The following is a 55,673-nucleotide window of genomic DNA, read 5'->3' as shown; positions in this document are numbered from 1 at the left end:
TCGGCGCGATCAGCGCGACCAGCGCCGCCCAGGACCGGTAGATGTCCCAGCCCGAGTAGTTCTGGTAGACCGGCCGGGTCGAATTGTGCACCGCACCGTCGAAGCCCCGGTAATCGCCGTTGACGTCACTGGAGACGTTGGGGCTCTGGAATACGTGGTAGAGCGAGGTGTAGAACTTCTTCAGGTCGGCGGTCGCGCCGCCGGTGACCTGCGCCCGGTTGAGGATCTGGTTCCACGAGGTGTCGGCGGCCGTGCGCACCGCGCCGAAGTCCCAGCCGTTGTTCTCCGCCACCACGTTGGCCTGCGCGTTCGCCACGCTCACGTAGCTCAGCCCGACCTTGAACTGCACGGCCGCGTTGCCGGTCGTGTCGAAGGTGACGTACGCGCCGGTGTTGGTGCCGCTCGCGCTGGACGAGCCGTCGGTGACCGTGCCGCCCGACCAGGTGCCGTGCCCGGTCGGGGCGCGGTCGAAGCGGATGTCGAAGTAGATCTGGAAGGTCTTCGTGGAGCCGCAGAAGCCGCCCGCGGTGACGCTGCCGGTCACTTCGGAACCGTTGACGTTCACCGTGCCGCTGCGGTTTCCCGTCGCGCTGCGACTGGTGTTGATCAGCAGCCGGGAAGCCGTGGACGAGGGGTAGGTCAGCTTCCCCATGCCGGTACGGGTGGTGGCCGTCAGCTCGACATTGGTCGCGTACTTGTCCAGCCGGTTCTTGTAGTAGCCGGGAGCGGCCGACTCGTTCGCCTTGGTGTAACCGGACGCGTAACTCGTCCAGTTGGTGCCCGGTGAGCTGCTGACCGCGCCGGTGACCGGCATCAGCGGCAGGTCCTCGTTGTTCGGGCAGCCCGCACCGTCGAAGTGCGTGAGGCTGAAGTCCTCGATCGAGGTGTCGGAGTAGCGGTAGCCGGAGGGCGAGGCCGTCGGGGTGTCGGGGCTGAACTGCACACCGCCGAAGGGCACCACCGCGCCCGGATACGTACTGCCGCCCGCGCCGCCCGGCACGGGGTTGGGGGCCGAGCTGTCGTCGGTGCCGACGAACGGGTCGGCGTACTGCGTCAGCGGCAGCGTCGCGGCGTGCGCGGGGGCCGCGGCCAGGCCGCCGACGCCGAAGGCGGCCAGTAACAGGGCGCTCGCGGCGCCGACGGTTCTGATGCGGAACGGAGTGGGGGGCACGGAGGAGACCACCTTCTCGCGGAGGCGGCGCGCCGTCGTCCTTGCGGGCCGCCTCGGGGCACGGGGGGCTGCGCGAAGTGCATGTGAACGTTACCAAGCAGAACCGAATTGTTGAGGTGTACCTGACTGGATGTCAAGGGTGCGGACCAGGCCGGGACATCGGGTGTTTCCGGCCGTACGAGGCCCGTGCGGAGCCGCCGACGAGGTCCGGGCGAAAGCGGCGTGACGATGCGTCGGGTCGAACGCGCGAGGGCCTGACATTTTGTGAACGTTACCAAGCGCTCCACCACGGACGATGGTTGTCCGCGCCGTGGCCTGACATCATCGACACCAGCCCGTACGGCGGTCGGCCCGAAGCACGCCGAGGAGGAGGCCCGTGAAGCGCCCGACGATGAAGGACGTGGCCCGGACCGCGGGGGTGAGCCCCATGACGGTCTCCCGCGTCGTCTCGGGCGAGCCGGGCGTCTCGCCGGACACCGCCGCCAGGGTCGAGCGGGCGGTCAGGAAGCTCGGTTACCAGCGCAACGACAACGCGCGCAATCTGCGCCAGAAGAACCTCGGCACCTCCACCATCGCGCTCGTCGTCGACGACCTCGCCAACCCCTTCTACGCGCTGATGGCCCGCTCGGTCGAGGACGAGGCGCACCGCCGCGGCTACGTCGTGCTCGTCGGCAGCACCAACGACGAACCGCGGCGCGAACGCGAGGTCATCGCCGCCTTCACCGCCCGTCAGGTGGACGGCCTGATCATCGTGCCGACCAGCGGCGGCCACGGTTTCCTCAAGCAGCCCATGGAGGGCGGCACCCAGGTGGTCTGCGTGGACCGGCCCGCCAAGGGCCTCGCCGTGGACACCGTCACCGTCGACAACCGCGCGGGCGCCGAACGCGCGGTCAGCCACCTGCTCGGCCACGGCCACACCCGTATCGCCTACCTGGGCGACCGCTACGGCATCTGGACCCAGCGGGAGCGCCACCTCGGCTACCTCGACGCGCTGGCCGCGCACGGCATACCCGAGGACCCCGACCTCGTCCGGCACGAACTGCGCTCGCACCGCGAGGCGCGCGGCGCGCTCGCCGGGCTGCGCGCCCTGCCGGACCCGCCGACCGCGCTGTTCGCCAGCAACGACCTGATCACCATGGGCGTGCTCGACGGCCTCGACCACCCGGCCCCGGTGGCCATCGTCGGCTTCGACGACCTGCCGCTCGCCGAACGGCTCAGCCCGCCGCTGACCGTGGTCAGCCAGGACCCGGTGGCCATCGGCGGCACGGCGGCCAATCTGCTCTTCACCCGGATCGGCGGCGACCGCTCCGCACCCCGCTCCGTGGTGCTGCTGACCCGTCTCGTGATCCGCGGCTCCGGCGAATTCCGCGGCCTCCGGCCTCCCCAACCCGCCCCGGATCAGCGGTGATTACCGTCAGCAGCGGAAGTCCACTGTCGCGTCATTGACATGCACACCATTCCCCATCAGGGTGAGAGCGCTCTCAGAACCGCTGCGGAGGAACGGATTCCGCGATGTCCGGCGACGTCTGTCCTCCGCGGTGCCCCAACTGATGAGGAGTACAGAGCGTGTACATCACCAAACGGAAGCTGTTCGTACCGCTGGCCGCGGCCACGCTGATCGGCGGCGGACTGACCGCCGCGGGGCTCGCGTCGACCGCCTCGGCCTCGGTGCCGGACACCATTCCGCTCACCTTCACCAACAACTCCGGCCGCGGCGACCAGGTCTACGTCTACGACATCGGTACCAACCTCGCCACCGGAGAACAGGGCTGGGCCGACGCGGACGGCGCCTTCCACGCGTGGCCGGCCGGCGGCAATCCCCCCACCGAGGCGCCCGACGCGTCCATCGCGGGCCCCGCCGACGGCCAGTCGCTCACCCTGAAGCTCCCCAAGTTCTCCGGCCGGGTGTACTTCTCCTACGGCCAGAAGCTGGTCTTCAAGCTGACCACCGGCGGCCTCGTCCAGCCCGCCGTGCAGAATCCGGACGACCCGAACCACGACATCCTGTTCAACTGGACCGAGTACACGCTCAACGACTCGGGCCTGTGGATCAACAGCACGCAGGTCGACATGTTCTCCGCCCCCTACGCGGTCGGCGTGAAGACCGCGGACGGGACGACGAAGACCACGGGACACCTCAAGCCCGGCGGCTACAACGGGTTCTTCGACGGCCTCAAGGCGCGGCCCGGCGGCTGGGCGGGCCTGGTCGAGACCGCGCCCGACGGCAGCGTCCTGCGCGCGCTCGCGCCCGGCCACGGCATCGAGTCCGGCGCGCTGCCCGCCTCGGTGATGGACGACTACATCAACCGGGTCTGGGACAAGTACAGTTCCTCGACCCTGACGGTCACGCCCTTCGGCGACCAGCCGGACACCAAGTACTTCGGCCGGGTCTCCGGTGACGTCATGAACTTCACCGACTCCTCGGGCGCGGTCGTCACCAGCTTCCAGAAGCCGGACTCCGACAGCGTCTTCGGCTGCTACAAGCTGCTGGACGCGCCGAACGACCAGGTGCGCGGCCCCATCTCCCGTACGCTGTGCGCCGGTTACAACCGCACGACGCTGCTGACCAACTCCGAGCAGCCCGACGCGGACGCGTCCGGCTTCTACCAGGACGCGGACACCAACCAGTACGCGCGCGAGATCCACGAGCAGATGGCCGACGGGAGCGCGTACGCCTTCGCCTTCGACGACGTCGGCAACCACGAGTCGCTGGTCCACGACGGCGACCCGCAGGAGGCGTCGATCACGCTCGACCCGTTCGACTGAGCCGCGTCAGCGGCCCGGTGGGGTGACGACGACGGCCGCGGCGGCGGGTGCTGTCGCCGCGGCGTTGTCGTCGTTGTTCCCGTTCCAGTCGGTCACGGTGTCGCCGACGATGTGGCCCGCGAGACCGACCGCCAGGAAGACCCCGACGAGGACCTTCGCCGCGGTGCTCATCAGCAGCGGCCGGGTGGCGGAGGCGAGGGCGCCGGGAACGGCTCCGGGCACCGCCCCGTAGGTGTCGCCCGGCACGGCGCCCGGCATGCCCGGCCGCACCGCGCCCGGTACGGCCCCAGGCGCGTCGCCGTCGCCGAAGAGCCGCTTGGGGTAGGCGGAGGTCAGCAGGAGCACGTAGGCGCTGAACCGCATGCTGTAGCGCAGCGTCGCGGCGCTCGCCTCGAACAGCGGCCGGGGCATGCGGCCGAGCACCAGCGTGATCAGCCAGATGATGAAGGCGAGCGCGTACCAGCCGGAGGTCACCAGGCCCTGCACGATGCCGGCCGGGATCATCAAGATGATGCGGAAGAACACCGCGAGCCGGTTCAGCGGCCCCGGCCGCAGCTCGATCCGCACCGGATAGTGCTCGGCGGGCCGCAGCGCGAACGGCGGATACCGGTCGACCAGCAGCATCGCGCTGGCGTGCACACGCGTCTCGTACGCCAGGAACGCGCCGAGGTAGCGGGCCACGCCCTCGGGCAGGTGCCCGGTGAACAGCGCGGCGAACCAGCCGACGATGACGGTGAAGAACGCGCCGACGCCGAGCACGAACACCACGATGAACTGCGGGATCAGCAGCAGCCAGCGCAGCAGCACCGTCAGCCGCCGCTGGCGGCCCGGGTCCGGCATGTCCAGTTCCGGCAGCCACTCCACCGGCTCGGCCCCCTCGGGCCTCGCCCACATCGGTTGCGTCATGCCCGGCGCTCCGTCCCGGGGCGTCCACGAAGACGCCCTCGTGGACGAACCTCGCAGTACGGAGCACCCCTCGCATGTCCAGCAGGGCGGCCGGGTGACGCCCGGACGGGCCGCACCGCCGTGCGGGCGCTCCCGCGGGCGGTGACCATGGAGCGCGAAGGGGGGCTTCCGTGTAGGCCCGCACGTGCCGGGCAGGCGCGGGAACAGGGGCGCCGCGCGTGACCCGCGGGCGCCGCCGCAGCGATGACGACGACCGAGAGGTGCGAGCCATGCCCAGGGGATCGAGTGCCAAGCGCGAGCGCCAGTACGAGCACATCAAGGAGAGCGTCGAGGACCGCGGCGGGTCCGAGAAGCGGGCGAAGGAGATCGCGGCGCGCACCGTCAACAAGGAGCGCGCACGCTCCGGCGAGGCGCGCACCGCGAGCCGCAGCTCCACCCACGACATGTCGTCGGGCCGCCGCGGCGGCCTGCGCTCGCACTCCGGCGCACAGGGCCCGACGAAGGAGCAGCTCTACAACGAGGCCAGGCAGCGGAACATCAAGGGCCGCTCGTCGATGACGAAGGCGGAGCTGTCCAAGGCGCTCGGCCGCTGACGCCCGTCCGCTGACGGCCGCCGGACGTCGGACGACTCGGGTTGAGGTCCAGGTCTAGGTCTAGGTCCCGGTCCAGGTCCGGGCTCAGGCTCGGGCTCAGTTGAAGGTGTCCGGGTCGGGGCCCGTGCGCTCACCGCGGTCGAGTGCGGTGATGGCGGCCATGTCGGCCTCGGGCAGCTCGAAGTCGAAGAGCCGGAAGTTCTCCTCGACGCGGGCGCGGGTCACCGACTTCGGGAAGACGATGTCGCCGCGCTGGATGTGCCAGCGGAGCGTGACCTGGGCGGGTGTGCGGCCCAGCCGTTCCGCGGCGGCCACCAGCACCGGGTCCTTGAGCACGTTGCCCTTGGCGATCGGGGACCACGCCTCGGTCGCGATCTCGTGCTCGGCGTTGAAGGCCCGTACGTCGTCCTGCACCAGGTACGGGTGCACCTCGATCTGGTTGACCGCGGGGACGACCGTGCACTTCTGGAGCAGGCGGCTGATGTGCGGCGGCTGGAAGTTGGACACCCCGATGGCCTTGGCGCGGCCCGAGGCGTAGATCTCCTCCAGCGCCCGCCAGGTCTCGGTGAAGTCGCCCACCGCGGGCCTCGGCCAGTGGATCAGGAAGAGGTCCAGATACGGCGTGTCCAGGTCGTCGAGCGAGCGGGCGAAGGCCGTGAGGGCGTCGCCGTACGCGTGGTAGGAGTTGTCGAGCTTGCTGGTGACGAAGACCTCCTCGCGCGGCAGGCCCGATGCGCCGACGGCCTGGCCGACTTCCTTCTCGTTGCCGTACATCTCGGCGGTGTCGATGTGGCGGTAGCCGATCTCCAGGGCGGTGGTGACCGCCTCCCGGGTGTCCTTCGGCGGGATCTGGAACGTCCCGAAGCCGAGTTGGGGGATGGCGACGCCGTTGTTGAGCGTGAGAGCGGGCACAGCAGACATGTGCGCGACTTCCTTGCGTGTCTCGGCGGATGATTCCCGGTGGAGCCGCCTGACCTGCGGCGACGAGCCCGGAGTGACAGGGCGGCCTTCACCCACCGTAACTTCTGCCGACGTATCCGGCCTGCCGACGGCAGACCCCGGCGCGCGGACCCTGAACGGGTCATGAGGGGCGCCCAGCCGATACGACCGGACGACGGGGGGGATGCCGCCGGCCGTATCGGCTTGTGAGGCGGGGGGGTGCCTCAAAGGTTCGGGTGCCCGGGTCCCGCACCGCCAAACACCCCGAATCCGGGAGCGTGCCTAATTCGCTTCGGAGAGCGCTCTCTCGGTAGGGGTGTAACCCGTTACGCTGTGCCTGTTCCGTGCCACGCCGCCCCGCGTGAAGGAGACGTCCCTTGTCCGACCCGAGCTTCGCGCCGCGTCCTACGCTGGAGGCCGTCGCCGCGCGGGCCGGGGTGTCGCGTGCCACCGCCTCACGGGTGGTCAACGGGGGAGCGGGAGTACGGGGACCGCTGGTGGAGCGGGTCCGCAAGGCCGTGGACGAGCTGGGGTATGTGCCCAATCAGGCGGCCCGCACGCTGGTGACGCGGCGCAATGACGCCATCGCGGTGGTGGTGGCCGAGCCGGAGACGCGGTTCTTCACCGACCCGTTCTTCGCGCAGCAGGTGCGCGGGATCAGCAAGGAACTCACCGCGCGGGACAATCAGTTGGTGCTGCTGCTGACCGAGGGGGCCGCGGATTACGAGCGGGTCGGCCGCTATCTGGCGGGCGGTCACGTGGACGGCGCGCTGATCTTCTCGCTGCACACCGACGGTTCGCTGCCCGTGCTCTCCAGCAGGGGAGACGTGCCGATCGTCATCGGCGGCCGTCCCACCTGGTCCGATCAGGAGTCCGGCCGCCGCGCCCTGTACGTGGACTGCGACAACCGGGGCGGTGCGAGAGACGCGGTACGGCACCTGCTGGGCATCGGCCGCCGCCGGATCGCCCACATCGCGGGACCGCTCGACCAACTGGCGTCGGTGGACCGGCTGGACGGGTTCCGTGACGTGCTGCCGGAGACCGACCCGCGGATGATCGCCGAGGGCGACTTCACCCCGGAAGGCGGCGCCCGCGCCATGGCCGAACTCCTCCAGCGCTGCCCCGACCTGGACGCCGTCTTCGCCGCCTCCGACGTCATGGCCTCCGGCGCCCTGCGCGTCCTGCGCACCTCAGGACACCGCGTCCCCGACGACATCGCCGTCGTCGGCTTCGACGACATGGTCTCCGTCGCCGAATGGACCGACCCGCCCCTGACCACCGTCCGCCAGGACATCGAGGAAATGGGCCGCCTCATGGCCCGCCTCCTCCTGCGCGCCCTGGAGCCCGCGCTGGCCGCCGAGGCCGTTCCGGCGCTGTCGTCCATCGTCACCCCGACCCGGCTGATCGTCCGCGCCTCCGCCTGAGGCCGCCGGACCGGACCGGCCGGACCGGATCGGACGGGCCGGACCAGTCGGGCCCGCACGGCCGGGCCGGACCCGACGGACCGGATCGGCCGGATCAGACGCGTCGGACGGACTGGTCCCGCTCGGCCGGGCCGGATCCGACGGACCGTCACCACTCCACCGCGCGGGCCGAATTGCGGCACTCCTCCCGTATTCGTCGTGCGACGGCTCTTGACGAGGGGTCGCCGGAGCGGGCACGCTCCTTCTGGTGGCCTGAGAGCGCTCTCAGACGGAGCGGCCCCCCGACTCTCGGCGCACCGAACCCACCCGTTCCGCCCGACCGTCGCGTATCCGCGACCCACCCGCTATGGGAGCGCTTCCAGATGACCGCTGTCGACGACCACGCCACTGCCGAGGAGCTGCGGTTCCCGGCCGGATTCCGGTGGGGGACGGCCACGGCCGCGTATCAGATCGAAGGAGGCGCGACGGAGGACGGGCGGACACCGTCGATCTGGGACACCTTCAGCAGCACGCCGGGGCGGGTGCGCAACGGGGACACCGGCGACATCGCCGCCGACCACCGGCACCGGATGCCCGAGGACGTCGAGCTGATGCGCGAACTCGGCGTCACGGACTACCGGTTCTCGGTGTCCTGGCCCCGCGTCCAGCCGACCGGCCGGGGCCCCGCGGTGCAGCGCGGCCTGGACTTCTACCGGCAGCTCACCGACCGGCTGCTGGAGGCGGGAATCCGGCCGGTGGTCACGCTCTACCACTGGGATCTGCCGCAGGAGCTGGAGGACGCGGGCGGCTGGCCCGAGCGCGACACGGCGGCGCGGTTCGCGGACTACGCGGAGCTCGTCGGCGAGGCGCTGGGGGACCGCATCCCGCTGTGGACGACCCTCAACGAGCCCTGGTGCAGCGCCTTTCTGGGCTACGGCTCCGGCGCGCACGCGCCCGGCAGGACCGACCCGGCCGCCGCACTGCGCGCCGCGCACCACCTCAACCTCGGGCACGGCATGGCCGTCGGCGCCCTGCGCGCACTGCTCCCCGACACGGCCGCGGTCTCGCTGGTGCTCAACCTGGCGGCGGTGCGCGGCCGTTCCGACTCCGCGGCCGACCGCGACGCGGTGCGCAGGATCGAGGCGCTGGCCAACCGGATCTTCCTCGACCCGGTCTTCCACGCGCGCTACCCGCGCGACCTGATGGAGGACACGGCGGCGCTCACCGACTGGTCGTTCGTACGGGACGGCGACCTCGCCGAGATCTCCCGGCCGATCGACGTACTCGGCCTCAACTACTACAGCCCCACCGTGGTCGCCGCCGCGGCGGCCTCGCCCTCCGCCGTACCCGGCCGCCCCTCCCCGGCGGAGCCCTCGCCGTGGCCGGGCACCGACGGCGTCGTCCGCTTCCTGCCCGCGGAGGGCCCGCGCACCGCGATGGGCTGGCCGGTCGACGCCGAGGGCCTGACCGGACTGCTGCGCCGCCTGGGCAGGGAACTGCCCCGCGTGCCGCTGATGATCACCGAGAACGGCGCCGCGTACCACGACTACGCCGACCCGTCGGGCGCCGTCCACGACCCCGAGCGGATCGCCTACCTGGCCGGCCATCTGGCCGCCGTGCTGGAGGCGGTGCGCTCGGGCGTGGACGTCCGCGGCTACTTCCTCTGGTCGCTGCTCGACAACTTCGAGTGGTCCTACGGCTACAGCAAGCGCTTCGGCATCGTGCACGTCGACTTCGCCAGCCAGCGCCGCACCCTCAAGGACAGCGCCCGGTGGTACGCCGACCTGATCGCGACCAACCGCGCCGCGCCCGGCGCGCCGGGACCGCGCCACCCGCACCGCCGCCGTGCCGGAGTCCGCGCGGTGTGAGGCGGGCGGGGCGTGTCGCGGTCCGGCCGTGCGCGCCGGGCCCGGTCAGCGCGCGGCGGGCCCGGCTGGGTCGACGCGGTGCCGCTGTACGTGCTCGTACGCCATCGTCGTCTGCACATCGGCGATCTCGCGGCGCTCGGTGAGCCGGTCGATGACGAAGGCGTAGACGCCGTTCACGTCGGGGACCGCGATGTGGATCAGGAAGTCGTGCGGGCCCGAGGTGACGAACAGGCCGATCACCTCGGGCAGCGTGGCGGCCCACTCGCGGAAGCCCTCGATGACCGGCCGGGCGGGCGGCCTGACCCGTACCGCGATCAGCGCCTGCACCGGGCGGCCGATCGCTTCGAGGTCCAGGGTCGCGTGGTAGCCGGTGATCACCCCGCGGTCGCGCAGCTGTTTGACGCGTTCGAGCGAGGTGGAGGGGGAGACGCCGGTCTTGGCGGCGAGATCGCGGTTGGTCTGCCGTGCGTCGTGCTGCAATTCCCCCAGCAGAGCCTGGTCCAGCGCATCAAATTCCACGAGAGTCCCTATCTGCCTGATGAAGTTCGGTAGCTCTGAGAGAAGACGGCACGTGTGCCTAGTCTAGGCGGCGGATTCCCGATCGGATGGAGGGCGCCGCATGGACGTGCGCACGGACCTGTCGACCCGGCAGGCGAAACTCAAATGGGTCATCGTCGTGGACGAGGAGCTGCCCGCCGGGCGGCTGGTGAACGCCGCCGCCTGCATGGCCGCCTCGGTCGGCAAGGAACTGCCCGACCTGGTGGGGCGCGGCGGCGAGGACGCCTCGGGCGCCGTGCACCCCGGCCTGCCCTGGGCGGGCTGCTCCGTCCTCGCCGCGGACGCCGGCACGCTGCGTGAGCTGCGCGGCAAGGCGGCGGCCAAGGACGGTGTCCTGGTGGTCGACATGCCCGAGGCGGCCCAGACCTCACGGGTATACGACCAGTATCTGGACCAGCTCGCGGGCACCAAGGGCGAGGACGTGGCGTACAGCGCGATCAGCCTGGTGGGCCCGCGCAACGCGGTGGACCGGCTGGTCGGCAGGCTCCCGCTGCTGCGCTGAGCGCGAGTACGGGCCGCGGGCGCGTACGCACGGGCCGCCGCGTATCCGCCGGTAGGTGTCCGCGCGTGCGCCCCGTACCCGCGGTGTGTGTCCCGTACCCGCCGCGTGCGTCCCGTACCCGCCGGTACGTACTCGTCCCGGCGCTCCCGACGCGCCCGTCGGCGCCAGTCGAGCGATGATCGAGGGATGAGGCGTACCGGTCGCGAGATGGGCGTCCCCGAGCTGGAGCCCGAGGTGTTCGACCGTGCCATCGTGTCCGTGGCCCTGACGTCGGGGCCCGAGCACCGGCTGGTGTACTACAACGACGCCTTCCACGACCTGTTCGGACCGCGCCCGCTCGGCGTCCCGGCGGGCGAGGTGTTCGACGAGCCGCACGAGTCGCCGTACCTCGACCTGCTCGATGTCGTCTACACCGAAAAGGCGCCGCGCCAGGTGACCACCCCGCGCACCACGCGCGGCAGCACGCCCGGTGCGCCTGGGCGGCGGCATTTCGTGTACAGCCTCTCGCCCGTGGTGTCCCGGCACGGCCCCGGCGTGCTGACCGTCGCGATCGACACCACCGCGCACATCGAGGCCGCCGAGCGGGCCGAGGAGCTGTCGGAGGAGCGCCACCAGGCGTTGCAGCGCTACGAGGCGCTGATGTCGGCCGTCTCGCAGATCGTCTGGCTGATGCGGCCCGACGGCGCGATCACCGAGCTGGTCGGCGGCTTCGAGGAGTTCACGGGGCTGCCGTGGCGGTCCAGGATCGACGAGGTGTGGCTGGAGTCGGTGCACCCGCACGACCGCGCCGGGCTCCTCCAGACCTTCCAGGAGGCGGCGACCGGGCCGGCCACGATGTTCGTGTGCACCTTCCGGATGCGTACGGCGACCGGCGCGTACCGGCGCGTGCAGTCGCGGGCGGTGCCGGTCGTGCGCGACGGCGAGACCGTCGAGTGGATCGGCACCACCTCCGACGTCGAGGACCAGTGGCGCAACCGGCTGCGCGAGCGGCTGCTGGCCCGGGTCGCCACCGTCACCGCCGCGCAGGACGTGGCCCAGGCGTTCGCCGCGACGGCCTCGGCGGTCGTACCGGAGCTGACCGACGCCTGCGTGGTGTTCCTGCTGCCCGCCGTGGGGCTGCCTCCCGGTCCCGGCGGGGCGGCCACCGCCACCCGGATCGCCGAGACGGCCAGGGCGGGACTGCCCGACCTGCCGCCGCTGAACGACCAGCCGTACCAGGTCGGCCCGGTCGTCCAGCAGGTGATCGAGAGCCGCAGGCCCCGGCTGGTGACCTTCCCCAGCGGCGAACCGCCGCCCGGCATCGTCCCCGACGCGTCCACCGCCTGGCTGCGCAAGGTCAGGGCCACCAGCCTCACCATCGTGCCGATCGTCATCGACGCGGCCGTGGTCGCCTTCGCCGTCGCGGCGGCCTGCGCCGACAGCCCGCCGCCGGGCCCCGCCGACCTCGCGCTGCTCGGCGAGATCCTGCACGAGGTGCGCGACCCGCTGCGCCAGGCGCTGGAGCTCCAGCGCACCCGGCACACCGCCCTCACCCTCCAGCGGGCCCTGCTCACCCCCACCCCGCGCGTGCCGGGCGCCGAACTGGCCGCGCACTACCAGCCCGCCAGCAAGACCGCCGAGATCGGCGGCGACTGGTACGACGCGCTGCTGCTCCCCGACGGCTCCGTCGCCCTCACCATCGGCGACATCGCGGGCCACGACCTGGAGGCGGCCACGTCGATGAGCCAGCTGCGCAGCATGCTCCGCGTCATCGCCTACGACCAGGTCCACCCCGGCACGCCCGCCGACAGCCTCGCCCGGCTCGACCGCGTCGCCGACGGCCTGGGCATCGCGCCGCTGGTCACCGCCGTCCACGCACAGCTCACGCCGGGGCCGGGCGGCGGCTGGCACGCGGCCTGGTCCAACGCGGGCCACCCGCCGCCGCTGCTGCTCCCGGTCTCAGGGGCGCCGCGCTTCCTCCAGGGCGAAGGGCCCGACCTGCCTCTGTGCGTCGACCCGGCGCTGCCGCGCGCCACCTGGCACCACGAACTGCGCCTGGGCGACACGCTGTTGCTCTACACCGACGGGCTGATCGAGGTGCCGGGCACCGACCTCACCGAGGGCATGGCGCATCTGGCCGCGCACGCGGAGGAGGCGCAGTCCGACGGGGTGCCGCTGGCCGCGCTCTGCGCCAGGCTGCTGGCCGCCGCCGACTCGCGGCGCGACGACGCGGCCGTGATCGGCTTCCGGCCCACCGCGCAGGGGCGGGTGTGGGAGGGGATGTGGGGCTGAGGACGGGCCGGGGCATCGGCCGCGGTCACCGGCGGTTCCTCAGAGCCGCACCACCATCACCACGCCCAGCGTCACCATCGTGACGGCGATGACCCCGTCGAGGACCCGCCAGGAGCCGGGCCGGGAGAACGGCCGCCGCAGCAGCCGGGCGCCGAAGCCGAGCGCGCCGAACCACAGGACGCTGCCCGAAGCGGCGCCGACGGCGAACGGCCAGCGGCCACCGCCGTACCCGTTGGCCACCGACCCCAGCAGGAGCACGGTGTCGAGGTACACATGCGGATTGAGCCAGGTCATGGCGAGGCAGGTGAGGACGGCCGCGCGCAGGGTGCCGCCGCTCGCGCCCCCCGGGTCGAGGTGTTCCGGGCGCAGCGCGCGCCGGGCGGCGAGCACGCCGTAGCCGACCAGGAAGGCGCCGCCGACCCAGGCCGCGACCGTGACGGCCGAGGGCCAGGCGTGCACCACCGCGCCGATCCCGCTCACGCCGAGGGTGATCAGTGCCGCGTCCGACAGCGCGCAGATCGCGACGACCGCGGCGACGTGCTCCCGGCGGATGCCCTGCCGGAGGACGAAGGCGTTCTGGGCGCCGATGGCGACGATGAGCGACAGGCCGGTACCGAGACCCGCCAGAGCCGCGAGAAGGGCTGCGTGCATGGTGACGAGGCTAGGAGAGCCCCTGTCATCAATCCAGCTAATGATTCTTAGGTAGCATAAGGGATCGTGATGATCGACCTCCCGCTGGACCAGGTCCGCACGCTGCTCGCCGCCGTCGACGAGGGCACCTTCGAGGCCGCGGCGCAGACCCTGCACGTCACGCCGTCCGCGGTCAGCCAGCGCGTCAAGGCGCTGGAACAGCGCACCGGACGCGTCCTGCTGCTGCGCACCAAGCCGGTACGGCTGACCGAGTCCGGCGAGATCGTCGTCCGATTCGCACGCCAGCTGACCCGGCTGGAGCGGGACGCCAGCGCCGAACTGGGGCTGTCCGACGAGACCGCCGGTACGACGGCGCTGCCGATCGCGGTCAACGCCGACTCGCTCGCCACCTGGTTCCTGCCCGCCCTCGCCGAGGTCCCGGCGGGGCTGCCGGTCTGCTTCGACCTGCGCTGCGACGACCAGGACCACACCGCCGGGTGGCTGCGGCAGGGGCTGGTGATGGCGGCGGTCACCTCTTCGCCGGAGCCCGTGCAGGGCTGTACGGTCCGCGCGCTCGGCCGCATGCGGTACCGCGCCATGGCCGCGCCCGCCTTCCACACGCGGTGGCTGTCGGGGGCGCCGCTGCGGGAGGCGCTGCCGGAAGCGCCGCTGGTGGACTTCGACCGCAAGGACGACCTCCAGGACCGCTTCCTGCGCGCCCTCGCGCCGCGCCGCGCCGCGAACACCCCGGTCACCCGGCGCGCCCGGCACTACGTCCCCTCCTCCGACTCCTTCGTGACGGCCGTCGCGGCGGGGCTCGGCTGGGGCATGATCCCCGAGGTGCAGGCCGTGGGGCACCGCAGGGACGGGACGCTGGTCGACCTCGCCTTCGAACGGCCCGTCGACGTCCCCCTCTACTGGCAGCAGTGGAAGCTCGACTCCCCGGCGCTGGCCGCCGTCGCCGAGGCCGTGGTGCGGACGGCGGCGGTCGCGCTCAAGGACACCGACGGCGCGCGGGCGGCGGGCTGACGCGGACCGGCCGGGGCGTGTGTGCGCACGCCCCGGCCGGTCACCGCCGGATGCCCACCGGCGAGTCACTCGTACGCGTCGGCTACCCGTACGCGTTGAACTCCGCGATCGACCACCAGGACGTGGCGCTGCCGGTCTGGGTCACCCGAATGTAGCGGGCGGCCTGCGCGGGGAACGCCGCCGTGACCAGCGCGGCGGAACCCGTGCCGGTGGCCACCGGGGCGCTCCAGGTGGTGCCGTTGGCCGACAGCGCGACCTGATAGCCGCGGGCGTAGTCGCTCGCGCTGCCCGCCGAGTCCATCGTGATCTGGTCGACGGTGTGCGACGCGCCCATGTCGACGGTCACCGTCTGGCCGTTGGCCATCGGCGTGCCGGTGCTCCAGCGCGTCGACGAGTCCCCGTCCAGCATCCGCGCGGCCACGTCACCGCCGCCGGTCGCCGAGGCGGACGCCGTCCACCCCGTACGCGACAGCAGGGAGTGACCGCCGCCGCCGTTGCCCGCGGGGATGGTGGTCTGGCCGGTGAGGCGGATGTCGCGGGACGACGAACCGACGTAGACGGCGTTGGTGCCGGCCGCGTTGGTCCAGGCGTTCGTCCAGTACTGGAAGCTGCGCGCGTCCAGGGTGACCGAGACGTGCTGGCTCTGGCCGGGGTTGAGGCTGACCCGCTGGAAGCCCCGCAGACTCTTGGGCGGTTCACCCGTCGTGGCGGGCTGTCCGACGTAGACCTGCGCGACCTCGGCGCCCGCTCGCGTACCGGTGTTGGTGACGTCGAAGCCGACCGCGACGTTGCCGTTCGCGTCAGGAGCGCCGACCGTCAGACCCGAGTAGCCGAAGGTCGTGTAGGACAGGCCGAAGCCGAACGGGTACGCGGGCGTTTTGTTCTGCGAGTCGTACCAGCGGTAGCCGACGTTCACGCCCTCGCTGTACTGCACCGTGTTGTTCTGGCCGGGCCACTGCGCGGTGGTGTGCGCCGGGACGTCGGCGATCGAGGCGGGGAAGGTCACCGGCAGCTTGCCGGAGAAATTCGTGTCGCCGTACAGCAGCCGGGCGATGGCCGTGCCGTCCTCCTGGCCCGGATACCAGTTCTCGACGATGCCCCGCACCGCGTTGGCCCACGGCATCGTCACCGCCGACCCGCTGTTGACGACCACGACCGTGTTGGGGTTGGCCGCCGCCACATCGGTGACGAGCTGATTCTGCGCGGAGGACAGGTCGATGGACGACAGGTCGCCGCCCTCGGACTCGAAGTTGCTCACGAAGACCACCGCGAGGTCCGAGGAGCGCGCCGTCGCGACCGCCTGGTCGTGCAGCGACAGGCCCGGAATCTGCCAGCCGAGCGTGGCGTTGCTGCCGCCGCCCGCCTGGTAGTAGTCCACCTCGATGCTCACCGGCTGATTGGCCGTCAGACTGATCGTGCCCGTCCGGGTGGTCGGACCCTGGTCGAACCAGTTGTTGATGATCTGCTGGCCGTTGACGAACAGCCTGCTGCCGTCGTCGCTGTTGAGCGAGAAGGTGTACGTGCCGGTGGTCGGCGGGGTCAGCGTGCCGGTCCACTTCGCCGACCAGTTGGTGGTGTTGACCCCGGGGGCCGGGGACTGGCCGCCCCACACGTTGTCGACGGTCGAGTCCACCCGGCTCGCCACCACCGCGCCCGACAGGTCCTTGCTGTTGTGGTACTCGCCGTACAGGCCGCTGCCGGTGCCCTGCGACGGCTTGAGATACGTACTGCCGACAGGCGACAGCGAACCGTTCGCCGACGCGACGCCCTGCGCGTACGTCACCGTGGTGCCGCTGCCCGCACGGGACTTGAGGCCCTGGTACGGCGTGATCACATGCGGCGCGTTCACGCCCGCGCTGCCGCCGCCCTGCGTCATCGCGCCGGTGCCCGCGTCGTCACCGATCACGGCCATGGACTTGACCGACGAGGCGACCGGCAGCACCGAGGAGCCGTTCTTCAGCAGGACGCTGCCCTCCTCGGCGACCTGCTGCGAGATCGCCGCGTGCGCGGGGGAGGTCACGACCGCGTTCGTGGAGCCGTTGTTGGGGTTGTCGAACAGGCCCTGGTGGAACATCGACAGCAGGATGCGGCGCACATGGTCGTCGATGGTGGCCTGCGAGACCTGTCCGTTGTTCACCGCGTTGGTCAGCGCGGTGCCGTAGTAGTCCTTGCCCGGCATCTCCATGTCCAGGCCGTTGTTGGCCGAGGCGACCGTGGAGTGGGTGCCGCCCCAGTCGGAGGTGATGAAGCCGGTGAAGCCGAGGTCGCCCTTGAGCAGGCCGTTCTGCAACGGGCCGTTCTCGCAGGCGAAGGGGCCGTTGATCGCCGAGTAGGAGCACATCACCGAGTCGGCCTGGCCCTGCTTGACCGACGTCTCGAACGCCGGGGTGTAGATCTCGCGGATGGCGCGGTCGGAGACGATCGCGTTGTCCGAGGCGTTGTTGCGGTTGGTCTCCTGGTTGTAGACCACATAGTGCTTGACCTGGGCCATCGGGCCCTGGCTCTGGATGCCCTGGATGTCGGCGGCGCCCAACTGGCCCGCCAGATACGGGTCTTCGCCCATCGACTCGAAGGCGCGGCCCCAGCGCGGGTCGCGCACGATGTTGATCGTCGGCGCCAGCACCACGTTGGTGCCCTTGCCCCACTGCTCCGAACCCAGCACCTTGCCGTAGTTCTGCATCAGCGCGGGGTCCCAGCTCGCCGCGCCCGCGACCGGGGCGGCCATCTGCGTCACGTCGTTGAAGCCGTCACCCGCACCGACCGGTCCGTCCTGAAGGTGCAGCGGCGGAATGCCCAGGCGCGTGTTCCCGTCCACGCACCCGACGTACCCGCACGACGCCCCGCCGTGCAGCATCGTCAGCTTCTCCGCCTGCGTCATCGCCGCCAGCAGTTCGTCGGCCCGCTGCGCGGGCGTCTGCGCCGTGTTCATCCACGGCTGCGTGGCGGCCTGCGCGGGACTTCGGCTCGCGGAGACAGCGCTTGCTCCGGTCACAAGTAAGAGCGCTGCCGCTATGGGCAGCGCCGTTCGTATCCAAGGACGTGTTCGACGCATGGGGGGACTCCTGTGTGCGGCTCGACAGCGCGTGGGAGAGCGACGGAACGCACAGCCCGCACGACGCGTGGGGGCGCCGACAGCGGACTGCGCAAGCGACGATCGTCCCCCGCAGACCCCGTGTCAAGACTGACAGAGAGCGCTCTCCCGCCGCCGGCGGGGGGTTGCGTGACGAGCCGTGCGGGAAAGCGCGCCCGGCGGCCTGGCGAGGTCAGGGAGCGGCGCCCTCGGACGGCTCGCAGGCCAGGCCGTCGTGATCGCGGTCGAGCTTCGGCCGATAGCGCGGATCGCTGCTCGGAATGTCGCTCGCGCCGTGGTCGTGCGCGTCCGTGCAGTCCTTGTACGTGGTCGCGGGCGGACCGGTCGTCTCTGCTCCCGAGCCCGGCACCGCGTGGACACTGGCCCCGGTGATCCGCCCGCCGTCGACGGAGTACGTGCCCTCGAAGGACTTGACGGTGCCGTCGGTCTGGGTGGCGTCCAAGTGGACGGTGACAGTGGTGGGGGTGCTGGCGAGGACGGTCACGACGTCTTCGGAGGTGGACGAGAAGCCGTTGACGAAGGCCGAGTAGGAGGAGCTGACGTTCTTGCCGCCGAGAGCCCACGCCCGGCCGAAGTCGCGGGCGTTGATCGCGGCGAAGTAGTCGCTGACGACCGTCGTCGGGTCCGTGGCGGTGGCGGTGGCCGTCGCTGTCGTGGTCGTGGTCGTCGTGGGAGCGGTCGGGGTGGGCGTGGGTGTCGCAGGCGGCGGATTCGGCGTCGTCACGGTGGTCGTCACCGTCGCTCCGGGCGCGCTCGGAGCGACGGTGACGCCCGCCGACGAGTTGCCGTCCGTGCTGCCGCAGGCCGCGGCCGTGGCCGCCGTGACGGCGACCAGCAGCGTGGCGGGCAGGAGTCGTACACGGGCCATGGGACTCACCTCGCGGGTGGCTGTCCCCTTGTCCCAGAGTGCGCCGCCCCGGCCGGTACCGCTCGCCGATCAAGGACGGACGCGCGCCTCAGCGGGTGCGGTCCTCGTCGGGGGCCGGTGGGGTGTCGGGGGTGTCCTCGGCCATGGAGCCGGGGCTGGAGAAGTCGGGGCTGGAGAAGCCGTGGGGGGAGATGCCGACCTCCTGGGGGACGAGGTCGTCGGCGGAGTCGGCCTCGTAGTCGGGGCCCTCGAAGGGCGGGACGACGTAGTCGGGCGGGGTGTAGTCGTGGATCTCGGGCGCGTCGGGGCCCGTGAAGTCGGGACTGGAGAAGTCCGGACTGGAGAAACCGGGGCTGGAGAAGTCCGGCGCGTCCGCGTCCTTACCGCCCGCGTCGCCGCTTCCGCCGCCGTGCTGTTCGTCGCTCATCTCGGTCCCCTCACGGCGGTCCGCACCGCCTGTCCGCGGAACGGAATGAACCCGGCCGCATCACCGTTGCCATGCACACAACGAACAGTACGAGACTGTACGAGCAGGAAGGTGTCCCATGAAGGTCCGTAATTCGCTGCGCTCGCTCAAGAGCCGTCCGGGCGCCCAGATCGTCCGCCGCCGCGGCAAGGTCTATGTGATCAACCGCAAGGACCCCCGCTTCAAGGCCCGTCAGGGCTGACCCCCGCGACCGGGGCGGAATGCCGGGATCCGCCCCAACTCCCCTGTATCGGGCATGAGCCGGTTGAGCGTGTCGTGCACCGAACAGGGTGTGCGACAGTATCCCTTGCCCGGGATCGGGCGGCAGTACAGGGCGCGCCGAACAGGCCCGGTGAGAACCGGACGGCGCGTTCGGAAACCGGCGTGGGGTGCGGGGCGTCCGTGCTGGTGGGGGTACCGGCGGGTCAGGGGGCCCGACCGGAGGTGCGCGCGGTGGAGGCGTGGGAATGAGTTCCGAGATCTACTTCAGCAACAACTACCGGGATCTGTGCCAGGAGCACGGCACGGGAGCGGGCTTCCAGTTCGAGTTCTCGTGCCGGCGCTGCCAGGACACCTGGCGCTCGGCCTTCGAGCCGTACACCAGCGGCCGGGTCGCGGGCTGGCTCGGCAAGGGCGTCAGCGCGGCCTACGGCGTGCTCGGCCGTGGCGGCTACGGCATGTCCAGCGCCGCCGACGGCCTGGCGGGCGCGGGCTTCGGCAGCGCCCGCGACAAGTCCTTCCAGCGGGCGATCACCAACGCCGAGGGCCACTTCAACCGCTGCCCGCGCTGCACCGACTACGTCTGCAACCGCTGCTGGAACGCCGCTCAGGGCATCTGCCTGACCTGCGCCCCGGACACCGCCGCCGAGGCCCTCGCCGCCCAGCAGCGCGGCCTCAACGACATGGTCTCCGAGCGCGCCTACACCGTGGGCCAGCAGAGCGGCCAGGCGTTCGACGTGACCGCCGCGCGCCAGCTCGTCTGCCCGCAGTGCGGTACGGAGACGCGGGGCGCCGCCTTCTGCTCCGGCTGCGGCCACCGGCTCGCCCAGCCCGACAACTGCGCCTCGTGCAGCGCCCCGATCCCCGAGGGCGCCGCCTTCTGCCCGGGGTGCGGCACCCGCCGCTGACGACGCGCGCCGCCACCCCCTCGCGTCGGCCGACGCGTGAGGGGGAGCGGCGCCATCAGGTGAGGGCCGCGCCAGGGGCGCTTACGCGTCCCGCGCGCAGCTCGCGCGCCCCGCACCACTGCTGATGAGCGTCAACTGCTCGCGCGTGGCCGGGGCGTGGATCGCGGGCGTGCCGTGGGCGCGCAGCCCCGCGAGGTGGATGTCCAGATGCCGCTGCCACGCCTCCGGCGCGACCGGGCCCGCGGTCTCCACGATGCCGCGCAGCGCCCACGAGATCGCCATGATGTCGCCGAGCACGATGTCGGGACCGATCCGCCCGAACTCCTGCGCCTGGGCCAGGAGTTCGGTGATCAGGTCGCGCAACTGCTCGACGCAGGCCGCCTTGGAGTGGCCGACCGCCTTGACCGCGTAGCCCCGGTGGGTGCTCAGCGACTGGCCCATGGCCCGCAGATAGACCTCGAGCCCGGTGCCGTCGCCGAGCGCGAGCGCACGGCGCGCCTCGGCGACCAGCTCGCTGAGCATCTGCCCGACGATCTCCTCGACCAGCGCCTCCTTGTTGGGGAAGCGCCGGTAGACCGTACCGACGCCCACCCCCGCGCGCGAGGCGATCAGCTCCACGCTCGCCTCCGTGCCGAATTCGGAGACGACCTCACGCGCGGCCTCGATGACCAACTGCTGGTTGCGTACGGCATCGCGCCGCATCGGCCGGTCCTGCGTGTCGCGCGCTGTCATCCGTCACTCCCGGTGGGTGCGGCCGTTCGTACGCCGGAGCTCACTCCGGCTTGTCACCCACGACCGTACCGCCGGGTACCACCGCCAACTCCGGATGCGCGGGCTCGTCCGCGAAATCCACCAGCCTGGTCTGCTGCCGGGTGACCGGGATCAGCATCGCGGCGAAGGCCGCGATCAGCAGCGCGACACCGAGCATCGCGAAGCCGTTGGTGTACCCCGACTCGCGCGGCAGGCCGTCGGCGGCCGGGTTCGAGGTGACGATGCTGGCCATCAGCGCCGCGCCGATCGAGCCGCCGATGGTGCGGATGTTGGCGTTCATGCCGCTGGCCACGCCGGTCTGCTCCGGCGGCACCGCGGCGACGATCAGGCTCGACATGGCCGAGAAGGCCAGGCCGAAGCCGACGCCCATCACGCCGGTGGCGATGTACAGCTCCCAGGTCGCGCCGTGCGCGAAGGCGATCATCGCCAGCGAGACGGTGCCGATCAGCGAGCCGAGTAGGACGACGATCTTGCCGCCGATCCGCTGGGCGAGACGGCTCGCGCCCAGGCCGACGGCGAACATGGTCACCGACATCGGCAGCAGGATCAGGCCGGACTCGGTGATGCTCGATCCGAAGCCGTAGCCGGTGGACTTCGGGGTCTGCACGAATTCGGTGAGGAAGGCGAAGGTCGCGTACATACCGACACCGAAGAGCAGCGCGACCAGGTTGTTGGTCCACACCGCGGGCAGCCGCATCATCTTCATGTCGATCAGCGGTACGGCGGAGCGCAGTTCGACCTGCACCCAGGCGACGGCCAGGACGACGGCGGCGATCAGCAGGCCGATCACCTTGCCGGAGGCCCAGCCCCACACCGACGCCTGGCTCAGCGCGACCAGCAGGGCGACCAGCCAGCCGGAGAGCAGCACGGCGGGCAGCCAACTGATGCGTCCCGGTGTGCGGATCGGGGACTCGGGGACGAAGAAGTGCGCGGCCACGGCGGCGAGGATCGTCATGATCATCGGCAGCCAGAACAGCCAGTGGTAGTCCAGCACGCTGACGATGGGTCCCGCGAGGACGATGCCGAGGCCGGAGCCGACCGCGATCAGCGAGGCGATGGCGCCGACCGCGCCGTTCAGCTTCTCGCGCGGGAATTCGTCGCGGATGATGCCGAAGGCCAGTGGCAGCACACCGCCGCCGATGCCCTGGATCACGCGGGCGATGATCATCACCTGCACGTTGGACGCGAGCGCGGCCAGTAGCGAGCCGACCGCGAGGGCGGACATCGTCGCCACGAAGACGCGTTCCTTGCCGATCATGTCGCCGATGCGGCCCATGATCGGGGTGAATATCGACGCCGACAGAAGGTAGGCGGTCAGCACCCAGGTGACGGTGTTCTGGTTGGTGTGCAGGCTCTCCTGGATCGTCGGCAGGACGGGGGTGACCAGGGACTGCAACAGCGCGTAGGCGGCGACACCCGCCGCCAGGACCGCGAACGTGACCTGGTGGTGCGGTCGCCGGGTCTCGGACGCCATGGAACTCCTCAAGCTTGAACCGGAACGAACATTCCGTTAAGCCAGCAGAATATCGCATCAGGAATGACGCTTCCGTTTCGTGGAGGTCAGGTGTAATGCACACCTCACTTCGTCCCCGCCGGGAATAAACGGCGGGAACGCTGCCCCGAGGGCCCGTCCGCGCCGGCCTGCCGTCGCCTCCCCGATCCACCCGGGCGGCGGGCCGGGCGTTCGCCGCGACACGGCGTCGCACGGCTTCGCACGGCCTAAGGTGGCCGGATGTTCTCCGATCAGGGGCCGAGCTTCCGCGAGTTGGCGGTGCAGGCGCTCTCCTCCGTCGACCGCGGCTACGACCTGCTCGCGCCGAAGTTCGACCACACACCGTTCCGCACGCCCGATGCCTTCCTCGACGCGGTGGCGGGCGCTCTCGCGCCGCTCGGGCCCTTCGACGCGGGACTCGACGTCTGCTGCGGTACGGGCGCGGGCGTCGGGACGCTGCGGTCGCTGTGCGGGAAACGCGTCACCGGCGTGGACTTCAGCGCGGGGATGCTGGCCGCCGCGCGCGCCGCGTACACCGGCCGGGACACCGCCGAAGGACCGGAGCCGGAGTGGGTACGCGCCGACGTCCGCGCGCTGCCCTTCGACGCGGAGTTCGACCTCGCCGTCAGCTTCGGCGCCTTCGGGCACTTCCTGCCCGCCGAACGCCCCCGGCTGTTCGCCGAGGTGCGCCGCGCGCTGCGCCCCGGCGGGCTCTTCGCCTTCCCGGTCACCGCGCCGCCGCCCGTCGACTCGGCCCTGTACTGGGCACTGTGGGGCTTCGACGCCGGGATGCGGGTGCGCAATCTGGTCTGGCGCCCGCAATTCGTCATGTACTACCGGACGTTCCCGCTGCGCGGGGTGCTCGACGACCTCGCGGGGGCCGGATTCACCGTGACCCACACGGCACTTGAGGAGTTCGGCCGCCGCCCGGACGGCAGCCCGCGCTGTCGGCTGGTGCTGGCCCGCAGCACCTGACCGGTACGGGGTCCGTACCCGGTCGGTGCCGCGGGCCGGGGCGCGGCCGGGGTCAGGCCGAGCAGCCGCTGTCGGCGATCACGTAGTAACCGGCCGCGGTCTCCTTCAAGGTGTGCGTGACGAAGACATTCCACAGCCCCATGTTCTGGTTGGAGCCGTTGGCGTACGCGTATCCGCCGCTCTGATGCGCGCGGCCCGCCGCCACCTGGGCGTAGTTGGTGGCGGTGAAGCACTGCCCGGAACCGCCGCCGCCCGACCCGGTGGTGGTCGCCGTGACCGCGCCGGACGCGGCGCCGACCGTCCCGGCAGAGTCGACCGCGGCGACGGTGTAGGCGTACGAAGTCCCCGCCGTCAGACCGCTGTCGGTGTACGCGGCCGAGGTGCTGGTGCCGACCTTGGTCCCGCCGCGGTAGACGGTGTACGAGGCGGCCCCGGTCACCGCCGCCCAACTCAGGCTCGCCGTCGTGTCGGTGGTGCCGGTGACCTTCAGCCCGGTGGGCGCGGGCAGCGCGCCCGTGCCGCCGCCGGAACCGGAGTCCAGGCCCCAGAAGCGGGCGGTGTAGTAGCTGGAGCAGATCGTGTCGAGGTAGTACGCGCCGGTAGCGCCGCACTGCTCGGTGCCCGAGCCGGGGTCGACGGCCAGACCGTGTCCCATGCCGGCGATCGAGTACATCTGTACGGCGGGCTTGCCGGAAGCGTCGTTGACGTGGTCAGCGTGGTGTTGCCGGGCAGGCTCTGGGTGCTCGACGGGGTCTGGCCGATGCCCCACACATTGGTCCACTGGTCGCGCAGCTCGGTGGCGTTGACCGGGTAGACCGTGTACTCGGAGGCGCCCTGCCAGATCGCCACCCGCGGCCATGGCCCGGTGTAACCGGGGTAGGAGGCGCGGACCTTGTCGCCCCACTGCGCCGGGGTGAGGTTGAGGCTGCCGTACTGGCAACCGGAGGCCGCCGTCTGACTGGTGGCGCACTGCGCGGGCAGCCCCGAGTCCACCGCGCCGCCCGCGAAGACGTCCGGGTAGTCCGCCAGCAGGTCGGCGGTCATGCCGCCGCCCGCCGACAGGCCGGTGACGTACACGCGACGGCTGTCCGAGCCGTACTGCGTGACGGCGTGGCCGACCATCGACACGACGGACGCCGCCTCGCCCTTGCCGCGGGTGTCCTTCGCGGGGTCGAACCAACTGAAGCAGGACAGCGAGTTGTTGGCCGAGCTGGTCTGCGGCAGCACGAGCGCGAAGCCCCACAGGTCGGCGTACTTCTGCCAGCCGGAGTTGGCGAAGTAGTCGCTCGCGCTCTGCCCGCAGCCGTGCAGCGCGACCACGACGGGCGCGTTCGCGGGCAGACCGGCGGGTGCGTACTCGTACATCGCCAGATTGCCGGGGTTGGAGCCGAAGGACGAGACCTGGGTGAGACCGGCCGCGGCGGCCGGACCGGCGGTGACGACCGCGCCGAGGCAGGCGGTGAGCAGGGCGAGGACACCGAGGAGCGCGGTGGTCACGGCGCGGGCGGTACGGGGGAGGGGCGAACGGGCGCTGCCGGGCGGCGGGTTGGGGGGCATGCGGACTCCTCGGGACGGGGGGCGGCTCACGGTCGGCGGACACCGGCACGTCGGACGACAGCGGTAGGGGGCGTTCCTGATGTGACGGGGACCACGTGTCGGCTGGACGGTAGAACCGCCGCGGCGGCCCCAGACACGTGAAGGACCGCCACCCCTGCGCGGCGGAAGTGGGGGCCGCCGCCATTGCGTCCGCCGCGCCGCGGTGCGCCCGGCGGCGCGGCCGGCCGGCCGCCGCCTGCGCCGCGCGGCCGTACCGGCATGGGCCCTGGAGGGCCCGCGCGACATGGCTGCGGACGCCACCTCGGGACGGGGAAGTATGGTCACCGGCCACGTGTGCGGGCCCCCGCATCGTTTCTAGCGTGGCGGCCATGGAGAGCACTCAGAGCCCCGGCGCCGAGGGGCCGCCCGCTGCGCCGCCCGCCGCAGTCACCCCCGACGACCCGCCCGGCGCGCGGTTCCTGGCCGGGCGGACCGCCCTGGTCACCGGAGCCGCCAGCGGTATCGGACGGGCCTGCGCGGTGGCCCTCGCCGAGGCGGGCGCCGCCGTCTACGTGGTGGACATCGCGGCGGACGCGGCCAAGGAAGTGGCGGCGGAGATCGGCGGCACCTGCTGCGTCACCGACCTCGCCGACCCCGCCGCCGTGGACGCGCTGCCCGACGACGCCGACATCGTCGTCAACAACGCGGGCCTTCAGCACATCGCGCCCGTCCACGAATTCCCCCCGGAGCGCTTCGCGTTGATCCAGCGGGTGATGGTCGAGGCGCCGTTCCGGATCCTGCGCCGCACCCTGCCGCACATGTACGCGGGCGGCTGGGGCCGGGTGGTCAACATCTCGTCGGTGCACGGCCTGCGCGCCAGCCCGTACAAGTCCGCGTACGTCGTCGCCAAGCACGCGCTCGAAGGGCTCAGCAAGACCGTCGCGCTCGAAGCCGCGCCGCACGGCGTGACCAGCAACTGCATCAACCCCGGCTATGTCCGCACCCCGCTCGTCGAGGACCAGATCGCCACCCAGGCCGTCGCGCACGGCATACCCGAGGCGGAGGTGGTGACCCGGGTGATGCTGGAGCGCACCGCGATCAAGCGGCTGATCGAGCCGGTGGAGGTCGCGGCGGCGGCCCTGTGGTTCTGCTCCCCGCACACCGGCTACATCACCGGGGCCTCGCTGCCGCTGGACGGCGGGTGGACCGCCCACTGACCCGCGCGCACCGAGCCGACCGTCGGGCCAGCCACGAGCCGACCGTCGAGCCGGCCACCGGGCGGCCCACTGATCCGGCCGTCGATCCGGCTACTGATCCGGCCACTGACCTCGCCTTTTACGGCGGCCGGTCGATAGGGTCGGCGTCTGCGGCGGCCGTCGTCCCGTCCCGGCGGGGCGGCGAGCCCCACCGCGCGTCCGTCGCACCAGCCGTGCGGCGCGACGGTCCCGACCGCCGCGCCGCACGGACCGTTCTTCGTCCCTCCGGCACGGTGACCCCTGATGTCCGCAGAATCCGCAGATCCCGCAGCCGTACCGGCGCCCGAGTCCGTAGCGGCACCGGCATCGGCACCCGCCCTCGGGCCCGCGGCCGAGCCCGCGCCCATCGCCCGCCATATGCGTCGGCTGCTCGAAATGGTCGCGGCCGACGCGCCCGCGGAGGACTTCGGGGCGGTCGCCGCGCAGGCGAGGATCAACGGGGCGGGCGCGTCCGACCTGTCGGAGCTGGAACAGGCCACCGGGATCGCGCTGCGGGTCCGCCGGGTGCTGCGGCAGCACCGCCGCCGCGAGACCGAACTCGCCGCGCTCTTCGACACCGCGAGCGACCTGGCCGCGCTCCGCGACCTCGACGCCGTCCTCCAGTCCATCGTGCGGAGGGCCAGGATGCTGCTCGGCACGGACACCGCGTATCTGACGCTGCGTGACGAGGAGGCGGGCGACACGTACATGCGGGTCACCGACGGCTCGGTCTCACCGCTCTTCCAGAACCTCCGGCTGTCGTACGGCGACGGTCTCGGCGGTCTGGTCGCGCTGACCGCCCGCCCGTACGCGACCCCCGACTACCGCACCGACGAGCGCTTCCGGCACACCGGCTCCATCGACGAGGGTGTGCTGGACGAGGGCCTGGTCGGCATCCTGGGGGTGCCGCTGCTGCTCGGATCGCGCGGCGCGGGCGGTCACGCGGGCGGCGCCGTCGGCAGCGACGTGATCGGGGTGCTCTTCGCCGCCGACCGCACCCCGCGCCCCTTCTCGCCCGACGAGGTCGCGCTGCTGTGCTCGCTGGCCGCGCACGCCGCCATCGCCATCGACACCGCCAAGGCCATCACCGACCTCGCCGAGGCGGGCGCCGTGATCCGCGAGCACGCCGCCGCGATGCAGCGCGCCGAGGAGGCGCACGACCGGCTCACCGACCTGGTGCTGCGCGGCGGCGACCTGTCGGAAGTGGCCGCCGCCGTCGCGGGACTGCTGGACGGCGCCCTCACCATCCACGACCCGGAGGGCCGACGGCTGGCCGCCGTCGGGCGCGGCGGCGGCGACTTCGACGGTCTGCCCCCGCAGCCGGCGGCCCTGGTCAGGCACGCCGCCGACTCGCACGCCGCCGCCCGCGCGGTGTTCCGCGACGGCCGCTGGACCTGCGCCGTGCTCGCGGGACAGGAACTCCTCGGCAGCCTCGTGCTGTACGGGCGCGAACGGCTCGACGACTCCGACCGGCGGCTGTTCGAGCGCGCCGGGGTCGTCACCGCGCTCCTGCTGCTGCTCAGCCGCTCCGTCGCGGAGACCGAGAACCGGGTGCGCGGCGAGCTGATCACCGACCTGCTGACCGCGGCGGGGCGCGACCCGGCCGGTCTCGTCGTGCGCGGTCGCAGGCTCGGTGTCGACCTCGACCGGCCGTGCCTGCTGCTCGTCGCCGAGACCGTCACCGCCTGCCACGACAAACTGCCGGGCGCCGCCGTCCAGTACCTCTTCGGCGGCGACGGCATCAGCGCCGAGCAGTCCGGCACCGTCGTCCTGCTCCTCCCGTACGACGGCGCACCGCCCGGCGAGGCCGCCAGGGCCGCCGTCGCCCAGCTCGGCCACCTGGTGGGCGCGCCCGTCACGGTCGCCGCGGGCGGACCGGCCGCGGGACCGCGGGCCTTGGCCGACGCCCACGCCGAGGCGCTGCGCTGCCTGCGCGCCCTCCAGTCGCTCGGCCGCGTCGGCGACGGCGCGAGCGCCGACGAACTCGGCTTCCTCGGCGTGCTGTTGGGCAACGAACGGGACGTCGACTCCTACGTCACCGCGACGCTCGGCCCGCTCCTCGACTACGACGCGCGACGCGGCACGGAGCTGGTCCGTACCCTCGGCGCCTACTTCGCCTGCGGCGGCACCCTCACCCGTACCAAGGACGAACTCCACCTGCACGTCAACACCGTCGTCCAGCGCCTCGACCGCGTCCAGGCCCTCCTCGGCCCCGACTGGAACGCCCCCGACCGGGCGCTGGAACTCCAACTCGCCCTCCGTCTGCACCTGTTGTCCACACCTCGCGGCTAGGAGCGGCGCCCGACCGGGACCGCCTCCCGGCCGGGACCGCCTCCCGGTCAGCTCCTCTTCCGCGCCGCCGCGCGCAGCCGTTGCGGCAGACGGGCCACGCCGCCGGGCAGCACGTAGACGACCACGACGAACAACGTGCCGAGCAGGAACAGAGGCTGGGAGAGCGGGACCCGCAGGACCGAGGGCAGACCGGCGACCGAGCCGGAGCCCGCGAGGTCGCCGAGCCGGTGGTCGGCCCAGGTGTAGAGGACCCCGCCGATCAGCGGGCCCCAGCGCGAGCCGGAGCCGCCGAGGACGACCATCACCAGCAGCGACAAGGTGAAGTCGGAGGTGGTGGTCTGCGGGGTGGCGCCGCCGGTCAGCAGCAGATGGACGATGCCGCCGACCGCGGCCAGCGCGCCCGCCAGCACGAAGGCCGTCAGCTTGAAACCGTACGGCCGCAGGCCCAGCACCTCCACCCGGCGCTCGTTCTCCTTGATGCCCTCCCAGACCCGCCCGGTGGGGGAGCGGACCGCCCAGTGCACGACGGCGACGGTCACCACGAGGTAGGCGAGCGCGATCCAGTAGAGATTGACGGTGTGCTCGATGCCGACGAGTGACGCGGGCAGCCTGTCCGCGGGCACCGCCCGGCCCTCCTCGCCGCCGGTCACCCCGCCCGGGTCGCGCTCCACCAGGATCGAACCGGCCTGCGCGAAGGCGAGCGTGACCATCGAGAAGGCGATCCCGCTCACCCGCAGCGACACCGAGCCCAGCAGCGCGGCCAGCGCGATCCCGAAGAGCAGCCCCAGCACGGCGGCGGCGGCGAACGGCAGCCCGGCCTCGATCATGATGACGTCGGTGGCGTACGAGCCCGCGGCGAAGTACAGCGCGTGGCCGAACGAGAGCAGGCCCGTACGGCCGAGCAGCAGGTCGTATCCGGTCGCGAGCGCGCCGAACACCAGGCACAGCGCGAGGAGTTGAAGGCTGCCCGCGCTGCCGATCGGCCCGTCGAGCAGGCCCGGCAGCGGCAGCGAGCTGTACGGGGCCGCGAGCAGCGCGGCCAGGGCGGCGGCGGGCCACCAGCGGGTGACCCGGCGCAGTTGTCCGGCCGGCGCGGGCGCCGCCTGGACGCGCGGCTCCTCGCGGGTCGGGGTGGCGGTGGTCATGCGAGCCTCCCGGTGGCGCCGTGCGGCCGGAGCAGCAGCAGCGCCGCGAGCAGGACGACGACCGCGAGATCGCCGAGCCCCGACGCGGTGTAGTAGTTGGCGAACTGCTGGACGAGGCCCACGCCGACGGCCGCGAGCGCGGCGCCCGACACCGACCCCATGCCGCCCATGACGACCACGACGAAGGCGAAGATCAGCAGCGAGGTGCCCTGGCCCGGGTCGACCGAGCCGTAGTACAGGCCGCCCAGCGCGCCGCCGAGCGCCGCCGCGGCCCCGCCGATCGCGAAGACCAGGGTGAAGGCGCGCCGGACGTCGATGCCGAGCGCGGTGACCATCGCCCGGTCCTCGACCCCGGCCCTGACGACGAGGCCGTGCCGGGTGCGGCCGAGGAACAGCCGCAGCGCCAGCAGGACGAGCACCGCGGCGCCGATCAGCACCAGCCGGTTGACGGGGACGCGCGCGCCGAACAGTCCGAAGGTGCCGGACAGGGCCGCGGGTCCGGGGAAGGTGCGCGCGTCGGCGCCCCAGATCGCCGACAGCAGCGCGGGCACCGCGAGCCCCACCCCGACGGTGGCGAGGACCTGCTCGCGCGGCCGTTCGTACAACGGGCGGATCAGGGCGAGTTCGAGCACCATCGCGGCGACGGTGCCCACAGCGGTGCCGAAGGCGACGGCGAGGACGAAGCCGAATCCGCCGGAGCCCGCGCCCGGCAGATGCCCGGAGGCGGCCCACCAGGTGCCGTACGCGCCGATGGACAGCAGCGCGCCGTGCGCGAAGTTCAGCACGTCCATCAGGCCGAAGATCAGGGAGAGGCCGGAGGCCACCAGGAAGTACAGGGCGCCGAGGCCGAGGCCGGTGGCCGTGAGCAGCACGACGGTCGACATCAGGCGCCCGCCTCCCGTGCCGCGGACGGCGGTGGGTACGACCCGGCCGCGGCCTGGACGTGCGTCCCGGCGGCGTCGGTGGCGGATTCCCTGGCGGGATCGGATGACACGGCCTCTGCCTCTCTCACGTGCGCGTCCGCGCCCTTGCGTCCGACGCCCAGCAGCCTGCGGGTCGCCTCGGGATCGGCGAGCAGGTCGGCGGCGGGGCCGCGGTGCGCGGTCCTGCCGTCCGCCAGCACCACGCAGTGCTCGGCGAGCCGCCGTACCATCGCCAGATTCTGCTCGACCAGCAGCACCGGCACCGCCTGCGCGGCCCGCTCCAGCACCCGCGCCACTTCGGTGACGACCTTCGGCGCCAGGCCCTTGGTGGGCTCGTCGGCGATGATCAGCCGGTTGCCGTTGAGCAGGGTGCGGCCGATCGCGACCATCTGCTGCTGCCCGCCGGACAGCGTTCCCGCGCGCTGCGCCGCCCGCTGCCGCAGCTCGGGGAACAGTTCGTGCACCAGCGCGTAGGCGGGCTCGCCCGCGCCGCGCCGCTCGGCCAGCCGCAGATTCTCCGCGACGGTCAGTGCCGCGAAGACCCCGCGGTCCTCCGGCGCGTAGCCGATCCCTCGCCGCACCAGGGCGTGCGTGGCGAGCCGTACCGTCTCCTGACCGGCGAAGCGCACGCTGCCGGTGCGCGGCACCAGGCCGAGCACGCCGCGCACCGTCGTGGTCTTGCCCGCGCCGTTGCGGCCGAGCAGCGCGGTCACCCCGCTCGCGGCGACGTCGAGGTCCACGCCGTGCAGGATGTGACGGCCGCCGATGACGACTTTCAAGTCCCGTACGGCCAACAGGGGTTCGACGGTCACAGCGCCTCCCCGAGATAGGCCCGCTGCACGGTGGCGTCGGCCGTGACGGCCTGCGGGGTGTCGAGCGCGAGCAGGGTGCCGTGGTGCATCACCGCGAGCCGGTCGGCCAGGCCGAGCAGCACGTCCATGTGGTGCTCGACCATCAGGACCGTGCAGCCCTCGTCGCGGTGCAGCGAGCGGATCAGCGCGGTCAGGGCCGGCACCTCCTCGGCGCTGACCCCGGCCATCGGCTCGTCGAGCAGCATCACGCGCGGCTCGCCGACCAGCAGCACCGCCAGCTCCAGCTTCCGTTTCTCGCCGTGCGACAGCGCGCTCGACAGCGCCTCGGCGCGGTGCCCGAGCCCCGTGCGCTCCAGCACCTGCCCGACCTGCCGCGCGTATCCCGCGGCGCGCCGCCAGATCCGGTACGAGCCGCCGCCCGCCGCCTGGGCGGCCAGCCGCACATGGTCGGCGACCGTCATTCCGGGCCACAGACTGGACGTCTGGAACGTCCGCCCCAGCCCGCGCCCCGCCCTGGCCGGGACGCTCTCGGCGGTGATGTCCGCGCCGTCGAGCCCGATGGACCCGCGACTGGCCGGTACGAGACCGCTGATCAGGTTGAACAGGGACGTCTTTCCCGCGCCGTTGGGACCGATGAAGGCCAGGAACTCGCCCTCGCGCACCTCGAAGGACACCTCGTCCACGATGGTCGCGCCGCCGACCGACCAGCCCACGTCACGCAGCCGGAGTACCGGGGCCGTGCTCGTCACCGGTCAGCCCGCCATCTGCTTCGAGGGCGGGTTCACCGCGTCCTTGGGCAGCCTGCTGATCAGCTCCGGCTTCGCGGCGGCGCCCGTGCCGTTCAGCTTCGCCGTGAACATCGGCTGGAGCAGCGCGTGGTCCACCGCCCTGATCTGCTCGTCGCCCTTGGGGCCCTCGAACGACCAGCCCTCCAGCGCCTTCGCCATCGCGGTCGGGCTGTCCGCGCCGCCCGCCTCCACCGCGTGCACGATCATCTGCGCGGCGGTGAATCCGTCCGGGCTGAACAGGTCGGGCGTGCCGCCCGCCTTGGCGATGCCGTCGAGCATCGCCGTCTCCACCGCGTTGTGCGCGGCGCCGGGGAAGTAGTGCGCGAGGAAGGAGATCTTGGACCCGGCCGCGCCGAACAGCGGGTACGAGGCGGTGCCCGCCAGGCCCGTCACGACCTTGGTCGAGGTCACCACGCCCTGCTGGTCGAGCGCCGTCCACAGCGCGGGCGCGCTGGCCCCGGCCCAGGCGACGAAGACCAGATCCGGCTTCTTCGACTTGACCTGCTGCGCGAACGGCGTCAGATCGCCCGCGCTCGGCGGCGCCAGCACCGAGTCCACGGTCGCGCCCTGCCCGCCCAGCACCTCCTTCACGGCGGTGACATTCGCCTGCCCGAAGGCGGAGTTCTGGGTCAGCACGGTGACCCTCTTGCCCTTGGAGTCGCCCAGCAGCGACCCGGCGGTGAGGATGTCCTGGTACGACTGCCTGCCGGAGCGGAAGGTGTACGCGTTCACGCCGGTCAACGCGTCGGTGGCGGCGGGTCCCGCGATGTACAGCACCTTGTTCTGGGCGGCCAGCGGGGCCAGTTGGAGCGCCACGCCCGAGTCGGTGGTGCCCGCGATGATGTGCGTGCCCTTGCCGATCAGGGTCTTGGCCGCGGCGACGGCCTTCGCGGGGTCGCCCGCGTCGTCCTGCTCGACCACCTCGATCCGGTGGCCGCCCGCCGTGCCCTTGCCGTGAGTGGCGTACGCCAGACCGGCGTTGAAGCCGTCCAGATACTGCTTGCCGTAGGCGGCCAGCGGCCCGCTGCGCGAGTAGACCAGGCCCACCTTGACCGCCGAGTCGCTCGTGCCGTCGGAGGACTTGGCGCTGCCCGCCGTCCCCGCGGCGCTGCATCCGGCGAGCAGCACACCCGCGGTCAGCACGGCCAGCGCCGGTACGGTCCGCGTACGGAAGGCGCCCGGCCCGTTCGTCGGGCGCGGCCGACGGGACGCGGCCGGTTCGCTCGAACGGCTCGCTCGGCTCGATCTGTTGGTGCTCGATGTGCTGCGACGCATGGCGACCGGCTCCCGGGGAGGTGGATTGTTGCGCAAACCGTAGAAGCGCCCCGCCGAACCGGACATGTGGGCGGCACACGCTCCTTCCCCGCGAGCCATGTCGACAGGGACCATGGCGGCGCCGCGGCGCCGTCGCAAAGGTGACAGGGCGGGCGCCAGGGGCCGGATCACGCCCGGCACGGCGGCCCGGCGCACCCTCAACTGACGCTCGACACACCCTCGATGACCCCTGCGGGGAAGGCGGACGCATGGACAAGGTGGTGGCCTCGGCCGCCCGCGCGGTGGCGGACATCCCGGACGGCGCGACACTCGCCGTCGGCGGATTCGGCCTGTGCGGCATTCCGTCGGCGCTGATCGCGGCGCTCGCCGCGGCGGGCCCGACGGATCTGCGGGTCGTCTCCAACAACTGCGGAGTGGACGACTGGGGACTCGGCCTGCTGCTCGGACTCGGCCGGATCTCGCGGGCGACCTCCTCGTACGTCGGCGAGAACAAGGAGTTCGCCCGGCGCTATCTGACGGGCGAGCTGGAGGTGGAACTCACCCCGCAGGGCACCCTCGCGGAACGGCTGCGCGCGGGCGGCTGCGGCATCCCGGCCTTCTACACCCCGGCGGGCGCCGGCACCCAGGTCGAGGAGGGCGGCCTGCCCTGGCGGTACGCGGCGGACGGCACGGTCGCGGTCGCCTCGCCGCCCAAGGAGGTACGGGACTTCGGCGGCGTACGCCATCTGCTGGAGGAGGCCATCACCGCCGACTTCGCGCTGGTCCGGGCGGCCGTCGCCGACCGGCACGGCAACTGCGCCTTCCACGCCGCCGCCCGCAACTTCAACCCGCTGTGCGCGATGGCCGGCCGGATCACCCTGGTGGAGGCCGAACGCATCGTGGAACCGGGCGAGTTGCCGCCGGACGCCATCCATCTGCCCGGTGTGTACGTGGACCGCGTCGTGGCCGCCGATCCGACCGACAAACGCGTCGAGCGACGCACCGTCCGTACCGCCCACGCCACCTCCGACCGGGAGAACTGACCGTGCCACTCGACCGCGACCAACTCGCCGCCCGCGCCGCCCGCGAACTGCGCGACGGCCAGTACGTGAACCTCGGCATCGGCCTGCCCACGCTCGTCCCCGCCCACCTGCCCGCCGGGACCCAGGTGGTGCTGCACTCGGAGAACGGCGTCCTGGGCGTCGGCCCCTACCCGTACGACGGCGACGAGCACCCCGACCTGATCAACGCGGGCAAGGAGACGGTCACCGTGGCACCCGGCGCCGCGTACTTCGACTCCGCCGCCTCCTTCGGCATGGTGCGCTCCGGCCGGATCGACGTGTCGGTGCTCGGCGCCATGCAGGTCTCCGCCCGCGGTGACCTGGCGAACTGGATGATCCCCGGCAAGATGGTCAAGGGCATGGGCGGGGCCATGGACCTCGTGCACGGCGCCCGCCGGATCGTGGTGGTCATGGAACACACCGCCAAGGACGGCTCCCCGAAGATCGTCGGGGAACTGACCCTGCCCGCCACCGGCCGCCGCGTCGTGCACCGCGTGATCACCGACCTTGCGGTCCTCGACGTCACCCCCGAGGGACTGCGGCTGGCCGAACTGGCCCCCGGCGTCGGCGTGGAGGAGGTACGGGCGGCGACCGGGGCGGACCTGCTGGTGCCGGACGCGGTGGCGCGGGGCTGACCGCCCCGCGCCGTACGGGCCGCGGCCCGGAGGATCAGCTCCGGGCCGCTGCCGCCGTGCGCCGTACCGCGTCCGTCAGGTGCCCGGCCACCAGGCGGGCGCCGGGCTCGCCGAGCAGCACCGAGTAGTGGTTGACGCCCGGGACGAAGTGCAGGGCGATCCCCTCCGCCACCAGGCCGCTCGCCGCGATCACCTCGGGCGTGTACAGCCCGGTCGGCTCGTCCGACAGCCCCCGCTCGGCCCACAACAGCCGCGTGGGGACGGTGATTTCGTGGATCGCGGCGAAGACGTCCGGGTTGCGCAACTCGTCCGCCGCGTCCTCGCGGATCGCGTCCGCCCGGCACGCCGACCTCAAGTGCGGTGCCTCGCCGGTGAGATCGCGGTCGAGATACGCGGCGAGCAGCGGCCCGCCGAGCGTGCTGAACGCCGGGTGCTCCGCCCAGAAGGCGTGGTAAGCGGCGCGGTCGGCGAACTCCATCTCCAGCTTGCGCATCGCGGGTCCGACCACGGCGTGCAGCACCGCGTCGATGTCCACGCCCGCGGGTACGGGGAAGCCCAAGCCGCCGTCGACCAGCACGAGTTCGCAGTAGCGCCCCGGATCGCGGCGCGCTGCGACGCACGCCGCGTAGCCGCCCATGGAGTGCCCGGCCAGCACCGCCCGTTCGACGCCGAAGCGGTCGAGCACCGCGAGCATGTCGTCGGCGTGCCGGGCCATCGAACAGGCGCCCGCCACCTCCCGGCTGAGCCCGCGCCCGCGCAGGTCGGGCGCCAGGATCTCGACCCCGTCGAGCGCTTCGGCGACCTGCGCCCAGGCCAGGCCGTTGCTGGCGATCCCGTGCAGCGCCAGCACCACAGGGCCGCCCGCCGGGCCCGGCCAGCGCCGTACCGCCAGCCGTCCGCCCGGCACCTCGACGCCGACATCCTCGAATTCCCGCATGCGCGCTCCCGCGATCCGCTCGCGCCGTCCCGTACGGCCCGAGCAGGATAGGGGCCGATCCGGCGGCCGGGCATGGGCGCGGCCCACACAGCGGGGGTTCAGGGTGTGTGGGCGGCGGTCGTCACGCCGTAACCGGCGGTCTGCCATGTGGCGCCGTCCGCCGCGACCGCGAAGCCCTCGGTGTCGGGGAGGGATTCGAGCCAGCGGCGGGCGCGGGCGGGACCCATCGCGTAGCCGGCGGTGGCGCGGGCGTCCGCGTCGGTCAGGCCGCGGCAGACCACGGTGAGGGAGGCGAGCACGGGGGCGGGCGGCTGATGGGTGAAGGGGTCCAGGATGTGGCAGCCGCGCTCGGCGGGACCCGAGGTGGCGACGGCCAGTTCGCCGTCGGTGTGCACCACGCGGACCAGCGCGCCCGGCCGCAGCGGGTCGGCGACACCGATCCGCCAGGGGCCGCCGTACACCTGTACGTCGCCCCCGCCGTTGAGGCACACCGCGTCGGCGCCCGCGGAGGCCAGCATGGCGACGGCCCGCTCCACCGCCCACCCCTTCACCAGCCCGGTCGGGTCGAAGCCGCCCGCGTACCCCGTACTGAACCAGCCGTGACTGAGCCGTCCGGCCGTCTCGCACAGCGCCAGCACCTCCCGCACGTCGGGGGAGCAGGCCGACAGCGTGAGCGTGCCGGCGGCGAGCCGGCTGATCTGGCTGTCGGGGCGGTAGGTGGAGAAGACCTCGTCGACATGGTGCAGCCAGGCCGCCGCCGCGTGCAGCGCCGCCGCCACGCGGTCGCCGCCGCCCCGCACGTCGAAGGAGAAGACCGTGCCCATCGTGTGTTCCACCCGGCGCGGCCGGGCCCGCGTGTCGGACACGGTCAGACCCCCGCCTTGTCCAACGCGCTCTGGAGCGACCGCACATACCCCTCGCTGGTGTACGTCGCCCCGGACACGGTGTCGATCTTCGCGCTCTGCGCGGCCAGCGTCTCCTGGGTGAGCTGCGGGATCGCGAAGCCGGAGATCTCACCGTCCCTGGGGTTGTCGTTCGGCAACTGGACGGCCTTCACCGCGGTGATCCTGCCGCCGGTGAGGGTGAGCCGGAGCTGGACGGGACCGTAGCGGGTCTGCGCGGTGTCGCCGTCGACCGTCCTGGTGCCCGAAGTCCCCTTGGAGGACGAGCCGTTGGACGAGCCATTGGAGGAACCGCTGGACGGGCCGTTGGAGGAGCCGGACGTCCCCGACGTCGCGGACGGCGCCGGTGCGGGGGCCGCGGAGCCCGCGGCCACGTCACCCGCGCTCGCCGTCGTGTGCGGCTTGAGGGTCAGCAGCAGCACCACGCCGGCGACGGTGGCCAGGGTGCTCAACAGGACGCGCCGCAAAGGGCGGGCGGGAAAGGCGCTCATGGACGGCTCTCACCTCGGTTCACCATCTGGCTCACGACATGGCTCACGACATGGCTCACGACATGGCTCACGACATGGCTCACGGCAGGGTTCACGGCATGGTTCACGGCACGGCTCACAGTTCGAAGGACTCGTGATGGATGTGGCGGGCCGGGACACCCGCCGCGCGCAGCGCCTCGTACGACGCCCGCGCCATTCCGGGCGGCCCGCACAGGAACACGTCGTGCCGCGCGATGTCCGGCAGCGTGGCGCGCAGGGTGTCCGCGCTGAGGACGGGCCGCCGGCCGTCGGGCGCGTTGACCGCGAAGTGCAGACGGGCGCCGCGCACGGCGGCGATCCGCTCCAGTTCGCCGCGCAGCGCCAGATCGGCCTCGGTGCGCGCCCGGTAGACCAGCGTCAGGTCGCCGGGCCCCGCGGGCAGCGACTCGAACAGCGCCCGCAGCGGGGTCACCCCGACCCCGCCCGCGAGCAGCAGCACCTTCTGCCGGGTCCTGCGCTCCGCGGTCAGCGCGCCGTACGGTCCCTCGGCCCAGATCCGGGTGCCGGGCCGCAGTCCGGCCAGCGCCGTACTGTGCTCGCCCACCGCCTTCACGGTGATCCGCAGCAGGTCGGGACGCGGCGCGGCGGACAGCGAGTACGGGCTGGCCGTCCACCACAGGCCGGGCGTCAGGAACCGCCAGCGCAGGAACTGCCCCGGCCGCGCCGCCAGTTCGGGCAGCCGTCGGCCGCGTATGAGCACCGACACCACCCCCGGCGCCTCCCGTACCACCGACGCCACCCGCAGCCGGTGCCGCAGATTCAGCCGCTGCGGCACCAGCACCCGGTACCAGAGCGCCGCCGCCGCGACACCGAGGTACAGCGCGTACCAGAGCCCGCGCGCGACCGTGCCGCCCGCGAAGTCCGCGCCGAGCGCGAGCTGGTGCCAGAAGGCCAGGAAGATCGCCAGATACGTCAGCAGGTGCAGGTAGTACCAGGTCTCGTAGCGGACCTTGCGGCGTACCGCGCGTACCGACACCGCGCCGACGACCAGCAGGAGCAGACCGCCGATCGTGCCCTTGAGCATGTCCGGATAGGTGAACACCACCGTCCATGTCTCGCCGAGCACCGAGGCGTGCGCCTGCGCCGCGTAACCCCACAGGATCAGCGTGATGTGCGCGATCAGCAGGCAGACGGTGTAGCGCCCGGCCATCGCGTGCCAGCGCGCCACCCGGTCGCTGCCCACCCCCTGCTCCAGCGCGGGAATCCGGGCCATCAGGCCGACCAGCAGCGCGCAGCAGTAACCGGTCAGCAGCCCGGCGATCCGGCCCGCGCCGATCAGCCAGCCCGCGGGGCCGACGACCGACGACGTGTCCTGCCACCACAGCGCGATCACCGCCGCCGCGCCCGCCCAGCCCAGGGCCAGCACCACGACGGCCGGTGACCGCCTGCCGGGATACGTCACCGCGTGCCGCGCGGTGGTGCGGGGGCTGTGGGTGCCGCTCATGTTGTGCCGCTCACGGTGGTTCCCTTCCTGGTCGTACGCTTGCCACTGTGCGGGCGGAACCTCTGAGCCAGCTCTGAATCGGCGCCCCGGCCGCGGACTCACAGGTGATCCAGAGGCTCACGGCGGCCCGCGGGACCCGTGGTGACGGCGCCGCGCGGGCGGCTCGCTCACCGATCGGCGACAGGACTCATACGACCCCCACGACCCACAGGACTCACAGGGAACGCAGAGGCGCCCGCCCTCGCCGCGCGACCGCCCGCCGGGCGATGCTGGAAGGACCATGGACATCACAGACAGCGCGGCACCGCACCCCCTCGCCCACCCGGACGGCTCCCCGGTCCGGGTCCTCGTCGTGGACGACGAACCCGACCTCGCCGAAGTGCTGTCCGGTGTCCTCGCCTACGAGGGCTGGCAGGTGCGCACCGCCGGTGACGTCGCCTCCGCGGTCGCCGAGGCGCGGGCCTTCCGTCCCGACGCGGTCGTGCTCGACGTGATGCTTCCCGACGGCGACGGCCTGTCCGTACTGCGCCAACTCCGCGCGAGCCAGCCCGAGGTGTGCGTGCTGTTCCTCACCGCGCGCGACTCCGTCGAGGACCGCATCGCGGGCATCACGGCGGGCGGCGACGACTACGTCACCAAGCCGTTCAGCCTGGAGGAACTGCTGGCCAGGCTGCGCGGACTGCTGCGCCGGGCGGGCATGACCAGGGCGCGCGGCGACGCGGCCGTCCTCACCGTCGGCGATCTCGTCATGGACGAGGACGCGCGGGAGGTGACGCGCGGCGGGGCGGTCGTCGAGCTGTCCCCGACCGAGTTCGAGCTGCTGCGGTACCTGATGCGCAATCCGCGCCGGGTGCTGAGCAAGGCGCAGATCCTCGACCGCGTGTGGTCGTACGACTTCGGCGGCCAGGCGCATGTGGTCGAGCTGTACATCAGCTACCTGCGCCGCAAGATCGACAGCGGGCGCGAGCCGATGATCCACACGGTGCGCGGCGCGGGCTACCTGCTGAAGGCGCCGCCGTGGTGAGGCGGCCGTCGCCGCGCACCGGCCGTCGCTCCACGTCGCTCGCTTTCGCGTCGCGGTTCCTCGTACCGCGCACGCTGCGCGCCCGGCTCACCTGCGGCCTCGTGGTGCTGCTCGCGCTGAGCTGCGCCGCCGTGGGCATCGCGGCGGTCGTCGCACTGCGGTCCTTCCTCGGCGAACGGCTCGACCAGCAGCTCTCGGAGGCCGGGGGCGCGTTCCCCGCCAGCCTGGAACACGCGCACGGCGCGGGGGAGCCGGACGCGGACAACGTCCATGTGGACACCCGCCGCCAGGCGCGCGGCACCTTCGGTGCGCGGCTGCTCAAAGGCCGGGTCACGGCCGCCGCCGTGGTCCGCGCGGGCACGGACACCACGGTACGGCTGACCCCGGACGACCGGACCGCCCTCGCGGCGGTCCCCGTCGACGGCCACTGCCACCGGGTCGATCTGTCCTCGCTCGGCGACTACCAGGTCAAAGCGGTGGCGGGCGACGACGGGGACGTCCTGATCACCGGGCTGCCCCGGCAGGGCATCGAGGACGCCGAAACGCGGCTGATCGCGGTGGAGGCGGCCGTCTTCGGCGGCGCGCTGGTCGTGGCGGGGGCCGCGGGCGCCTTCTGGGTGCGCTGGTCGCTGCGACCGCTGCGCCGGGTGGCCGCGACCGCCGCCTCGGTGACCGCGCTGCCGCTGGACAGCGGAGAGGTGGCGCTGCCCGACCGGGTGCCCGACACCGACCCCGGGACCGAGGTCGGGCAGGTCGGCGCGGCCTTCAACCGCATGCTCGGACATGTCGAGGGCGCGCTGACCACCCGGCACGCCAGCGAGGAACGGCTGCGGCGCTTCGCCGCCGACGCCAGCCACGAACTGCGCACCCCGGTCGCCGCGATCCGCGGCCACGCGGAGCTGGCGCAGCGGCACCCCGGCCCGGTGCCGCCCGGTGTGACGCGGGCACTGGACCGGATCGCGGCGGAGTCCGCGCGGATGGGCGGCATGGTCGACGACCTGCTGCTGCTCGCCCGGCTCGACGCGGGCCGCCCGCTGGCCCGTGAGCCGGTCGACCTGACGCGCCTCGTCCTCGACGCGGTCGACGACGCCAGGGCCGCGGGCCCCGGCCACCGCTGGCTGCTGGACCTGCCCGCCGAACCGGTCACCGTCACCGGCGACGCCGCCCGGCTCCAGCAGATCACCGGGAATCTGCTGACCAACGCCCGTGTGCACACCCGCGAGGGGACCCGCGTCACCGTACGGCTGCGCCACGACGGCGCCGCGACCGTCCTCGCCGTCGCGGACAACGGCGGCGGTGTCCCGCCCGCCATCCAGCGCACCGTCTTCGAACGCTTCGCCCGCGCCGACCACCACCGCGCCGACGACCGGCGCGCCGACCCCGCCGCCGGCCACGGCGCCGGTCTGGGCCTGGCCATCGTCACGGCGGTCGCCGCGGCCCACGGCGGCACGGTCACCCTCACCAGCGAGCCGGGCGACACCTCTTTCACGGTGACGCTCCCGGACGCGCCGCCCGAGCGGCCGGGAGCGTCGGCGGTCTGACGCGGGGTTCCGCGAGGCTTCCCGCGAGGCCGCCGCGCCGGTCCGGACACCGCCGCCCCGGCCGTTTCCTCAGCGGGCCGACGCCACCGCCAGCAGGAACCAGCCGGTGTGCGGGATCCACTGCTCGGCCCAGCGCCAGACCTCGGCCTCGGGGGCGTCGGCGGGAAGGAAGGCGATGTCGTCCTCGTCGGTCCAGCCGGAGGTGATGCCGTTGACGATGCCGCCGGGAATGTTGGGGAAGTCCGACTCGTAGTCGACATTGTGACGGCCGCGGCCGTGCAGCATCGAGACGTCGAAGGGGTTGCGGCCGGTGATCCAGGCGAGCTGGTCGTCGGCGAAGCCGAGCAGCAGGTCGCGGTCGGCCTCCGCCGTGCCGGGCAGGTCGGCGCAGGTGTTCGCGGCGGCGGCCAGTGAGGCGATGGTGGCGTTCTCGCCCTGCCACCAGTAGCCGGTCTCGTTGTCGTGCGGGAAGAAGAAGGCGTCGCGCGGTGTGCCCCCCGCGGGCTGCACGCGCTGCCGGGGATAGCCGAAGGGATTCGGCACCGAACGGGTCCTGGCCACGGTGTCGAGCACGGCCTCCAGGGCGAGCGCGCTCGCGGCCCCGGCCTCGGGCGCGTCCGGCAGCACGGCGGCGAAGCGGGCGAGGGCGAGCGCGGGCAGCCCGGCCTCGGCGGCGTGGAAGAACGGCCGCCCCTCGGCGTCCGCTCCGAACCAGCCGGGGCCGTGCGCGGGCCGTACGTACCGCGCCAGCAGGGACCGTACGCGCAGCCGGGCCGCGTCCCGCGCCGCGGCCGGGACCGTACCGCCGCCCGCCGCGACCAGCTCGCAGGCGGCCAGCAGCGCCGTGTAGTCGTCGAGCACCGTCTCGGCCCCGCCGACGACGTATTCGGTGTTGTGCGCCTCGAGGTGCGTGAAGCCCTCGACGGCCGCCGCCAGGTACTCGGGTCCGGTGAAGTCGCCGTGGTCGTCCAGGGTCGAGGCGCGGGCGAGGGCCGCGATGGCCAGGCCGCCGCCGTGCCGGTACGCGGCCTGGTAGCGGTCGGTGCGCACGCACTCCGGGAGCGGCGCCGTCACGACGCGTTCTTCGAGCCGCTTGGTGAGCGCGTCGAAGATTCCGGTGTAGAAGTAGCCCTCGGGGGAGCGGAAGCGGACCAGGAAGTCGGCGCCCCACAGCGCCTCGTCGCGCAGCCGCGCGCTCAACGAGCGGACCAGCAGTGGGTGTCGCTCGGCGACCGCGTCCCGCGCGGCCATCATGGCCCACGCGCACAGCGGGATCTGCTGCGGACTCATGGTGCGGGTGTACGTGAGGTGGCTGAGGAATTTGCTGGTGTCGCCGCTCGCGTCGAGCCAGCCGCCGCGCGCGTCGACCTCCCGGCCGCTGTCGTCGCCCCACAGCGCGGCGCGCCGGTCCTTGCGGTCGATCTCGCCGCTGGAGCGCATCGCCTTGAAGTACGCCAGCACGTCGGACATCGTCTGCCGCTGGAGCCGGTCGGCGGCCACCTCGAAGTCGTCCGAGACACAGGTGCGGCCGCGGCCGTCGACCAGGCGGACCGCGTACCGGCCGGGCGCGAGGCCGGTGGGCAGCGGCACCCGGGCGAAGGGACCGCCGTGCCAGCCGGGCACGGACTCCAGCGGGCCGGGTTCCAGCTCGTGCAGCGAGCCGCCGTCGGCGCCGAGCAACTGCACGCGCCGCGGGGCCCTTCCGTCGGGCAGGACCGCCACGACCGCGGGTGCGCCGCCGAGTCCGTAACCGAGGTGCGCTACGCGTACCGCCGAGGTCTCCAAGCCGGTTTCGATGGGCACCTGCGGGCACCGTCCCTTCTGTCGTGCCCGCAAAGGTATGCAGTGGACTGCTATTGGTCAACAGTGATCGTGGGGGCGGCCGGGCACGCGCCCGGCCGCCCGGGAACAGCGCGCGACCTCAGTGCCGGCCGCCGTCCGACCGCTTGCGGTGCAGCGTGAACGTCTCGAAGACCGACAGCTCGCCGTTCGGCTTGTTCACGTTGTAGTACGTGACGTGCATCCGCGTGGTGTCGCCCGCGTGACGGCCCGGATCGACGGTGAACGCCGCGAAGCCGTAGGGGTGGTCGACATCGCGCACGCCCGCCCAGACCGCCTGCTCCCGCACGTACGTGGCCGTCCGCTTGCCGTTGGAGCCGGGCGTCGAGGAGACCGCGGTGATGACCTTGCCGGTGCCGTCCTTGAAGAACGACTGGTTGGTCGTGCCCGAGACCCCGCCGCCGCCGAGCACCATGTGCACGGTGCCGAGACCGGTGTCGATGTCGTCGGTGGCGTGCGACACCGGGTTCGGCGTCAGCGTCTCGCTGCCGCCGACCACACCGCGGACGGCCAGCGACCGCTCGTAGTTGTGCTCGTGGCCGCAGACCACCAGGTCGACGCCGTAGCGGTCGAACAGCGGCCCGTACTTCTCGCGCAGGCCCAGGTCGGCGCCGTTGGCGTCCGTCGAGCTGACCATCACCTGGTGCATGGCGACGACCACCCAGTCGATCTCGCGGTCGGCGCGCGCCGTCCGCAACTCCTTCTCCAGGAAGGCGAGTTGACGGCCGCCGGAGTAGCCGTTGATGTAGACGTCGCCGCCGTCCTGGAGGCAGTTGTCGTCGTTCTGGAGCACGATCACCCGCACCGAGCCGGCGGTGAACGCGTACCAGAGGTTGGCCAGTTCGCGGTCGCTCTCGGTCGACGGGAGCTGGAAGTACGTCTGGTACGCGCCGAGGCCGAGCGGGCCGTTCGCGGACTCGATCTCGTGGTTGCCCGCGGCGGGCATCCACGGCCGGAAGCGCGCCGAACGGCTGTTGTTGGTGAAGAAGTTGTTCCAGGTGCGGACCCGGTCGACGTCCAGATTCGCGTAGCACAGGTCGCCGTTGAGCAGGTGGAACAGCGGCGCGACCTGCTCGATGCCGGTGACGATGTCCTTGGTGGCGGGCGTGGAGTTGGCGTCGAGGCCCACCGCGCCGGTGCTGGTCCAGGTGACCTGCGGCGCCGACTGGTCGCCGAAGCTGGTGAAGGTCAGCGGCTGACGGCCGCGCGGCGCGGTCCTGAAGGTGCCGCTGTCCGGCGCGGCGCCGTCGTGCGACACCAGGTACAGGTACTCGGTGCCGGGCGAGAGCCGGTCGATCGCGGCGTGGTGCACGTACACGACCCGGCCGGACTTGCCGTCGCTGTAGGAGCGGGTCCGCGCCGAGGCGACCGACCCCAGACCGTGGCCGATCGTGCCGTACCGCACCCGCGGGCGCTTGACCGGGCCGTCGGTCAGCCAGGACACCACCATCTGGCTGCCGGGGTCCTTGCCGAAGGTCAGGTGCAGCCCCTGCACCGGGGACGCGCCGCTCGCGTCGGGCGTGGGGTGGAAGGCGGGGGCGGCGCTCGCGGGTGTGCCGGACGGCGACGGCGCGGCGGCGGACGCGGGGCCCGCGGTCAGCAGCGGCGCCGCGACCGCGCCGACACCCGCGGTGCCGAGCAGGCCGACGGCCGTACGGCGGCTGAGGCGGTCTCCTGACGGACCCGGTGTCTCCATCTGTGCGACCATCGTTGCTCCTTGGTGCGGTGCGGGGTCTCGCGACACGAACCTCCGAAGGCTCCCGCCCGTCGGCGACGGCCAGTTGAACGCCGCCTGTCGCACACGCGGCGGAATCCTGTGACCCGCCGGGCGCGGCGAGAACCCGACCCCCGTCGGGCGAACGGCCGTGTGCGCCGGGCCTGTTCGTGACGCGTACCGCCCGCTGTCACGCGCCGGACACCGGCAGGTCGCCTGTGGTCGCTGCTGTGGGAGGACCCTGCACTGCGCGCATCCCCCTACCGCGAAGAGGTCCTCGGATCCATGTCTGAACTCAACCGGCGGCGGTTCCTCCAGATAGCCGGTGCCACCGCGGGCTTCACCGCCCTGTCCAGCAGCATCGCCCGCGCCGCCGCGATCCCGGCCAGCCGCAGGACCGGCACCCTCAAGGACATCGACCACATCGTCGTCCTGATGCAGGAGAACCGGTCCTTCGACCACTACTTCGGCGCGATGAAGGGGGTCCGCGGCTTCGGCGACCCGCGCCCGGTGTCCCTGCCCAACGGCAAGTCGGTGTTCCACCAGCCGGACGGCGACAAGGAGGTGCTGCCCTTCCACCCGGACGTGGACGACCTCGGACTCCAGTTCATCGAGGGCCTCAACCACGAGTGGATCGGCAGCCACGCGGCCGTCAACGACGGTAAGTACGACCAGTGGATCCCCGCCAAGGGCACCGGCACGATGGCGCACCTGACGCGCGGCGACATCCCGTTCCACTACGCGCTCGCCGACGCCTTCACCGTCTGCGACGCGTACCACTGCTCGTTCACCGGCGGCACCGACCCCAACCGCTACTACATGTGGTCGGGATACACGGGCAACGACGGCAGGGGCAACGGCCCGGTGCTCGACAACTCCGAGGCCGGGTACGACTGGACGACGTACCCGGAGCGGCTGGAGAAGGCGAAGATCTCCTGGAAGGTCTACCAGGACATCGGCGACGGCCTGGACGGTGACCACTCCTGGGGCTGGATCCCGGACGCCTACCGCGGCAACTATGGGGACAACTCCCTGCTCTACTTCGACAATTACCGCAACGCCAAGCCCGGCGACGCGCTCTACGAGAAGGCCCGCACCGGAACCGACGCCAAGGCGGGCGACGGCTTCTTCGACGTGCTCAAGGCCGACGTCACGGCGGGCAGGCTGCCGCAGATCTCCTGGATCGCCGCGCCCGAGGCGTTCTCGGAGCACCCCAACTGGCCCGCGAACTACGGCGCCTGGTACATCTCGCAGGTCCTGGACGCGCTCACCTCCAACCCCGAGGTGTGGAGCAGGACCGCGCTGTTCATCACCTACGACGAGAACGACGGGTACTTCGACCACGTCGTCCCGCCCTTCGCCCCGCTCACCGCGGACGGCGGCGCCTCCACCGTCAGCACGCGGGGTGAGATCTTCCCGGGCAACGGCACCTACGCGGCCGGCGCGTACGGGCTCGGCCAGCGCGTTCCGATGCTGGTGGTCTCGCCCTGGAGCACCGGCGGCTACGTCTGCTCCGAGGTCTTCGACCACACCTCGATCATCCGCTTCATGGAGCGCCGCTTCGGCGTGCACGAGCCCAACATCTCGCCCTGGCGGCGTACCGTCTGCGGCGATCTGACCTCCGCCTTCGACTTCAAGCTCACGCGGGACCGGCCCCCGCACCTGCCCGGCACCGACGGCTACCGGCCGCCGGACGGCGACCGGCACGACAGCTACGTCCCGGTGCCGCCCGCCCGCCAGGCCGTGCCCACGCAGGAGCGCGGCGCCCGGCCGACCCGCCCGCTGCCGTACGCGCCGCTGGTCGACGCGGCCGTCACGCCGTCCACCGGCCTGGTCACCCTCACCTTCGGCGGCGGTGTCGCCGCGGGCGTCTGCTTCCACGTCACCGCCGCGGACCGCGCCGACGGCCCGTGGACGTACACCACCGAGGCGGGCAAGAAGCTCTCCGGCGCCTGGGAGACGGCCGCGACCGGCGGCGGCTACGACCTCACCGTGCACGGCCCCAACGGCTTCCTGCGCGCCTTCCGCGGCGCGGTCGCCACACCCGGCGCGGAGGTGACGGCCCGTCACGACGCCGCGAGTGAAAGGGTGGAGCTGACCATGAGCAACTCCGGCCGCCGCGACGTCCGGCTCACGGTCACCAACTCCTACGACGGCCGCCACCACACGTACGTGGTCCGCGCCGGGCGCCGCGAGACGCACTCGGTCGACGTCCGCGCGGGCAAGCGCTGGTACGACCTCACGGTGGTCGCCGACCACGACGCCGCGTTCCTGCGGCGCTTCGCGGGACACGTCGAGACGGGCCGCCCCGGCGTGAGCGACCCGGCGATCAGGACGCACTGACCGCGACCTGGGCAGCGGGCCTGGGCAGCCGTTCCGACGGCCGTCCCCGAGGACACCGACGAGCTGTTCCTGGTCGTCGGCGGCCGTCTCACCCTCCAGCTCCGCGACGGCGACGTCGTCCTCGGCCCCGGTGAGCTGTACGTCGTCCCCGAGGGCGTCGAGCACTGCCCCCGCGCCGACGAGGAGACCGCCATCCTCCTGCTGGAGCCCGCGGGCATGCTGGAGCCCGCGGGCACCCTCAACACCGGCAGCGGGGGCGGCCCGCTGACCCTGGCGGCCGTCCCGCTGGACTGAGGTCTCCCGTGCGGCTTCAGGTCTCCCGGTGGGCCGCGGTCAGAAGGACTTCCTGGAGGACCCGGGCGGCCCGTGGCGGAGCCACGTCACTGCGGTGGGCCAGGGCGATGGTGCGGCGCAGCCCCGGCCGGGCCAGCGGTGTGACCCGCAGGTCGTGACCCGCGCGGGCGGCGACCATGCTGGGGACGACGCCCAGACCGAGCCCGGCCCGCACGAAGCCGAGCACGGCGTCCATCTCGCCGCCCTCGACGGTGAGGTAGGGCTCGAAGCCCGCGGAGCGGCAGGCGGCGAGGGTCAGGTCGCGCAGGTCGTAGCCGTGCCGGAACATCACCATCGGGCGGCCTTCGAGGTCGGCGATCCTGACCGGTGAGCGCGGCGGCTCGGCCGCGGCCGAGGAGATGACGACCAGATCCTCCTGGAAGAGCTCGACGGTGGTCAGGGCGGGCGACGGGTTCGGCAGCGGCAGCACCACCAGCGCCAGGTCGAGGCCGCCGCGCGCCAGCTCCCGTACGAGATCGTGCGACCCGCTCTCCTCGATCAGCAGCCGCACCCCGGGGTGCCGGTCGTGGAAGACGCGCAGCACGTCGGGGAGCAGGCCGGTGCACAGGCTCGGGGTGGCGCCGAGCCGGACCCGGCCGCGCCGCAGCTGAGCCAGTTCCAGCACCTCGTGGCGGGCGGTGTCTGCGTCGGCGAGGATCCGCCGGGCCAGCGGCAGCAGCGCCTCCCCGGCGTCGGTGAGCGCGATGTTGCCGCGCGCCCGGCTGAACAGGGGCGCGCCCAGCTCCGTCTCCAGCGCGCGGATCTGCTGGGACAGCGACGGCTGCGAGACATGCACCCGCTCGGCGGCGCGGGTGAAGTGCCGGGCGTCGGCGACGGCCACGAAGTACGCGAGCTGCTGGAACTGCATGGGTCCCACGATAGCCCGGCGATAGGCTCAGGCTATGGACACGAGCCGGATCATGTCTTGGACCACTCGACTCCGGTGACCGTAACGTCTGTGGACATGGCACTGGCAACGCGGACGGACCGACGTCCGTCGATGGCGCGCACGGTCTGGGGCTCGACCGTCGGCAAGAAGACGATCATGGCGGTGAGCGGCCTGATCATGCTGCTGTACCTGGTCGTCCACATGTTCGGCAACCTCAAGATCTTCTTCGGGTCCGGCAGCTTCAACGAGTACGCGCACTGGCTGCGCACCATCGGCGAGCCGTTCCTGCACTACGAGTGGGCGCTGTGGATCATCCGCGTCGTGCTGGTCGCCGCCGTCGTGCTGCACGGCGTGTGCGCGTACCAGCTCAGCCGCCTCGACCGGCGCGCCCGGCCGGTCGCCTACGCCCATCCGCGACCGCGCGCCAGCTACGCCACCCGCACCATGCGCTGGGGCGGCGTGATCCTGCTGCTGTTCATCGTCTGGCACATCCTCGACCTGACCACCGGCACCGTGCAGCGCGGCTTCGTGCCCGGCCACCCGTACCAGAACGTCGTGGCCGCCTTCCACGACTGGTGGAACAACGTCATCTACATCGTGGCGATGCTCGCCCTCGGCCTGCACATCAGGCACGGCTTCTGGAGCGCCGCCCAGACCCTCGGCGCGGGCAGTGCCACCCGTGACCGGGTGCTCAAGGCCACCGCGAACGCACTCGCACTGGTGCTGACGGCCGGCTTCATCGCCGTACCCGTCGGCGTCATGACCGGAATCGTGAGCTGACTGACATGCCCGAGACGCCCGAGACCTCCGAGACTCCCGACAGCCCCGAGCTTTCCGCGACGACCGCCGCGACCGACGCCGCGCCCGCGCCGTCCGACTACGCGCCGTCCGACTACGCGCCGTCCGACTACGCGCGGTACGCGACCGGCGAGCCCCTCGCCGACACCAAGGCACCCGAAGGCCCGATCGAGGACCGCTGGGACACCCGCCGCTTCACCGCGAAGCTGGTCAACCCCGCCAACCGCCGCAAGCACACCGTGATCGTCGTCGGCACCGGGCTCGCGGGCGGCTCCGCGGGCGCCACGCTCGCCGAACAGGGCTACCACGTCGTGCAGTTCTGCTACCAGGACTCCCCGCGCCGCGCCCACTCGATCGCCGCGCAGGGCGGCATCAACGCCGCGAAGAACTACCGCAACGACGGCGACTCCGTCCACCGGCTCTTCTACGACACCGTCAAGGGCGGCGACTTCAGGGCCCGCGAGTCCAACGTCCGCCGCCTCGCCCAGATCTCGGTGGAGATCATCGACCAGTGCGTCGCGCAGGGCGTGCCCTTCGCCCGTGAGTACGGCGGCCTGCTCGACACCCGCTCCTTCGGCGGCGTCCAGGTCTCCCGCACCTTCTACGCCCGCGGCCAGACCGGCCAGCAACTGCTGCTCGGCGCCTACCAGGCGCTGTCCCGGCAGATCGCCGCGGGCAACGTCGAGATGCACCCGCGGACCGAAATGCTCGACCTGATCGTCATCGACGGCAGGGCCCGCGGCATCGTCGCCCGCGACCTGATCACCGGCGAGATCCGCAGCCACTTCGCGGACGCCGTGGTGCTGGCCTCCGGCGGCTACGGCAACGTCTTCTACCTGTCGACCAACGCCATGAACTCCAACGCGACCGCCGTCTGGCGGGCGCACCGGCGCGGCGCGTACTTCGCCAACCCCTGCTTCACCCAGATCCACCCCACCTGCATCCCGCGCACCGGCGACCACCAGTCCAAGCTCACGCTGATGAGTGAGTCGCTGCGCAACGACGGCCGGATCTGGGTGCCGCGCACCAAGGGCGACACCCGCCCGCCCGGCGAGATCCCCGAGGACGAGCGCGACTACTACCTGGAGCGGATCTACCCCTCCTTCGGCAACCTCGTACCGCGCGACATCGCCTCCCGCGCCGCGAAGAACGTCTGCGACGACGGCCGCGGCGTCGGCCCCGGCGGCCAGGGCGTCTACCTGGACTTCGCCGACGCCATCGCGCGGATGGGCCGCAGGGCGGTCGAGGAGAAGTACGGCAACCTCTTCGAGATGTACGCGCGGATCACCGCCGAGGACCCGTACGAGGTCCCGATGCGGATCTACCCGGCCGTGCACTACACGATGGGCGGCCTGTGGGTGGACTACGACCTCCAGACCACAGTGCCCGGCCTCTTCGCGATCGGCGAGGCCAACTTCTCCGACCACGGCGCCAACCGGCTCGGCGCCTCCGCGCTGATGCAGGGCCTGGCCGACGGCTACTTCGTGCTGCCGGCCACCATCAACGACTACCTGGCCCGCCACCCGGGGCGCGAGGAGATCGGCGCCGAACACCCCGTCGTCCAGGAAGTCCTCGCGGAGACCGAGGACCGGCTCAATCTGCTCCTCGCCGTCGACGGCGACCGCACCGCCGACTCCTTCCACCGCGAGATCGGCGAGCTGATGTGGGAGTTCTGCGGGATGGCCAGGACGGAGGAGGGGCTGCGCAAGGCGCTGGACCGGATTCCGCAGATCCGGGACGAATTCTGGCGCCGGATCAAAGTGCCGGGCAGCGGCGCGGAGTTCAACCAGTCGCTGGAGCGCGCCAACCGCGTCGTGGACTACCTGGAGCTGGCCGAGCTGATGTGCCTCGACGCGCTGCACCGCGCCGAGTCCTGCGGCGGCCACTTCCGCGAGGAGTCCCAGACCCCGGACGGCGAGGCCGCCCGCCGGGACGAGGAGTTCTCCTACGCCGCCGCGTGGGAGTTCACCCGGACCGGCGGCGCGCCCGTCCTGCACAAGGAAGACCTCGTCTTCGACTACGTACACCCCACCCAGCGGAGCTACGCATGAAGCTCACCCTGCGCGTCTGGCGCCAGAAGAACACCGAAGCGCCCGGCGCCATGGCCACCTACCAGGTCGACGACGTCTCACCCGACATGTCGTTCCTGGAAATGCTCGACACGCTCAACGAACGGCTCACCGTCGAGGGCGAGGACCCGGTCGCCTTCGACCACGACTGCCGTGAGGGCATCTGCGGCGCGTGCAGCCTGGTGATCAACGGCGACGCGCACGGCCCGGAGCGCACCACGAGCTGCCAGCTCCACATGCGGTCCTTCCGGGACGGCGACACCATCGACGTCGAGCCGTGGCGGGCCGCCGCCTTCCCCGTCGTCCGCGACCTGGTCGTGGACCGCTCGTCGTTCGACCGGATCATCCAGTCCGGCGGTTACGTCAGCGTGCCCACCGGCGCGGCGCCCGAAGCACACGCCACGCCCGTACCCAAGGCCGCCGCCGACTCCGCGTTCGAACACGCCGAGTGCATCGGCTGCGGCGCCTGCGTCGCCGCCTGCCCCAACGGCTCCGCGATGCTCTTCACCTCCGCGAAGGTCAACCACCTCAACGTGCTGCCGCAGGGCGCGCCGGAGCGCGAGACCCGTGTCCTCGACATGGTCGCGCGGATGGACGAGGAGGGATTCGGCGGCTGCACGCTCACGGGGGAGTGCGCCACCGCCTGCCCCAAGGGCATCCCGCTGACCTCGATCACCGCGATGAACAAGGAGTGGCTGCGGGCGGCCCGCAAGGTCCCACGCCGTTAGGAACCTTCGGGGTCCCCACGCCGTTGGAACCTCAGAGGTTGGTGAGCTTGGTGTACGGGCTCATGATGCGCTTCTGGAGCGAGCCGAAGTCGACGATCACCGCGACGCCTTCCTCGACTCCGGTGACCCGGCCGAGGCCGTACACATCGTGGGTGACCCGATTGCCCACGGCGAACTCCTTCGGTGGCGGCGCCACCGGGGCTTTGAAGGGACTGGTGGGCAAAAAGCGCTTCGCTGCATCAGGCTTTGTCATTGTCACCAGTATGCGCCAGTCGGCGGTCCGATTGTCCCGTCGGACGACGCATCTGCGACTACCCGCCAGCCGTCCTTGACCCGTATAGACCTGTCTGTCTACCCTCGGTGGGTATCGCCCAGGACAGGCGGACCGCGGCAGATCCCCCCAGGTCACCTCGGGTCCATCCAGGTTCTACTCATGGAGCCCCCCATGGCACGCACGGTCAAGACACCCGGTCCCGACCACCCCATCACGGTCGAGCCGAATCCGGAGCGCATCGTGGTCAGGGCCGCGGGCAAGGTCATCGCCGACACCACCCACGCCCTGACCCTGCGCGAGGCCGACTACCCGCCGGTGCAGTACATCCCGCTCGCCGACGTCGAGGCCGACGCCCTGCGCCCCACCGAGTCCCAGACGTACTGCCCCTACAAGGGCGACGCCTCCTACTACTCCCTCGTGACCGCGGACGGCGAGATCACCGACGCGGTGTGGACGTACGAGAAGCCGTACGACGCGGTCGGCACGATCGCCGGACACGTCGCCTTCTACCCGCAGCACGTCGAGGTCGCCGCGCGGTAGCGCTCGCGTGGCAGTGGCCGCGTCGCAGCCGTCGCACGCGAGAAAGGAGGGCCCGTCCGGTCGGACGGGCCCTCCTCGCGTGCCGTGCCTCAGTCCCGGTATCCCACGGGCTCGCGGGGCCGCTCAGGGGTGCGCGGGTCCCGCCGAGACCGGATCGGACCCCGGGCGAGTCGGTGCGCGCCCAGACCGGCCAGAGCGGCCAGCAGACCGCCGCCGCCGGTCCACAGCCAGCGCGGCGACCACCAGGTGCCCGCCCAGCCGTCGCCCGGCGCCACATGCGGCGCGTACGCCGACACCACGGGCGTCACCGAGCCGTCGACCGCCTGCTGCCCCGCCGTGCCCTCCGACGTGGCCTTCACGGCCGCCTTGACCGGCTGGCCGAGGTCGGCCGCGGGCAGGTCGAGCACGGTCAGCCGCAGGAAGTAGCCGCCGCGCAGCGGATCGTTGGACCAGGTGTCGGCCCACGAGCGGATCGCCCGCAGGTGGCAGACCAGCTCGACCGAGCCCGCGTCGGCCGCCACGGACCTGCTCTGCGCGCCGTATCTGCACGGCTGGCGGCGCCGCAGCCCGTCGTACACATCGAGCTGCCAGGTGGACGCGCCGTGCCGGGCCGCGGTCTCGGGGAAGGTGACGGTGGCCTTCACCGTCACGTTCTGCCCGCTGTCGGCGGGGAACGTCCAGTACAGGTAGTCGCCCGCCGACGCGTCCGCGGTCGCCTCCTGCCCCTGCCGGACGACGGCGGCGGTACGGAAACTCGTCCCCGCCTCCGTCGGCGCGGTGTCGCCGTCGCCGGGAGCGGCCGTACCCGTGCTCGCGCTCGGGTCGGCCGACGGGTCGTCGGCGACCGCGCCGCCCGCGCTCAGGGCCAGCGCCGCGGCGGCCAGCAGCCCCGCCGCGGTGACCGTCAGCAGCCGTACGGCCTTACGTGGTGACGTACGCATCAGACGGTCCTCCCCGTGTTCAGACGCCAGCGGGACACCCAGCCCGACAGCAGGCCGAGGACCGCGCCGGCCACGGCCAGCGTGCCCAGCAGCCACCAGCCGCGCCCGAGGCCGAAGAAGGCCACGTCGGAGGGCTGGTCGGGGGAGTCCACCAGGTCGATGGAGAGCTCCACCGGCAGACCGGGGGTGGTCTTGACCGACGGCGCGGCAGAGAAGGAGTTGCCGACCTGGAGGCAGACCGTCTCCGGCGGGGTGTCGGAGTCCGCGTGCGGCTTGGGGTAGCGGATACCGGCGGACACGACGTCGGTACGGCCGGTGCCGCCCTCGTCGTCCCTGACGATCTCCCGGCCGTGCGTGGTCACGCCACGCAGCAGGACGCCGTAGTTCGCGTTCACCGCGCGGTCGGCGGAGACGCTCACCGAGGCGCGCAGCTCCTGCCCCGGCGGCACGTCCACCCGGTACCAGCGGTTCTCCGAGAACAGCTCGCGGTCGGTGTAAATCCCCGCCTTGAGCTGCGGCGCGTCCGCGCACCGCGCGGCGCCCCGGGCGGCCACCGGGGCCACCACGGCGTCGGTGCTGCGGCCCACCAACTGCTTCACCTTGGTGGTGAGCTGCTGCCGGTGCTGGACGGCGGTGTACGTGCCGCCGGTCGCCTCCGCGATGCACGTCAACTGGTTACGGGTCGAGGAGTCCGGGATCAGGCCCAGCGTGTCGATGACCAGATGGATGCCCTTGGCGGCGATGTCCCGCGCGACGTCGCACGGATTGAGCGGCGCGCAGGTGTCCTCGCCGTCGGTGATCAGCACCAGGCGGCGGGTGCCGTCGCCGCCCTGGAGATCGTCGGCCGCCTTGAGCAGCGCGGGGCCGATCGGCGTCCAGCCGGTGGGCGCCAGCGTCGCCACCGCGGCCTTGGCCTCGGTGCGGTTCAGCGGGCCGACCGGGTAGAGCTGCCGGGTGTCCTTGCACCCGGTCTTGCGGTCGTTGCCCGGATAGTCGGCGCCGAGCGTCCTGATGCCCAGCTCCACGTTCTCCGGCACCGAGTCCAGCACGTCGTCGAACGCCTGCTTCGCGGCGGCCATCCGCGACTGCCCGTCGATGTCCTTCGCCCGCATGGAGCCGCTGACATCGAGCAGCAGTTCCACCTTCGGGGCGGCTTGCGCCGTCGGCGTCGCCGGTGTCGTGGGTTCGTCGGCGACCGCGCTCGCGGGCAGCAGACCGCAAGCCAGGACGACCAGCAGGCCGCAGCCAACTCCGGCCGTCAGTAACCTTCTTATGATCATCGCCGGATCGTAGTGAAGGTAGTGTCGAAACCTGAAGTCGGCCGGTCAGTGGCCGGTGCGGGACCGTGCCAAAGCGGACGGACGGGGACGGACCACGGGCGGGGACGACGAGCGCGCGCCGGGCCGGGGAGCCGCCGGGGCCGCGCGCCGGCAGGTGGTGCGCCGGGGGTGGACGTGCGCGGCGATCTCAGTAAAGTGGCGGATATGACGCTACTGGCCGGTAGGAAATGTTTCCGGGTGCTCGAACCGCTGCACTCGATGGTGTACTTCGCGCCCGAGACGCAGGCGGCGCTGGTCGCGGCCGGGCTGGAGAACAACCGCATGTGCTACTTCGCGGGCCGCGCCGCCGCCCTCGGCCCGGTCGGCCCCGCCGTCGTGACGAGCACCTTCTACAACTTCAGCCCGTCCCTGGTGGCCCGGCACATCCCGCTCGCCTGGAC

At 72.5% G+C, this 55,673-nt stretch carries 49 protein-coding genes and 1 pseudogene (2 of these 50 running past the window's edge); 24 read left to right on the top strand and 26 right to left on the bottom strand.

Translation table 11 applies throughout. The annotated features are described in order from the left end of the window. Positions 1–1,171: the beginning of a GH92 family glycosyl hydrolase gene (locus ACIQCJ_RS19955; protein WP_402712072.1), read on the bottom strand. It extends 1,976 nt beyond the left edge of the window; the window shows 1,171 of its 3,147 coding nt (coding positions 1–1,171); the start codon lies at positions 1,169–1,171; its stop codon lies beyond the left edge, outside the window. 376 nt (positions 1,172–1,547) lie between these two features. On the opposite strand from ACIQCJ_RS19955, the gene ACIQCJ_RS19950 reads away from it, so the two are divergent. Continuing rightward, the gene (locus ACIQCJ_RS19950) at positions 1,548–2,579 is read left to right on the top strand and encodes a LacI family DNA-binding transcriptional regulator (protein WP_402712071.1); all 1,032 of its coding nucleotides are present in this window, start codon (positions 1,548–1,550) and stop codon (positions 2,577–2,579) included. Between the two features lie 158 nt (positions 2,580–2,737). Next, a complete protein-coding gene (locus ACIQCJ_RS19945) occupies positions 2,738–3,937 on the top strand; it encodes a beta-1,3-glucanase family protein (RefSeq protein WP_391162165.1) in 1,200 nt (399 codons plus the stop codon). A 6-nt stretch (positions 3,938–3,943) separates the two neighbouring features. Here ACIQCJ_RS19945 and ACIQCJ_RS19940 read toward each other — a convergent pair whose 3' ends face one another. Beyond that, on the bottom strand, positions 3,944–4,843 hold the full coding sequence (locus ACIQCJ_RS19940; RefSeq protein WP_402712070.1) for a DUF4389 domain-containing protein: 900 nt from the start codon (positions 4,841–4,843) through the stop codon (positions 3,944–3,946). 269 nt (positions 4,844–5,112) lie between these two features. Between ACIQCJ_RS19940 and ACIQCJ_RS19935 the strand changes: the two genes are divergently transcribed. Next, on the top strand, positions 5,113–5,436 hold the full coding sequence (locus tag ACIQCJ_RS19935; protein WP_355345913.1) for a plasmid stabilization protein: 324 nt from the start codon (positions 5,113–5,115) through the stop codon (positions 5,434–5,436). A gap of 96 nt (positions 5,437–5,532) precedes the next feature. Here ACIQCJ_RS19935 and ACIQCJ_RS19930 read toward each other — a convergent pair whose 3' ends face one another. Beyond that, a complete protein-coding gene (locus tag ACIQCJ_RS19930) occupies positions 5,533–6,357 on the bottom strand; it encodes an aldo/keto reductase (protein WP_355345915.1) in 825 nt (274 codons plus the stop codon). Between the two features lie 395 nt (positions 6,358–6,752). Here ACIQCJ_RS19930 and ACIQCJ_RS19925 point away from each other — a divergent pair, with 395 nt between their 5' ends. Then, a complete protein-coding gene (locus ACIQCJ_RS19925) occupies positions 6,753–7,799 on the top strand; it encodes a LacI family DNA-binding transcriptional regulator (RefSeq protein ID WP_355345918.1) in 1,047 nt (348 codons plus the stop codon). A gap of 362 nt (positions 7,800–8,161) precedes the next feature. Further along, positions 8,162–9,646 carry a GH1 family beta-glucosidase gene (locus ACIQCJ_RS19920; RefSeq protein WP_402712069.1) on the top strand — a complete coding sequence of 495 codons (1,485 nt, stop codon included), beginning with the start codon at positions 8,162–8,164 and terminating at the stop codon, positions 9,644–9,646. Between the two features lie 45 nt (positions 9,647–9,691). Here ACIQCJ_RS19920 and ACIQCJ_RS19915 read toward each other — a convergent pair whose 3' ends face one another. Next, the gene (locus ACIQCJ_RS19915) at positions 9,692–10,165 is read right to left on the bottom strand and encodes an Lrp/AsnC family transcriptional regulator (RefSeq protein ID WP_355345924.1); all 474 of its coding nucleotides are present in this window, start codon (positions 10,163–10,165) and stop codon (positions 9,692–9,694) included. Between the two features lie 100 nt (positions 10,166–10,265). Between ACIQCJ_RS19915 and ACIQCJ_RS19910 the strand changes: the two genes are divergently transcribed. Together ACIQCJ_RS19910 and ACIQCJ_RS19905 are read left to right on the top strand one after the other, a co-directional pair. Next, complete coding sequence (locus ACIQCJ_RS19910; RefSeq protein WP_355345927.1) at positions 10,266–10,706, top strand: DUF2000 domain-containing protein; 441 nt, start codon at positions 10,266–10,268, stop codon at positions 10,704–10,706. A gap of 186 nt (positions 10,707–10,892) precedes the next feature. Continuing rightward, positions 10,893–12,977: a SpoIIE family protein phosphatase gene (locus ACIQCJ_RS19905; RefSeq protein ID WP_402712068.1), complete on the top strand. Its 2,085-nt coding sequence runs from the start codon at positions 10,893–10,895 to the stop codon at positions 12,975–12,977. A 39-nt stretch (positions 12,978–13,016) separates the two neighbouring features. Here the strand turns inward: ACIQCJ_RS19905 and ACIQCJ_RS19900 are convergent, their stop codons facing one another. Beyond that, positions 13,017–13,628, bottom strand: a complete 612-nt coding sequence (locus ACIQCJ_RS19900; RefSeq protein ID WP_402712067.1) for a LysE/ArgO family amino acid transporter — start codon at positions 13,626–13,628, stop codon at positions 13,017–13,019. 66 nt (positions 13,629–13,694) lie between these two features. On the opposite strand from ACIQCJ_RS19900, the gene ACIQCJ_RS19895 reads away from it, so the two are divergent. Continuing rightward, a complete protein-coding gene (locus ACIQCJ_RS19895; protein ID WP_402712066.1) occupies positions 13,695–14,636 on the top strand; it encodes a LysR family transcriptional regulator ArgP in 942 nt (313 codons plus the stop codon). Between the two features lie 82 nt (positions 14,637–14,718). Here ACIQCJ_RS19895 and ACIQCJ_RS19890 read toward each other — a convergent pair whose 3' ends face one another. The 3 genes from ACIQCJ_RS19890 to ACIQCJ_RS19880 all read right to left on the bottom strand — a co-directional run bounded on the left by ACIQCJ_RS19890 (position 14,719) and on the right by ACIQCJ_RS19880 (position 19,022). Beyond that, on the bottom strand, positions 14,719–17,565 hold the full coding sequence (locus ACIQCJ_RS19890) for a glycoside hydrolase family 3 C-terminal domain-containing protein (protein ID WP_402712065.1): 2,847 nt from the start codon (positions 17,563–17,565) through the stop codon (positions 14,719–14,721). Positions 17,566–17,899: 334 nt separating this feature from the next. Further along, positions 17,900–18,595: an excalibur calcium-binding domain-containing protein gene (locus tag ACIQCJ_RS19885; protein ID WP_402712064.1), complete on the bottom strand. Its 696-nt coding sequence runs from the start codon at positions 18,593–18,595 to the stop codon at positions 17,900–17,902. Between the two features lie 88 nt (positions 18,596–18,683). Next, a complete protein-coding gene (locus tag ACIQCJ_RS19880) occupies positions 18,684–19,022 on the bottom strand; it encodes a hypothetical protein (protein ID WP_401722540.1) in 339 nt (112 codons plus the stop codon). A gap of 118 nt (positions 19,023–19,140) precedes the next feature. Here ACIQCJ_RS19880 and ykgO point away from each other — a divergent pair, with 118 nt between their 5' ends. Together ykgO and ACIQCJ_RS19870 are read left to right on the top strand one after the other, a co-directional pair. Next, positions 19,141–19,263, top strand: a complete 123-nt coding sequence (ykgO, locus tag ACIQCJ_RS19875; protein ID WP_188285404.1) for a type B 50S ribosomal protein L36 — start codon at positions 19,141–19,143, stop codon at positions 19,261–19,263. A gap of 265 nt (positions 19,264–19,528) precedes the next feature. Continuing rightward, positions 19,529–20,188: a zinc ribbon domain-containing protein gene (locus ACIQCJ_RS19870; protein ID WP_355345949.1), complete on the top strand. Its 660-nt coding sequence runs from the start codon at positions 19,529–19,531 to the stop codon at positions 20,186–20,188. Positions 20,189–20,269: 81 nt separating this feature from the next. Here the strand turns inward: ACIQCJ_RS19870 and ACIQCJ_RS19865 are convergent, their stop codons facing one another. After that, positions 20,270–20,920: a TetR family transcriptional regulator gene (locus ACIQCJ_RS19865; protein ID WP_391045581.1), complete on the bottom strand. Its 651-nt coding sequence runs from the start codon at positions 20,918–20,920 to the stop codon at positions 20,270–20,272. Positions 20,921–20,960: 40 nt separating this feature from the next. Next, positions 20,961–22,433 (bottom strand): MFS transporter, encoded by a 1,473-nt coding sequence (locus ACIQCJ_RS19860; RefSeq protein ID WP_188285401.1) that lies wholly within the window; start codon positions 22,431–22,433, stop codon positions 20,961–20,963. 258 nt (positions 22,434–22,691) lie between these two features. On the opposite strand from ACIQCJ_RS19860, the gene ACIQCJ_RS19855 reads away from it, so the two are divergent. Next, positions 22,692–23,426, top strand: a complete 735-nt coding sequence (locus tag ACIQCJ_RS19855; RefSeq protein WP_402712063.1) for a class I SAM-dependent methyltransferase — start codon at positions 22,692–22,694, stop codon at positions 23,424–23,426. 52 nt (positions 23,427–23,478) lie between these two features. Here the strand turns inward: ACIQCJ_RS19855 and ACIQCJ_RS19850 are convergent. After that, a pseudogene (locus ACIQCJ_RS19850) lies at positions 23,479–24,983 on the bottom strand (PHB depolymerase family esterase). Positions 24,984–25,351: 368 nt separating this feature from the next. On the opposite strand from ACIQCJ_RS19850, the gene ACIQCJ_RS19845 reads away from it, so the two are divergent. Together ACIQCJ_RS19845 and ACIQCJ_RS19840 are read left to right on the top strand one after the other, a co-directional pair. Then, positions 25,352–26,179 carry a 3-hydroxybutyrate dehydrogenase gene (locus tag ACIQCJ_RS19845; protein ID WP_355345965.1) on the top strand — a complete coding sequence of 276 codons (828 nt, stop codon included), beginning with the start codon at positions 25,352–25,354 and terminating at the stop codon, positions 26,177–26,179. Between the two features lie 396 nt (positions 26,180–26,575). Then, a complete protein-coding gene (locus tag ACIQCJ_RS19840) occupies positions 26,576–28,489 on the top strand; it encodes a GAF domain-containing protein (RefSeq protein ID WP_391045659.1) in 1,914 nt (637 codons plus the stop codon). A gap of 47 nt (positions 28,490–28,536) precedes the next feature. Here the strand turns inward: ACIQCJ_RS19840 and ACIQCJ_RS19835 are convergent, their stop codons facing one another. Genes ACIQCJ_RS19835 through ACIQCJ_RS19815 form a run of 5 tightly spaced genes read right to left on the bottom strand, consistent with a single transcriptional unit; the run spans position 28,537 to position 33,432 of the window. Continuing rightward, positions 28,537–29,634, bottom strand: coding sequence for a branched-chain amino acid ABC transporter permease (locus tag ACIQCJ_RS19835; protein WP_391045569.1), 1,098 nt, complete (start codon positions 29,632–29,634; stop codon positions 28,537–28,539). Next, positions 29,631–30,518: a branched-chain amino acid ABC transporter permease gene (locus tag ACIQCJ_RS19830; RefSeq protein WP_355345971.1), complete on the bottom strand. Its 888-nt coding sequence runs from the start codon at positions 30,516–30,518 to the stop codon at positions 29,631–29,633. The genes ACIQCJ_RS19835 and ACIQCJ_RS19830 overlap by 4 nt, the downstream gene beginning before the upstream one ends. Then, the gene (locus ACIQCJ_RS19825) at positions 30,518–31,369 is read right to left on the bottom strand and encodes an ABC transporter ATP-binding protein (protein ID WP_401854177.1); all 852 of its coding nucleotides are present in this window, start codon (positions 31,367–31,369) and stop codon (positions 30,518–30,520) included. Before ACIQCJ_RS19825 ends, ACIQCJ_RS19830 begins: the two co-directional genes overlap by 1 nt. After that, positions 31,366–32,118, bottom strand: a complete 753-nt coding sequence (locus tag ACIQCJ_RS19820; RefSeq protein ID WP_402712062.1) for an ABC transporter ATP-binding protein — start codon at positions 32,116–32,118, stop codon at positions 31,366–31,368. Before ACIQCJ_RS19820 ends, ACIQCJ_RS19825 begins: the two co-directional genes overlap by 4 nt. Before the next feature lie 3 nt (positions 32,119–32,121). Next, the gene (locus tag ACIQCJ_RS19815) at positions 32,122–33,432 is read right to left on the bottom strand and encodes a substrate-binding domain-containing protein (RefSeq protein WP_402712061.1); all 1,311 of its coding nucleotides are present in this window, start codon (positions 33,430–33,432) and stop codon (positions 32,122–32,124) included. Between the two features lie 248 nt (positions 33,433–33,680). On the opposite strand from ACIQCJ_RS19815, the gene ACIQCJ_RS19810 reads away from it, so the two are divergent. Together ACIQCJ_RS19810 and ACIQCJ_RS19805 are read left to right on the top strand one after the other, a co-directional pair. After that, positions 33,681–34,454 carry a CoA transferase subunit A gene (locus ACIQCJ_RS19810; protein WP_402712060.1) on the top strand — a complete coding sequence of 258 codons (774 nt, stop codon included), beginning with the start codon at positions 33,681–33,683 and terminating at the stop codon, positions 34,452–34,454. A 2-nt stretch (positions 34,455–34,456) separates the two neighbouring features. After that, complete coding sequence (locus ACIQCJ_RS19805; protein ID WP_402712059.1) at positions 34,457–35,107, top strand: CoA transferase subunit B; 651 nt, start codon at positions 34,457–34,459, stop codon at positions 35,105–35,107. A 34-nt stretch (positions 35,108–35,141) separates the two neighbouring features. On the opposite strand, the gene ACIQCJ_RS19800 is transcribed toward ACIQCJ_RS19805, so the two are convergent. The 4 genes from ACIQCJ_RS19800 to ACIQCJ_RS19785 form a co-directional block, all read right to left on the bottom strand. Then, positions 35,142–36,044 (bottom strand): alpha/beta fold hydrolase, encoded by a 903-nt coding sequence (locus ACIQCJ_RS19800; protein WP_402712058.1) that lies wholly within the window; start codon positions 36,042–36,044, stop codon positions 35,142–35,144. Between the two features lie 98 nt (positions 36,045–36,142). Then, positions 36,143–36,868 (bottom strand): FAD:protein FMN transferase, encoded by a 726-nt coding sequence (locus ACIQCJ_RS19795; RefSeq protein ID WP_402712141.1) that lies wholly within the window; start codon positions 36,866–36,868, stop codon positions 36,143–36,145. 44 nt (positions 36,869–36,912) lie between these two features. Next, positions 36,913–37,437, bottom strand: a complete 525-nt coding sequence (locus ACIQCJ_RS19790; RefSeq protein WP_402712057.1) for an FMN-binding protein — start codon at positions 37,435–37,437, stop codon at positions 36,913–36,915. 115 nt (positions 37,438–37,552) lie between these two features. Next, positions 37,553–38,920, bottom strand: a complete 1,368-nt coding sequence (locus tag ACIQCJ_RS19785; RefSeq protein WP_355345995.1) for a ferredoxin reductase family protein — start codon at positions 38,918–38,920, stop codon at positions 37,553–37,555. 280 nt (positions 38,921–39,200) lie between these two features. On the opposite strand from ACIQCJ_RS19785, the gene ACIQCJ_RS19780 reads away from it, so the two are divergent. Then, on the top strand, positions 39,201–39,944 hold the full coding sequence (locus ACIQCJ_RS19780; protein WP_391045547.1) for a response regulator: 744 nt from the start codon (positions 39,201–39,203) through the stop codon (positions 39,942–39,944). Positions 39,945–40,045: 101 nt separating this feature from the next. Beyond that, the gene (locus ACIQCJ_RS19775) at positions 40,046–41,485 is read left to right on the top strand and encodes a sensor histidine kinase (RefSeq protein WP_402712140.1); all 1,440 of its coding nucleotides are present in this window, start codon (positions 40,046–40,048) and stop codon (positions 41,483–41,485) included. Positions 41,486–41,554: 69 nt separating this feature from the next. Here the strand turns inward: ACIQCJ_RS19775 and ACIQCJ_RS19770 are convergent, their stop codons facing one another. After that, entirely contained in the window at positions 41,555–43,288 is a 1,734-nt protein-coding gene (locus ACIQCJ_RS19770) for a glycoside hydrolase family 9 protein (protein ID WP_402712056.1), read from the bottom strand. Between the two features lie 118 nt (positions 43,289–43,406). Next, the gene (locus ACIQCJ_RS19765; protein ID WP_402712055.1) at positions 43,407–45,032 is read right to left on the bottom strand and encodes a purple acid phosphatase family protein; all 1,626 of its coding nucleotides are present in this window, start codon (positions 45,030–45,032) and stop codon (positions 43,407–43,409) included. 291 nt (positions 45,033–45,323) lie between these two features. On the opposite strand from ACIQCJ_RS19765, the gene ACIQCJ_RS19760 reads away from it, so the two are divergent. Both ACIQCJ_RS19760 and ACIQCJ_RS19755 read left to right on the top strand, forming a co-directional pair. Next, on the top strand, positions 45,324–47,381 hold the full coding sequence (locus tag ACIQCJ_RS19760; RefSeq protein WP_402712054.1) for a phosphocholine-specific phospholipase C: 2,058 nt from the start codon (positions 45,324–45,326) through the stop codon (positions 47,379–47,381). A gap of 63 nt (positions 47,382–47,444) precedes the next feature. Continuing rightward, positions 47,445–47,675 carry a cupin domain-containing protein gene (locus ACIQCJ_RS19755; protein ID WP_402712139.1) on the top strand — a complete coding sequence of 77 codons (231 nt, stop codon included), beginning with the start codon at positions 47,445–47,447 and terminating at the stop codon, positions 47,673–47,675. A gap of 16 nt (positions 47,676–47,691) precedes the next feature. On the opposite strand, the gene ACIQCJ_RS19750 is transcribed toward ACIQCJ_RS19755, so the two are convergent. Then, positions 47,692–48,582: a LysR substrate-binding domain-containing protein gene (locus tag ACIQCJ_RS19750; protein WP_391117680.1), complete on the bottom strand. Its 891-nt coding sequence runs from the start codon at positions 48,580–48,582 to the stop codon at positions 47,692–47,694. Between the two features lie 96 nt (positions 48,583–48,678). On the opposite strand from ACIQCJ_RS19750, the gene ACIQCJ_RS19745 reads away from it, so the two are divergent. From ACIQCJ_RS19745 to ACIQCJ_RS19735, 3 genes are read left to right on the top strand one after another with little or no spacing between them, the layout of a single operon-like run. Continuing rightward, positions 48,679–49,383, top strand: a complete 705-nt coding sequence (locus ACIQCJ_RS19745; protein ID WP_355346013.1) for a succinate dehydrogenase cytochrome b subunit — start codon at positions 48,679–48,681, stop codon at positions 49,381–49,383. A gap of 5 nt (positions 49,384–49,388) precedes the next feature. Next, positions 49,389–51,452, top strand: a complete 2,064-nt coding sequence (locus ACIQCJ_RS19740) for a fumarate reductase/succinate dehydrogenase flavoprotein subunit (RefSeq protein WP_402712053.1) — start codon at positions 49,389–49,391, stop codon at positions 51,450–51,452. After that, complete coding sequence (locus tag ACIQCJ_RS19735; RefSeq protein ID WP_355346019.1) at positions 51,449–52,198, top strand: succinate dehydrogenase/fumarate reductase iron-sulfur subunit; 750 nt, start codon at positions 51,449–51,451, stop codon at positions 52,196–52,198. The genes ACIQCJ_RS19740 and ACIQCJ_RS19735 overlap by 4 nt, the downstream gene beginning before the upstream one ends. Positions 52,199–52,229: 31 nt before the next feature. On the opposite strand, the gene ACIQCJ_RS19730 is transcribed toward ACIQCJ_RS19735, so the two are convergent. Then, the gene (locus ACIQCJ_RS19730; protein ID WP_188282053.1) at positions 52,230–52,451 is read right to left on the bottom strand and encodes a hypothetical protein; all 222 of its coding nucleotides are present in this window, start codon (positions 52,449–52,451) and stop codon (positions 52,230–52,232) included. Positions 52,452–52,643: 192 nt separating this feature from the next. Between ACIQCJ_RS19730 and ACIQCJ_RS19725 the strand changes: the two genes are divergently transcribed. Continuing rightward, positions 52,644–53,012, top strand: a complete 369-nt coding sequence (locus ACIQCJ_RS19725; RefSeq protein ID WP_355346023.1) for a DUF427 domain-containing protein — start codon at positions 52,644–52,646, stop codon at positions 53,010–53,012. An 89-nt stretch (positions 53,013–53,101) separates the two neighbouring features. Here ACIQCJ_RS19725 and ACIQCJ_RS19720 read toward each other — a convergent pair whose 3' ends face one another. Beyond that, on the bottom strand, positions 53,102–53,953 hold the full coding sequence (locus ACIQCJ_RS19720) for a hypothetical protein (protein WP_355346026.1): 852 nt from the start codon (positions 53,951–53,953) through the stop codon (positions 53,102–53,104). Beyond that, positions 53,953–55,233, bottom strand: coding sequence for a VWA domain-containing protein (locus ACIQCJ_RS19715; protein ID WP_402712052.1), 1,281 nt, complete (start codon positions 55,231–55,233; stop codon positions 53,953–53,955). The genes ACIQCJ_RS19720 and ACIQCJ_RS19715 overlap by 1 nt, the downstream gene beginning before the upstream one ends. Before the next feature lie 204 nt (positions 55,234–55,437). Here ACIQCJ_RS19715 and ACIQCJ_RS19710 point away from each other — a divergent pair, with 204 nt between their 5' ends. Continuing rightward, on the top strand, positions 55,438–55,673 hold the 5' end (the start) of the coding sequence (locus ACIQCJ_RS19710) for a hypothetical protein (RefSeq protein WP_402712051.1). 625 nt of this gene lie beyond the right edge of the window; 236 of the gene's 861 nt are visible here — the first part of the coding sequence; its start codon is at positions 55,438–55,440; its stop codon lies beyond the right edge, outside the window.

The organism is Streptomyces sp. NPDC093221 (assembly GCF_044753885.1).
In the GTDB taxonomy this organism is placed as follows: domain Bacteria; phylum Actinomycetota; class Actinomycetes; order Streptomycetales; family Streptomycetaceae; genus Actinacidiphila.
This window is presented reverse-complemented; position numbering and strand designations above follow the sequence as displayed.

What these genes read in the sequence shown, in the direction of transcription:
- ACIQCJ_RS19940 (WP_402712070.1), bottom strand. Translation starts at nt 4,843, where the DNA reads ATGACGCAACCGATGTGGGCGAGGCCCGAGGGGGCCGAGCCGGTGGAG.
- ACIQCJ_RS19935 (WP_355345913.1), top strand. Translation starts at nt 5,113, where the DNA reads ATGCCCAGGGGATCGAGTGCCAAGCGCGAGCGCCAGTACGAGCACATC.
- ACIQCJ_RS19930 (WP_355345915.1), bottom strand. Translation starts at nt 6,357, where the DNA reads ATGTCTGCTGTGCCCGCTCTCACGCTCAACAACGGCGTCGCCATCCCC.
- ACIQCJ_RS19920 (WP_402712069.1), top strand. Translation starts at nt 8,162, where the DNA reads ATGACCGCTGTCGACGACCACGCCACTGCCGAGGAGCTGCGGTTCCCG.
- ACIQCJ_RS19910 (WP_355345927.1), top strand. Translation starts at nt 10,266, where the DNA reads ATGGACGTGCGCACGGACCTGTCGACCCGGCAGGCGAAACTCAAATGG.
- ACIQCJ_RS19905 (WP_402712068.1), top strand. Translation starts at nt 10,893, where the DNA reads ATGAGGCGTACCGGTCGCGAGATGGGCGTCCCCGAGCTGGAGCCCGAG.
- ACIQCJ_RS19900 (WP_402712067.1), bottom strand. Translation starts at nt 13,628, where the DNA reads ATGCACGCAGCCCTTCTCGCGGCTCTGGCGGGTCTCGGTACCGGCCTG.
- ACIQCJ_RS19890 (WP_402712065.1), bottom strand. Translation starts at nt 17,565, where the DNA reads ATGAACACGGCGCAGACGCCCGCGCAGCGGGCCGACGAACTGCTGGCG.
- ACIQCJ_RS19885 (WP_402712064.1), bottom strand. Translation starts at nt 18,595, where the DNA reads ATGGCCCGTGTACGACTCCTGCCCGCCACGCTGCTGGTCGCCGTCACG.
- ACIQCJ_RS19880 (WP_401722540.1), bottom strand. Translation starts at nt 19,022, where the DNA reads ATGAGCGACGAACAGCACGGCGGCGGAAGCGGCGACGCGGGCGGTAAG.
- ykgO (WP_188285404.1), top strand. Translation starts at nt 19,141, where the DNA reads ATGAAGGTCCGTAATTCGCTGCGCTCGCTCAAGAGCCGTCCGGGCGCC.
- ACIQCJ_RS19870 (WP_355345949.1), top strand. Translation starts at nt 19,529, where the DNA reads ATGAGTTCCGAGATCTACTTCAGCAACAACTACCGGGATCTGTGCCAG.
- ACIQCJ_RS19865 (WP_391045581.1), bottom strand. Translation starts at nt 20,920, where the DNA reads ATGACAGCGCGCGACACGCAGGACCGGCCGATGCGGCGCGATGCCGTA.
- ACIQCJ_RS19860 (WP_188285401.1), bottom strand. Translation starts at nt 22,433, where the DNA reads ATGGCGTCCGAGACCCGGCGACCGCACCACCAGGTCACGTTCGCGGTC.
- ACIQCJ_RS19855 (WP_402712063.1), top strand. Translation starts at nt 22,692, where the DNA reads ATGTTCTCCGATCAGGGGCCGAGCTTCCGCGAGTTGGCGGTGCAGGCG.
- ACIQCJ_RS19845 (WP_355345965.1), top strand. Translation starts at nt 25,352, where the DNA reads ATGGAGAGCACTCAGAGCCCCGGCGCCGAGGGGCCGCCCGCTGCGCCG.
- ACIQCJ_RS19840 (WP_391045659.1), top strand. Translation starts at nt 26,576, where the DNA reads ATGCGTCGGCTGCTCGAAATGGTCGCGGCCGACGCGCCCGCGGAGGAC.
- ACIQCJ_RS19835 (WP_391045569.1), bottom strand. Translation starts at nt 29,634, where the DNA reads ATGACCACCGCCACCCCGACCCGCGAGGAGCCGCGCGTCCAGGCGGCG.
- ACIQCJ_RS19830 (WP_355345971.1), bottom strand. Translation starts at nt 30,518, where the DNA reads ATGTCGACCGTCGTGCTGCTCACGGCCACCGGCCTCGGCCTCGGCGCC.
- ACIQCJ_RS19815 (WP_402712061.1), bottom strand. Translation starts at nt 33,432, where the DNA reads ATGCGTCGCAGCACATCGAGCACCAACAGATCGAGCCGAGCGAGCCGT.
- ACIQCJ_RS19810 (WP_402712060.1), top strand. Translation starts at nt 33,681, where the DNA reads ATGGACAAGGTGGTGGCCTCGGCCGCCCGCGCGGTGGCGGACATCCCG.
- ACIQCJ_RS19800 (WP_402712058.1), bottom strand. Translation starts at nt 36,044, where the DNA reads ATGCGGGAATTCGAGGATGTCGGCGTCGAGGTGCCGGGCGGACGGCTG.
- ACIQCJ_RS19795 (WP_402712141.1), bottom strand. Translation starts at nt 36,868, where the DNA reads ATGGGCACGGTCTTCTCCTTCGACGTGCGGGGCGGCGGCGACCGCGTG.
- ACIQCJ_RS19790 (WP_402712057.1), bottom strand. Translation starts at nt 37,437, where the DNA reads ATGAGCGCCTTTCCCGCCCGCCCTTTGCGGCGCGTCCTGTTGAGCACC.
- ACIQCJ_RS19785 (WP_355345995.1), bottom strand. Translation starts at nt 38,920, where the DNA reads ATGAGCGGCACCCACAGCCCCCGCACCACCGCGCGGCACGCGGTGACG.
- ACIQCJ_RS19780 (WP_391045547.1), top strand. Translation starts at nt 39,201, where the DNA reads ATGGACATCACAGACAGCGCGGCACCGCACCCCCTCGCCCACCCGGAC.
- ACIQCJ_RS19765 (WP_402712055.1), bottom strand. Translation starts at nt 45,032, where the DNA reads ATGGTCGCACAGATGGAGACACCGGGTCCGTCAGGAGACCGCCTCAGC.
- ACIQCJ_RS19760 (WP_402712054.1), top strand. Translation starts at nt 45,324, where the DNA reads ATGTCTGAACTCAACCGGCGGCGGTTCCTCCAGATAGCCGGTGCCACC.
- ACIQCJ_RS19750 (WP_391117680.1), bottom strand. Translation starts at nt 48,582, where the DNA reads ATGCAGTTCCAGCAGCTCGCGTACTTCGTGGCCGTCGCCGACGCCCGG.
- ACIQCJ_RS19745 (WP_355346013.1), top strand. Translation starts at nt 48,679, where the DNA reads ATGGCACTGGCAACGCGGACGGACCGACGTCCGTCGATGGCGCGCACG.
- ACIQCJ_RS19740 (WP_402712053.1), top strand. Translation starts at nt 49,389, where the DNA reads ATGCCCGAGACGCCCGAGACCTCCGAGACTCCCGACAGCCCCGAGCTT.
- ACIQCJ_RS19735 (WP_355346019.1), top strand. Translation starts at nt 51,449, where the DNA reads ATGAAGCTCACCCTGCGCGTCTGGCGCCAGAAGAACACCGAAGCGCCC.
- ACIQCJ_RS19730 (WP_188282053.1), bottom strand. Translation starts at nt 52,451, where the DNA reads ATGACAAAGCCTGATGCAGCGAAGCGCTTTTTGCCCACCAGTCCCTTC.
- ACIQCJ_RS19725 (WP_355346023.1), top strand. Translation starts at nt 52,644, where the DNA reads ATGGCACGCACGGTCAAGACACCCGGTCCCGACCACCCCATCACGGTC.
- ACIQCJ_RS19720 (WP_355346026.1), bottom strand. Translation starts at nt 53,953, where the DNA reads ATGCGTACGTCACCACGTAAGGCCGTACGGCTGCTGACGGTCACCGCG.
- ACIQCJ_RS19715 (WP_402712052.1), bottom strand. Translation starts at nt 55,233, where the DNA reads ATGATCATAAGAAGGTTACTGACGGCCGGAGTTGGCTGCGGCCTGCTG.